The sequence below is a fragment of the Clostridium sp. genome (genome assembly GCF_051656525.1).
In the GTDB taxonomy this organism is placed as follows: Bacteria; Bacillota; Clostridia; order Clostridiales; family Clostridiaceae; genus Clostridium.
On sequence record NZ_JBOGCC010000200.1, the window covers coordinates 1 to 57,671 of the forward strand.

Genomic DNA, 57,671 nt, shown 5'->3' on the forward strand with positions numbered 1-57,671 from the left:
TTTTAATATCCATGCTGTTCCATTTCCATTTTCTATCTCAAACCAATTTCCTTTTTCTCCAATTACAGTTACTTTTGCTCCATTATTTAATTGTGTCACAAAATTTGAATCCCATGTTGGCCCACTCATAACATCTGTAACTGGTCCTCCATCGAAATCTACAATTCCTGTTCCTAAAACTTTTGCATCTGCATTTATATTAACTCTATATTTTAATACCCATGCTGTTCCTGCTCCGTTTTCAACTTCATACCAATCTCCACTTTGCCCTATTATATTTACTTTTGTTCCATTTTGTAAATCTCCTAAATACGTAGAGCTCCATGTTGGTCCACTTTGTATTGCTGTATGTGTATATCCTTCAAAGTTTATTACACCGTTTCCTATAATTTTTTTAGCTTCACCTACTTTCTTTATTTCAGGTTTCTTTTGCACTACAATTTTTTTATTTAAACTAGTTTTTATCCTATCCTTTAATACCCATGCTGGATTATTTCCATTTTCTATTTCATACCAATTTCCTTGTTCTCCAATAATAGAAATTTTTGTTCCATTAGTTAGTTCTCCTGCAAAATTTGTATTCCATGATGGTCCACTCATAATTTCTGTAAGTGGTCCTCCCTTAAAGTCAATTGTACCAGTTCCAATAATTTTACTATTTGAAATTGTATTAACTCTATACTTTAATACCCATGCAACTGTATTACCACTTTCAACTTCATACCAATCTCCACTTTGTCCTATTATATTTACCTTTGTTCCATTTTCTAAATCTCCTAGGTAATTTGTATTCCATGATGGCCCACTTTGTATTGCTGTATGTGTATATCCTTCAAAGTTTATTACGCCTGTTCCTAAAACTTTAGCGTTCATTTCAGTTTGAACTCTATTTTTCAACACCCAAGCTGATCCATTATTATAGTTTATTCTATACCAATTTCCACTTTCTCCTGTTATAGTTACTGAACTTCCATTTTCTAAATCTCCAACAAAGTTTGAATTCCATGTTGGTCCACTTTGAAGTGCTGTATGATTATTTCCTTTAAAATCTATAGTTCCAGTTCCTATTCCTTTATATGTTATGGAATATGGTTTACTTATAGCTGGTGCACTTCCATTAATATAATTTGCCCAAACATATGCTGTTTGTCCATTATAATTTATTTTATACCAACTACCAGCTTGTCCTAATATTTGAACTCTAGTCCCTTCATTTACTGTTCCTATAACATTACTATTTAAACTTGCACCACTTCTTACATTTAATTCTGGAACAGTTACAGTTCCAACTTTATAATCATAATTTATAGGCATATCCACTTTATTTGGATTTCCTTTTACTGAATATGAACTTGGTAATCTATAATAACATGTTGTTGGACTTACATCTTGGTCTGGAACACTCTCTTGTGTTCTTGGATGAAAGTTTGTTCCAAACCATGAGAATTGATTATCACATACCCATGCTATTCCTTCTGCCTTATTCGCCCATCCCATAAATACATATGTGTGCGCTGTTCCTGCAAAACAAATATCACCTGGTTCTAAAGTACTTAAGTTTGTTTCTTTTTCCCAACCTAAACTTTGTAGTTCATTCATAAGATTTGTAGTATATCCAATATTACTTGGTATAGGAACTCCTATATTTCTAAGTGCTGATGAAACAAAGAATACACAATCATTATAAATATCTCCACTATGAAGTCCAATTGCTTGGTTTTCTGCTGCCCATCTATTATTTGGATTCATTAAATATTTATATAACTTTTCTTGTGTCTTTGAATGAAATTTTGTTTGTTCCATATCAGGACTTAAATTTTTTCCATTATAATAGCTCATATGATTTGAGCCATTAAATACAACATTTAATGCCTGTGCCTTCTCTTCATTTGTAGTCTTAATTACTTTTCCTGTTAATATATTTACTTTTTGAAGCTCTACACCTTTTAAAGTTCCTTCACTCTCATTATTTTCTTTCGAATTATTATCAGTTTCTTTTGAATTCTTATTTTTTTGTTTAATTTCTTTATGGTGCACTGTTGCTCCAAAACTTGCTGTTGCTGGTGCCGCAACTAATGCTGTTGCCATTGTCATGCTTGCTGCAATTAACATAGAAATTTTATTGTTTTTCATAATAGTCTCTCCCTATATATTTCAATATTAAGATAAGGATACTATTTTTTTATTAATATTCACGGAAAGTTATTTTAACTTTGTATTAACTTTCCTTTTTTTTAACCATTAACTCTTTAATTTTAATATTTTGTAATTTTTTATTCACTTTTATTTAATTTTTTACTATATTTTATAAACATCTTTAATACTTTATTTTTATTTTTAAATGACCAATTTATTTAAATTTTTAATCTATCTTTTTCTATATGTAGTATGAAATAGTTCATGAACTCTCCCTACACATGGTTCCCCTATATATATTTCATACATTTTTATTATTGCTTCATTCTCATGAGATTTTCTTTTTTTCATCCTCAAATACTATATCAATACTATTTATTTTAACTTTCCCCAAAAGTATTTCCTCCTAATTCTATATTTACCCAACTTTATATATTATGAAAACAAAAGCCCTAAAACTTAATTAAGTTTTAGGGCTTTATATTAAACTTCTCTCACTTCTATCCTTTCTTTTGCTATAGTATATAAAACAACTCCAATTACCCCTATTAAAACTATTCCGACAGAACCAATTGCTAAAATTCCTTTCCTCTTCATCATCTTGAGTCACTCCTATACATATCACTACTATATAATATGTCTTTTTATAAAATTTGCTATAATCTCATCTCTATTTTTATAAAAAAAGCTACAAAATACTTAAATATTTTGTAGCAATACTTTACTTTCTATAACCTATATTTCTTTTATCTTTATCATTTCCTAATAGCCCTATAAAACAAACTATTAAAAATATAAGCATAATGCATCCACTTAATCCAATTAATAAATTCAAACCCCTTTTTCTCCCCTCTTTAATTAAACTCTCATCCTCATTATATCTTATCTTCCTAATTTTTAAAATAATGAATTAATATATGCTTCAGCTACATTAATATATCTAAGTTTAATTAATGCATCTATTACTATTCCTCTTATTTCAAATATACTTACAATATATTCATCATCATTACTTTTCTTCATTGATATTTCTTTTATTTTTTTAAATACTGCATCAGTTATTATTTTTATCTCTTTAGCACTTAACCAAAGCCCTATGTCAATGCCTGTATTTCTTATACTTGTTTCAATTTTATATCTTTCTAACTTCTCTATTGTAAAATCTCTCTTTAATACTTTTACATCCATCTTCATCACCACATTTATTCATATATTATATATTATGATGTTTTATTTCCTTGGTTCACCTTATACAAGTTAAATTTTGTACATTTCCCTATTTATTAAGATTTTTTTATTGTATAATACTTTTATACTTAATTTAAAGGAGTGTTTTTATTGTTTGGATATGTTACTCCATTAAAGCCAGAACTTAAAATAAGAGAATTTAATCAATTCAATGGATATTATTGTGGTCTCTGTCATTCTATAAAAAAACAATTTGGTAATTTACCTAGAATGATACTTAACTATGATATGACATTTTTGGCTCTTTTTTTAGATGGCTTAATAGATGAAAAAGAACAGGCTAAACTTCTAAGATGTTTTGTTCATCCAGTTAAACAAAAGCCTGTTATTATAAGTAATTCTGCTGTTGATTATGCAGCTAATATGAATGTATCTTTATTTTATTATAAAATGTTAGATGATGTAGCTGATGATAAAACCTTAAAAAGCAAAGCAAGTCTTCTCTTTTTAAGTCCTTATCAAAAAAAATTTTCATCTAAAATAAATGTAATCAATGAAAAAATTGAAAAATCTTTAAAAGAATTATCTCAGCTTGAATCTTCTAAAAATTTCAGTTCTATAGATGATATATGTCATCCTTTTGCTGAAATAGTTGGAAATATTTTAATGATGTATCCAAATTCTCTTAGAAATGATTCATTTGATTTACGTGAAGATCTTTATTATTTTGGATACTCTCTTGGAAAATGGATTTATTTAATCGATGCTCTTGATGATTTAAAAGAGGATATGGAAAAAAATAAATTCAACCCAATTAATTTTCTATATAATAAGGAAAATTTAGATTATGATACTCTTTTATCTAATATAAAAGAAAGATTAGAATTTAATATTTTAAGTAGTGCATGTACATGTAGAGATTACTTTTATAAACTTCCATTAAAACGTAATAATGATATAATAAAAAATATCATAGAATTAGGTATGATGGATAGGTACACAAAAATTATAAATAAAGATAAATCTTGTTCAATGAAAGGTAGTGAATTTAATAATGAATCCATATGAGATTTTAGGCGTTAAAGAAGGCGCTTCACAAGAGGAAATTAAAAAAGCTTATAGAGCTTTAGTTAAAAAATATCATCCTGATCAATTTAAGGATACACCACTTAAAGAACTTGCAAATGAAAAATTAAGAGAAATAAATGAAGCTTATGATACTATAATGAAACATGCTTCTACTAATAGTTCTTATTCAAATAATAATACTAATATGAATGAGTTTGCTGAAATTAGAATGCTTATTCAAAATAGAAATTTCAATTTAGCTTTAGATAAGCTTAGTTCAATTCAAAATCATAATGCTGAATGGAATTACCTAATGGGTATTACATATTTTTCACTTGGTCGTGCTGATTCTGCATTTAACTACTTAAACCAAGCTGTTCAAATGGACCCAAATAATTTTGAATATAGGCAAGCACTTAATAATTTAATGCAACGTAATAGAGGTTACTCAAATCCTTACAATACTAATGCGGCAAATGGAATGGATGTATGTAGTTGTTGTATGAATCTTTGGTGTCTTAGTTCTGTTTGTGAATGTTGTGGTGGTTGCTAATAATATAAGGAAGGTGGGTATTTATGAGAAAAAGTAAAGCTTCATATATTACTACTGGTGGAATTCTTATTGCATTAACTTTAGTAGTACTTTACTTCGCACAACTTATACAAATAAATACATTAGTATTACTTACTATATCCTCATTATTTGTCCCTGTAGCTTTAATTAAATGTAATATAAAAACTGCATGGACTGTATATATAGGTTCATCTATTCTATCTCTTTTATTAATTAATATAGGAATATCTCTTATGTATACAATTTTTTTTGGTCTATATGGTATTATTAAATATTTAGCTGAAAAGAAGAGACATCATAAGCCTACAGAAATATTAATAAAATTTATATTTTTTAATATTTCTATGATTGTCTATTATTTTATTTACATTACTATTTTAGGTCCTATAAATACTAAATTTCCCATGTATGTTTTTTTAATTGTAGGAGAATTTGTATTTTTTATTTATGACTATGGTTTAACACTATTAATTGCTTTTTATATGCAAAAAATTCATAAAAGACTAAAATAGAGAGTATATTTACTCCCTATTTTAGTCTTTTTAATTCTTCATATATTTTAACCATTGCTAAAGTATCCATCCTACAATACTCTAATAAATCTCTTCTTATTTTCAGCCTTTCCTCTTCCGTTTTTCTACATAAACTTGGAAAAGCATTCATTGCCATTTCTCCATTTTTTATATTTAACTTATCATATGAAAATTCATCTCCACATAAACTTGGCAGAACTTTTTTTATAGAATGACTAAATTCCATTTCTTTTTTATATAAATGCTTTGCCTTAAAAGGTGTCATTAAATCTACAATTCTCTTATTTATTTCTTCAAGATTATATCTTAAATCACTATACATTTCAGCCATATTTTTTATAATTGTTTTCTCAAAAGAAGCATTATAAACTACAATAGCACCTCCATCATTTTTAATATCTTTAATTAAATTTTCTGAAAATGGTCTTGTAGTATCTTCATTTTCTTGACCTAAATACTCCTTATGTGTAAGAGTCCCATTTCTCTCTAATATATGAAGCGAGTATTGAAATGGTATTTGCATATATGCCCTTCTTCCACTATACTTTGGAATAGCTTCTTGATAGGTTTCAAAGTCTAAAAAATATAATGGAAACTTCTCTACCTTAGATAAAAACTTTTTTATTTCCTTCTTATCAATATAGGATTTCTCCTCAATTGCTGCATCTAACATAATTTTAAACTTATTTTTAGGATTAAGATTATTTCTAATCTCTTTAAATGTTTCAATTCCCTCATTATAGTACGCTATCTTTTTCTCATGACTTATACTTCTGCCATCTATTTTAAAAATCTCTGTATCTTTAAGGTTTGGAAAACATACAAAAAAACTATTACACTTTTGATTCTCTAAACATTTTTTCTTTAAAACTTCATTTGGCTTAACTTCCTCTTTAACTATCTTATTTATTTCTTTTATATAATTTTCAACACTTATTCCACAATTAACTTTTATAACTTCTCCTTTAAATAGTAAATTAAGGTTTAAATCTTCTTCTCTTATATAAGTATTATCGATATGAATTACTATCATCCGTTCTATCTGTATATGAAGTTTTTCACATATATATTGAATAAACTCGCACTTTCTTTTACTTTTTTCACTTACTTTTGTAGATGGATCAATTACATATACATTTATGCCATATGCAGTATTTTCTATTATATCTATTTGTGCTTCTAAATCATTGTATTTTAAAGCTCCACGTCCTATACTATATCCTTTATTTAATAATTTCTTTGTAAGTTCTGTTCTTCTATCTATCTCTAAAACCTCATCTATAACCTCTAAGTTTTTAAAATTTTTTAAAACTAAACCTTTTATATTATTTATCCTTTCATATTCATCTGCATCAAAGCTTTCATAATTCTCTGTTTTTTTGCTGTTATATAAATCTACTAAGCACGCTCTTCCTTTTATATAATCTCTCTCATTCACAATTTTCCCTCCTTTTCTTTTCTCACTATAAATATATTCTCTTCTACCTTAAATCTGTATTAAAAATTATAAAATTCACAAACTTTATAGATATTTCTATTATCTGCTCTTTATCTATATTTTTTAAATCATGCCCACAATTTTGAATATTTAAAAGTTTTGCCTTATTTCCACTCTCTTCAAGTTTTTTATAAAGTTCTTCAGAATCTTTAAATGGTACCATCCTATCCTCTTCGCCATGAATAATAAGAGTATTTGGCATTCCCTTTTTCACATAATTTATAGGACTATATTCTTCCATATATTCATTTATATTATTTCTACCATTAAGGTTTTGTTCTCTCTTATCAATAGCTTTTTTCAAGTCACCTTTAGCTATATTCATATTTAAACCTTTTAAATCCGTTGGTCCAAACAAATCAACTACCCACTTAACTTTAGACGAATAATTTTTTAATGGCTCATAACTATTAAACATATTATTATCTGTATAAGCTGCCATCAATGATAGTTGTGCCCCTGCTGATGCACCTATAATTCCTATTTCATTTTTATTAAATCCATATTTCTCTGCATTTTTATTTACCCATCTTATAGCATCCTTTACATCTGAAACCTGTGTTTCAAAATCTATTTCTTTAGTATCTTTTGTATAATTGACACTAATTATTGTAAAACCCTCGTTTCTGAATATATCTAATATAGGTTCCATAAAGGTTGGTATACTAGCATTTCCATATATCCAACTTCCACCATGAACATATAATATTACAGGTGTACCCTTTTTAAGCTTTTTTCTAGCTTCATATATATCTAAGATTACATCCTTTCCTTTGTCTTTTTTATAAACTACCTCTTTAGCATCTATCATTTTATTCATATCAGTATTACTAGAAACTGCCACTGACTGAATCTTATCTTTTAATATAGGATACTCTTTATATACATTTATATAAAAGCCTATTTGCCCTCTAAAATAGTATAAAGTTCCTCCAATTAAAGCTATTATTATACAAAGCACTATTGTCATTACTTTTAAAAACTTCTTCATACCATAACCCCTCACTTATAAATTAATTCTCTCTTAGAATTTTTCTCATAATTCTCCATTTTAAATCACTATACCATGAATAATCCTATAAAAAAAGAGAGTTGCATACAACTCTCTCTAATTCCTAACTCTTAACTTTTCATTCTTAATTAATTTCTATTCCATCATCTTAGAAATTTTATTGCTAAATATTAATAATACTATTCCAAGTACTATACAAACTCCAGATATCATTCCAAATATCTCTCTAGCTCCTAAGGCTTCTAAGTTAGATGCTATAAATCCACCTAATATGTTTGCAACTCCTGAACTTGCAAGCCATACTCCCATTAATAATGAAGCTAATTTTACTGGTGCTATCTTTGTTACCATTGATAATCCTATTGGTGATAAACATAATTCTCCTACTGTATTTAAGAAATATGTTATTACAAGCCACCACATACTAGCTTTTACTAATGGATTTTCAGCACTTCCAATTGACATAGTTGCAAATACCATTACTAAAAATCCTACTCCAAGCACTATCATTCCAAGTGCCATTTTTGTTGGAACCTTCATATCTCCTTTTTTTCTATTTGCAAGCATAAACCAGATTTTTGCAAATATTGGTGAAAGAAGTAATACAAATATTGGATTTAATGATTGAAGCCATGATACTGGTACTGTCATTCCAAATATATCTCTATTAGTCAAATCTTTTGCAAACATTGTAAGTGAGCTTCCTGCTTGTTCAAATCCTGCCCAGAAGAATACAACAAATGCTGCTAATATAAATATTGCTATTGTTCTTCTTTTTTCTCTTTTTGTTAAAGGTTTTTTCTCAATTACTTTTTGTTCTTTAGCTACTCTTTTTCTTTCTAAATGACCTAAATACTTAGGTGCTAATACAACAAATATAATTTGTCCAATTACCATCCCAATAGCTGCTGCTAAGAATCCATATTTAAATCCATATTGAACTATTTGTCCATTTATTTTATTTGCGAAAATATTTTCTGCAAGTAATCCACATGCTATTGGTGCTATTAATGAACCAATATTTATACCCATGTAGAAAATTGTAAATGCTGAATCTTTTCTGTTATCTCCTTCTGGATATAATTGACCTACTACAGTAGAAATGTTTGGTTTAAAGAACCCATTTCCTACTATTAATAGAGCTAGTCCTATATATAATCCTAAATGACCTGGAACACCAAATAATACTAGGTTACCTGCAATCATTATTCCTCCACCTAAGACAATTGAAAGCTTTTGTCCTAAGAATCTATCTGCTAGGTATCCTCCTATAATTGGAGTAAAATATGTGAATCCTGTGTATAATCCATATATCATAGATGCAGTACCAAGTGTATATCCTAAACCACCTTGTATAAAACTAGTTGTTAAATATAACATTAATAATGATCTCATTCCATAATAACTAAATCTTTCCCACATTTCTGTAAAGAATAGAAGATATAGCCCTGGTGGGTGTTTTAATTTTGTTCCTTTTCTGCTAACAGTTGTTTCTGCCATGTGTACTCCTCCTACATTTTCCCCATTTTCGTTCATTTTATTTAATAAATTTAAAATTTTGTCTTTTTTTGTTTAATACTTTAATAAAATTATAACATAAAGTCACTATTTATTCAAATTTATACCTAGTTTTTTTTGGATATTTTTAATACAACTTAAATTTTATGAACAAATTCATTCATATATTCATTCTTTGTTTTCTTTTTGCTCAAGCCATTCTTTAATGATACTTATCTTTAATTCGACTTTTTTCTACAATTTTCGTTTAAATTTTATTAACAAAATGTTTTTTTTTTGTTATACTCTAATTGAGGTGTTTATTATGAAAAATTTAAAAATTTATTTTACTTCAGATATTCATGGATTTATTTTTCCAACAGATTATAGAGATTTTGAAAAAAAAGAAATAGGTTTATTAAATATTATTAATGAATTTAATAAGAATGATAATACTTTAATAATTGATGGTGGAGATACAATTCAAGGTTCTCCATACACAACTTATATATCTAATCAAAATTTTAATACTCATCCTATAAGCAATATTATGAACCTTGGAAAATATGATTTTATAACTCTTGGTAATCATGATTTTAATTATGGATATGATTATTTAAAAAAATATCTAGAAGATTTTAATGGAACTTGCATTTGTTCTAACATTATAGATAAGAAAAATACCCTTCCTATAGAACCTTATTCAATTAAAACCTTAGAAAATGGGTTGAAAATTGGTATTATTGGTTTAACAACAGAGTTTATTCCAGTATGGGAGAAAAAAGAGAATTTAAAAAATATAAATGTTTTAGATTCATTTAATTCTATAAAAAAATATCATGACCTTATAAAAAATGAGGTAGATATTTTAATTGGTGTCTATCATGGCGGTTTTGAAAAAGATATTCATACATTTAAATGTTTAAGTACTACAAAAGAAAATTTAGCTTTTAAAATTTGTGAAAAATTAGAGTTTGATCTTCTTTTAACAGGACATCAGCATATGGAAATATTTAATACTACTCTTTTTGGTACTCATATAGTCCAAACTCCAAATAATGGTCTTAAATATGCTTTAGTTGATTTAGATATTATAGATAATCATATCTCAATTTCATCAAAGCTTATAAAACCAAAACTTTCTAAAAATAAATTTGATATTAGTTACTTATCTTCCTTTGAACATCATGTTCAAAAATGGCTTGATACTCCTGTTGGCTTTTTAGATAAACCATTAAATCCTGAGTCCCATTTAGAAATGGCTCTTAATGGTTCTCCACTTGCAAACTTTATAAATGAAGTTCAAATTTATAATTCAGATGCACAGCTTGCTTGTACTTCATTTGCTAATTCAGTTAAAGGCTTTAATAAAGAAGTTACTATCCGTGATATTGTTTCTACTTATATTTATCCAAACACACTAGTAGTTTTAGAAGTAAGTAAGGATATTTTAATAAAAGCTTTATATAAATCATCAACTTACTTTACTTTAAATGATAATAAAGTAAATATCTCTGATAGCTTCTTAAAACCTAAAGTTGAACATTATAATTATGATTATTTTTATAATATAGAATATACATTTGATTTAAGTAAAGAAGGTTTAAATAGAGTTTCTTCTGTTAAATATAATGGTAAAGATTTAGAAGATGATATGACATATTCCTTAGTTATGAATAATTACAGAGCTAGTGGAACTGGTGGTTATGAGTTCTTAAAAGAATGTCCTGTTTTAAAAGAAATCCAAATTGAAATGACAGAACTTCTTATTAATTATTTTATAGAAAATAAAAATATTAAAGTAAATGAAAAAAAATGGATAAAAATTAAATATTAATTGTATATTTTCCTAATTACTGTCAATACTCCTTAATGAGAACACATTAAGGAGTTGATTTTTTTGAATCAAGTAATATTAACAGGTAATTTAACAAAGGATTTAGAACTTAGATTTTCTAAAGATAAAGGCACACCATATGTGAGAGGTATGCTTGCAGTAAATGAATTTAAAAAAGACTCAACTAACTTTATACCTTTTGTCCTTTTTAATAAAAAGGCTGAAATATTAGCAACTTATGCTAAAAAAGGTGCCCATATCGCTATTTTTGGAAAGCTTGAAAGAAAAGCTTATTTTAGCGAAGAAAAAGAAACTAACATCTATACAACAAATGTTCTCGCAGATAATTTTGAATTTATTAATTCAAGTAAAAAAAGAACTAATGATGAAAAATCATTAAACACGGTAGACACTGAAACTAATGAATTATTAGAACTAGTTTCTAATGAAAGTCTTCCATTTTAAAAGATATATTTGGCTGACCCCCCATAGTTATATCCCCTTATAACCTATCCATTCAGCCATTTATATAAATAAAGGAATTACGAAAAATTCGTAATTCCTTTTATTTTTAATTTATTCTTTATACCCAAAATCAGGTATTTCATTCCATCTTTTCTTTAGCTCTCGTGTAATCATCTTTGGCTTTCTATCTCTTGTAAATATGCCTTTTTTATTACCACCAACTCTTATAATTCCTTCCCCTGTCTCAAAATCTGCAAAATTCCAAACCTGCTCCCCTATAAAGTTTTTGAATTTATCAATCACTTCATGATTTGCTTTATAGTACTCTATTTGATATTCCTCAGTAAACATGGTAGGCAATGTTCCATGCATTCCTACAATTGTATCTGCCCCATATTCTGTAAACATAATTGGTTTATTAGGACATCTTTTCTCCCATCCTTCTAATTCCTCTTTTAATAACATTTTAGCATTTTCTAAATCTCCTCCAGATATATACCATCCATAATATCTATTTAAGCATAGAATATCTACTAATTCTGCTACCTTACATCTATCTGGAGTTGCCATTAAATAAGTTACAATAGTTACAGGTCTTTTTTGACAATCTAGCTTTTTAGCCAATTTAATTAATGGCTCAAAATACTCTTTTGCACCTTCTGAGTCTGAATCAGGTTCATTTGCTATTGACCACATTACTACTGATGGATGATTCTTATCTCTATCAATCAATTCTTCTATAACTTTTTCATGTACCTCATATGTTTTTATTTCTTTCCATGTATTTCTTTTTGGCTCATTTCCTCCAAAATTAATAGCCATAAAATTCAAATGCAATCCAACTGCCGGAACCTCATCTATTATCACTATTCCTTCTCTATCTGCAAGTCTCATCAATTCTTCTGAATATGGATAATGTGATGTTCTAAAAGAATTTGCACCAATCCATTTCATAAGATTAAAATCTTTTATATTTATGGCTTCATTAATTCCACGACCATTTATATATGAGTCTTCATGCTTTCCAAATCCCTTAAAATAAAAAGGCTTATTATTTATTAAAAATTTCCCATCTAATATTTTTACTGTTCTTACTCCAAATTCCTCTACATACTTATCTATAAGTTCTCCTTCTTCGATTAATTCTACTTTCAATTTATAAAGATATGCATGCATAGGTTCCCATAACTTAACATTCTTAATTTCTAGAATTCCTTCATTGCCACCTCTTTTAACAACTATCTTTTCGTTCTCATCAATAACTTGTACATTAATTTTATTCTTACTATTAGTTTCTATTTTATATTTAACTATTCCCGTCATTTCTTTAAAATCTGTCGAAATTATAATATCTTTTATATATTCTTTTGGAGTTGTATAAATCTTTACTGGTCTATGGATTCCCGAATAGTTGAAGAAATCAAAATTCACTGTATTTTTTATTACCTCTCCATCTTTATTTTTTTTAACTAGCCCAACTGGAAGTGTTGATTCATCAACTATATTATTTACTGCTACTGTAACTCTATTTTCTCCATTTTTTAAAAACTTATTAAGTTCTCCTTCAAATGGTGTAAATCCTCCCCTATGCTCCATTACTAAATTTCCATTTATATATACTCTAGCCTCATGTGTAACTGATCCAAATCTTAATATAATTCTCTCATCTAACAGACTTCTATGAATTTTGAAAACTCTCGTTCATACCACACCCATCCTATATGATTTCTTATCTCTTTTAATTCTATTAAGTCATTGTATGATGACGGTACTGCCATTTCAATTGTATTTTCTAACTTAGTTTTATACCAATCTTCCTTAAATCCCTTCCCCTCATCTAATTTAAATCTCCAAACTCCATTTAACTCCATAATACTTCTTGTTTCACTCATTATTGGATATAACATACAAAACAGATCCTAGCATTTTAATTTTTTTCAAATAAAAAAGAGACATAGCTTAGGCTATATCTCTTTTTTATTAATGATGTGGATGTCCACCTGGATGTCCTTGTCCTTTTGATTCTTGTGGAAATAACTTAGCGTCAACTTCTGTAGAAATTCCTATATTATATACATATGAGTTACTTACTTCATTTATAAATAATTCTATTTCTTCATCGTTTAATCTTAATTCACCAAGTTTTTTATGATATCCTCCAACGTATGGCATTATATCACCAATTCCGTCCATTTTATAGTAATTTAATCCACCATCACCAATTTTATAATGATTTTTCATTAAATCTGCAAATATTCTTCCACCGAAAAGATCTGCTAAAAATCTAGTATATGCGTGTGCAATAATACCTAATGGATTATTTTTACGAATTTCTTCTAATCTTCTTACATATGCTTTAGATGATTCTGATAATTCTATATTTTTAAATGAGTCTCCTAATATAAACTCTATATCCTTTTTCATTAATTCTGATTTATAAAGTTCTTTTGTTACTAAAGGTGCGAATCTTGAATCTCCCTCTAATGCATCTAAACCTTTTTCTATTTGCTCGTATGCTGGTAATAAATTATATAAATATTCAGCATAACTCTCTTTAGTTGCCATACCATCAACTAATCTTTTATTAAATCCTGTTGTTTCTGTAGCAGTATGAATATTTTTAGTTCTTGCTCTTAATTCTTCTGAGAAATTTCTCATATATATCACCATCCTTAAAATAATTCTTTAATTTTCTTTTGTTTCTTTTTACATTTATATTATATCAATTCCGACTATTTTAATCAAGTTTATGAAGTTTATTTAATAAATAATTAACCAAGTTAATCCATTTAGCATACTTTTCTTTACTTAAACTACTTTTTTTGAATTTATTTACTACTTAGATATCTTTTATTAATAAAAAAAGAAAGCCTAATTTCTTAAGCTTCCCACTTTATATTAAGTTTATTTTTAGGCTTTTTATTTTTATCCTCTTGCAAGCTTTGTTCTAAGCTTACTTGAATAAAACTCTACTATTAATACAAATATTACTAACACAATAAGGATTGATCCAGCTTTGCTCCAATCATATGACTGCATTGCAAATATAAGTGGTGCTCCTATTCCCCCTGCTCCTACCATTCCTAAGATAGTTGCATCTTTTACATTTATCTCATATCTATAAATCGCTGTAGATACGAAGTTTGTAAATAATTGTGGTAATATTCCATATCTTATTTTTTGGAAAGTCGAACACCCTGCTGCATCTAATGATTCTAATATTCTTGTATCTAAATCTTCTATTGATTCTATATAAAGCTTTGTTATCATTCCTATAGATGCTACTGAAAGAGTTAATACTCCTGTAAATGGCCCTGGACCTGATACTCTTATAAACATTAACCCATATACAAATGCTGGGAATGTTCTAATAGCTGCTACTATAAATGTTCCAATTACACTTATCCATTTTGGCACAATATTACTTGCACAGATAAATGCAAATGGCACTGAGATTATAGCTCCTATTATCGTTCCTAAGAAGGCTATACACGCTGTTTCAAATATTAAATATAAAACCCCTGTTTTTGTAAAGTTAAATAGGAATTCTGTATCTGGTGTAAATAACCCTTTTATTATCCCTTCAACTATTCCAAATCCATTTTGTTGTATTCCTTTAAACTCAACACTTGTACTCGCCCAAGCTATTATTAAAAGTACTATTGCTATATTAATACTTCTCTTTACCCATACCTTTGGCTCCGCTAAAAGTCGTTCTCTTATTCTTTCTGTCATTTACGATAACCTCTCTCTTATGAATTTACTTAGATACTCAATTGAGATAACTGTTATAAATAGCATTATAAGAATCATTCCTACTCTAGGATACTCTCTCCATCCTATTTTTTCATTTAGGATTATTCCAATCCCACCTGCTCCTACATATCCAAGTATTGCTGCATAACGTATATTTATCTCAAAACTATAAAGACATGTAGATAAATACGTTGGTAATATTTGAGGTAATACTGCCCCTATAAAGGCTTGTAGTTTTGTTGCCCCTACAGCTTCCATAGCTTCAAAAGGTCCCATATCTACCGTCTCTATCTTTTCATAAAGCATTTTTGCAACAATTCCAAATGTGAAAATTGTTATTGCAACTGTTCCTGCAAATGTTCCTACATCAAATATAAATGTTGCTATAATTGCTATAATAAGTGTTGGTATTGTTCTTATTATACTTGAGAAAAATCTTACTACATTCAATGTAAATTTATTAGTATTGATATTTGATGATGATAATATTGCAAATGGTATTGCAATTATACATCCAAAGATTGATCCAAGTATTGACATTTTTATTGTATCTAGAAGTTGCGTCCAGATTGATGCTATATATCCTGTATCAGGTGGAATCATATCCCCTAACATTCCAAAAAATTTATCACCTCTTTTTATTAACGTTTCAAATGAGAAATCTGTTATTTTCATAGATATTAGTACAAGAATTACTAATCCTATAATTACATATGGTGCTTTTGATTTTGGTGGTTTAACTTCTTTACCATTTGAAAGAGAAATTTCTTTTGGCTTAAAAATATTCTTTAAAAATCCTAACATACTATTCCCCCATCATTTCATCTTGTGTTACTTCACGTCCATATATTTCTTTTAAAATATCTCCCGTTACTTTATCTGAAGATCCATCATAAATGATTTCTCCTGCTTTTATTCCAATAACTCTATCTGCATATTTAAGTGCTAAATCTACATGATGAATATTTATTAAAATTGATATTTCCATTTCAGTATTTATTCTTTTAAAGTCATCCATAACTTCTTTTGCTGTTACTGGATCTAGTGCTGCAACAGGCTCATCTGCTAATATAATTTCTGGCTTTTGTGCAAGTGTTCTAGCTAATGCTACCCTTTGCTGTTGCCCACCTGAAAGTTGGTCAGCTCTTACATATGCTTTATCTAATATTCCCACTTTATCTAATGCTTCTAAAGCTGTAACTTTATCGTTTTCAGAGTATAATCCTAGTAATGATCTATAAATTGGTAGATCTGGTACTCTTGAAGTTAATACATTTTTTATAACTGTAGTCCTATTAATTAAGTTAAATGATTGGAACACCATTCCTATATTTCTTCTAAAACTTCTAAGTTCTCTTCCTTTTAAAGAGTTTACATTTTGATTATTTACAGTAAGAGTACCTTCTGTAATATCATGCATTCTATTTATTGTTCTTAAAAGAGTACTTTTACCAGCTCCTGAAAGACCTATTATTGCTACGAATTCACCCTGCTTTATTTCTAAATTTATATTATTTAATGCTTTATATCCATTAGGATATACCTTACTTACATTTTCAAATTTAATCAAAATTATTCCCTCCAATTATAAAAAATATAGGCTCATGCTTTTTAAATTTACATGAGCCTAAAGTTATTTCTTTTACTAATTAATTTTATTTATTTAATTCTTTTAGTAATTTTTGTGCTTCACGCTCACTATTATAATTTTCATCTTTTGCTTCTGTATATCCTGAATGACTGTAAATTGCTATTACTTCTTTACCTTCAGGTGTTTGTGCAATTTCTAAGAAAGATTCTTTAATTGCATTTTTTAACTCCGGACTAACCTCGTCATCTCTTGTAACTGCTATCATATCATTGTATATTGGCTTAGTTACACCAACTACTGCTGTTTCTGTCCATATATCTTTTTTACCATGTGATGTTTTCCAGTTTTCTTCATAATCTCTTCTTACATCAGCATACCCAGTCATAATATCAGCTTGTCCTGCTGCAAGTTTTGCTACTGCATCTGCATATGAAGGAGTTTGAATTAAGCTATCACTTATTTCTCCAAGACCATTTATTCCATAGTTGTCTTTAAGCCATAATGATGGATAAACATATCCTGCTGGAGAAGTTGTGCTACTTGGTACTGCCCATTTAACAGTTTTTATATCTTCAACTGTTAATTTTTCTCCATTATTTATTTTTTTAGCTAGCGCTTGTCCTTTTTCCGAAGGTCCCGCAATAATTAGACTTCTATAACTATCTGCTTTATTATCATTTAATCCAACTGTTGGATCTGTATTCCAATCTTTTGCATTATCTGAATCATGATTTAATGAATCCCTTGTTGCTGTTAATAAAGCCTCTGCTCCTGTGTCATGAAGTACATATGTGCTTCCTGGAATAAATCCTACATGAGCTGTTCCAGCACCTAATGCTTCTGCAACAGTTTCAAAGTTTGTTCCTACATTTACTGAAACTTCTTTAAACTCAAAACCTTTTTCTTTTAATTTTTCTGTTAACATTATTTGAAGTGGTTCAGTTGCCTTTTCAATTTCCTTTGTGTCTCTCGATGGTACAAATTGTACTACTAACTCCTCTGGTCCTTTAGAGTCTGACGCCCCACACCCTACAAATATTGAAGCTCCTAAAACTGCCGCTCCCACTAATGAAACAATTTTTTTAAATTTCATTATTATTCCTCCCTAAAAATAAACTTATAACTTCTTTCCCTTAAGTTATTTTGAGTATATCATAATTCTACATAATTTTGAACATTTTATTAATATTTTTTCTAAATTGATAAAATTAAGTCTTTTTTAAGTTGTTTTTTAATAAAATTTAAATTTTATTCACATTTTGTTTTTAAAGTATATATCTTTAAATGTTTTTTTACAGTTTTATGTTATTACTTTCCACTTAAAATGTATTTTCTTCTTTTTTATTATAAAAATTATTTTTTAAATGAAATTGAAATAAAAAAAAGACTATTTCTAGTCTTTCTTACGCACAAATTCTTTTATTAAATTCTAAAATTCGTTTCTTTAAATTTATCTCATCATTTATTATATCTATCATTATTATTTTTGAATTGTCATATCTATCAAATACACTTTTTGATTTTTCATAATCATTAAATACTTTCCAATATCCACATAGTAAACATTTCTTATTAGTACATTCCATAAAATCTTGTACATCATCTAGTGGTATCCCTAAAAAAATTCCAAGTTCATGTGGACAATGATACTCTTCATACCTTTCTATTAATCTTATTAAATTATTTTCTAATCTTAAATTTAGATTATAACCTAAATTTTCCATAAATTTTTTGCTTCTATTTTCATTTAAACAATTTAAAAGATTCTCCTCATTATATATAAGAATAATTATTGCTTTTTCATTCTCTCTTAATGATACTTCTTTTAAATTTGATGCCTCTAAAAATTCTTCCTTAATATCTAACCAAATAGAATATTCTTCTTTTTCAACCTTTAAAGTTATTGTTGATGAAGGTTTATCTCCTGATATCACTGGAGCTAAAGTAAATAATAAATATTTTTCTAAAGTCTCTCTCGTATTCATATTTTTTAAGTCTACATAAAAGTCTAAAATTTTTTCACTCATTTTCACTCATCTCCAATTGATATTTATTTTCATTAAACTAATGATATTATAATTGATAATGATTGTCAATATTATTTTTGCAAAATTAAAACTAGTATTTAATTTCATACTAGTTTCTATATCTTTGTTCTTAATTTAAATAAGAGTTATATAAAAGCTCAGGCTCCTCTTATATAACTCTTATAAATATGTATTTTAACTATTGCTTTCTAAGTTTATCTCTTTTGTTACTGCTTCTATAGTTTGTTTTGAATTAACCACATTAGTTTGCTTTATCACTTCAACTTTTGTCTCTTTTGAAAAATAATAGCTTATTCCAGCAAGAATTATGAAAACTATTATTACTACTATAATTATTGTTCTTCTCATGTACTAGCTCCTCCACTCTTTACTTATTTTATGACTAAAATTTTCTTTTTTCAAGCTTTATTCTTTTTATTCATATAAATTTAATAAAAACCTCTATATTTTTTACAATATAGAGGTTCCATTTTTACTTATTCTCTTTTAAAATATCTGCAATTGCTGCTATGCTACCTAATGATGAAAGACTTTCTGTTGGTAGTATAAGTTTATTTGCAGGACCTGTTGCCATTTCTTTTAATGCTTCAACTTGTTTAAGTGCTATTACTCTTTCATCAGTTCCTGATTCAATAATAGCTCCATTTACTTTTTTAATTGCTTCCGCTTCTGCTACGGCAATAGCCTCTATTGCTTTAGCTTTACCTTCTGCTTCTAGAAGTTGTGATTCTTTAAGCCCTTCTGCTCTTCTTATCTGAGCCTCTTTTTGTGCTTCTGCTTCTAAAATTCTTGATTGTTTTTCTCCTTCTGCTTTTTCAATTTGAGATTGTCTTTGACCTTCTGCTTGTAAAATCATAGCTCTCTTATCTCTTTCTGCTTTCATTTGTTTTTCCATAGCATTTTGAATTTCAGCTGGAGGCACTATATTTTTAATTTCTACTGAAAGTATTTTTATACCATATGCATCTGTAATTTCATCAATTATCATTAAAAGTTCTTGATTTATTTTATCTCTGCCTGATAAAACTTCATCTAGACTCATATTACCAATTAAATTTCTAATGTTTGTTGTAGCAGAATATATAATACCCGCTTTAAAATTTTCTATGTTATATACTGCATCTCTTGCATTTATTAACTTATAAAAAATAACATTATCAACTGAAATTTTAACATTATCTTTAGTTATAACTGTTTGTGGATCTACATCTAATATTTGTTGCTTTGTTGATACTTTCTTTCTTACAAAGTCTGCAAATGGAATTGTGAAATGCCATCCTGGTTCTAATACTCTATGAAACTGTCCAAATCTTTCTACTACATAAAGATATCCTGTATTAACTATCTTTATTGATGATAAAAGTGCTATTAAAATAATAACTAATATAACTATTGGAATAATGTATACTAACATTTTAATCTCTCCTCTTTTTTTCTATTTTTAATTTACTTCCTTCAATTCCTATAACTTTAAACTCATCACCTTTTAAGATTTTCTCTCCCTTGTTTATACCAGTCCAATACACCCCGCTAATTTTTACAAGTCCTGTTTCTTCAATAGTTTCTTCCGCTTTATAAGTTTTTCCTATATATTCTTCTTCCATAGTTTTTACTCGTTTCGTACTCTCTTTTAATTTTTTCTTTACTACTGGATATAAGAATACTATTAATAGAATACTTATAACGCAAAATATTATTATTTGCCCTAAGGTTCCAATTCCTAAAGCCTTTCCTATTAAAGCTCCTATTGAACCAATAGAAAATGCGCAAAATAAAAATTGACTTGTTAGTAAATCTATTAATACACCACCTATAACAACTGCTATCCAAAAGACCATTTTTTACTCCTCCTTTCTTTTTTCCATTTCTTTACTTTATAATATATCTTTTCTTAACCTTTTACAATTTCCAAATTACTCCATTAAATGTTATTTATTACCTTTTAGATGTTTTTCCTCTCCTTTCCTCTTCTTTTCATTGATTTTCTAATATTTTCATTCTATTATTTATATATAATATGAAAATAATAAATTATATATTTATTTAGGAGTTGATATAATGGATTTTTTAAAAGTTAGTTCTGCTTGCCCTAAAACAAGGGTTTCAGATATAAACTATAATCTTACTAATATTTTAAGCTGTATTAATGAAGCTGTTACAAATAATTCTAAACTAATAGTTTTCCCCGAGCTTTCATTAACATCTTATACTTGTGCTGACTTATTTTTAAATAATGCACTTTTATCTAAAAGTATTGAAGGAATTGAGACTTTATTAAATAAAACTAAGAACCTAGATATTTTAATAGCTTTAGGTGCACCCCTTTTAGATAATAATATCCTTTATAATTGTGCCTTTATTCTTTTTAAAGGAAAGATTCTTGGAATTATTCCAAAATCATATATTCCAAATTATAATGAGTTTTATGAAAAAAGATGGTTTACTGAAGGTTTAAATATAACAAATAGACTTATTGATTTTTCTTTCCAAGAAAATATTCCTTTTGGAACAAACTTAATCTTTGATGCTGGGAATGCTAAATTTGGATTTGAAATTTGTGAAGACCTTTGGGTAACAATTCCACCAAGTTCATATCTTTCTTTAATGGGTGCTAATATAATAGGAAATCTTTCTGCATCTAATGAGTTAGTTTCAAAGAAAGATTATAGACAAAGTCTTATCCAAAACCAAAGTGCTAGATGTATGGCTTCTTATATTTATTCATCTGCTGGAGTTCATGAATCTACAACTGATCTTTTATTTAGTGGACATTTATTAATATCTGAAAACGGCTCTATATTAAAGAAAAATAATAGATTCAATCGTGAAAATGAAGTTATTTATAGTATTATAGATTTATTCAAACTTAATTCTGAAAGACTAAAAAATCTAAGTTTTAGAGATGAAAGTAAAAATTTAAATATTAAACCTACTATTATTAAGTTTAAATTTAATAACACTACTATTAATAATTTTGATAAATTTATAGATAAACATCCTTTTGTTCCTTCAAACCTTTTAGAGCGTTCTGAAAGATGTATGGAAATTTTCAGTATTCAGTCTGCAGCTCTCGCTAAAAGACTTGAACATACTGGACTTAAAAAAGCTGTAATTGGAATTTCAGGTGGGCTTGACTCAACTTTAGCTTTACTTGTTATTTATAAAACATTTAAGCTTTTAGGATATAATAGTAAAGATATTATAGCCATAACAATGCCTGGCTTTGGTACTACTGATAGAACTTATAATAATGCCTTAGATTTATGCAGAGAATTAAACTGTGATTTACGTGAAATAAATATTGTAGATGCAGCTCTTCAACATTTTAAAGATATTGGTCACAATAAAAAAATTCATGATGTAACTTATGAAAATGTTCAAGCAAGAGAAAGAACACAAATCCTTATGGATTTAGCAAATAAAGAAGGTGGTCTTTTAATTGGAACAGGTGATTTATCAGAACTTGCTTTAGGATGGTGTACCTATAATGGAGACCATATGTCAATGTACTCTGTTAATCCATCTATTCCTAAAACTCTTGTAAGATATTTAGTACAATATGTAGCTGAAAATGAATCTACTGAAAAAGTAAAGGCTACTCTTTTAGACATACTTGATACTCCTGTTAGTCCTGAATTACTACCATCAGATAACAATGGAAATATAGTTCAAAAAACAGAAGATATAGTAGGACCTTATGAACTACATGACTTCTTCTTATATCACTTTATGAAAAACGGTTCTTCTAAAGAGAGAATCTTCTTCTTAGCAAAACATGCATTTAAAGATAATTATAATGAAGAAGAAATTTCAAAATGGCTTGATAAATTTATGTGGAGATTCTTTAGTCAACAATTTAAAAGAAGTGCTCTTCCTGATGGACCAAAAGTTGGTTCAATTTCTTTAAGCCCTAGAGGTGATTTAAGAATGCCGTCAGATGCTTCTGTAAATTCATTTAAGTAAAATTATTAATGGAACTATTTTCGATAGTTCCATACTTTTTTGGCATTTTACCATCTTTTTCGTCAATATTCCTTATTTATTTTCATATGGAATAATTTTTAAATCCTCTGTCAATGCACCTATTTTAAAGGGTTTTAAGTCTATTAATATTTTTTATTTAAATTGCTTCCTTTACAATCTATACTTCAATAAGATATACTTAGTAAGTTGAGACAAAAAAGATATTAATATTTTTTATATAAAATACATACAAACGAAGGGAAATGTAAATGGAAAATTTAAAATTTGAAAATTTAAACCTTAAGCAATCATTAATGCAAGCTATTAATGATTTAGGCTATGAAAGCCCATCACAAATACAAGCACAAACTATTCCTTTAGCTTCTGAGGGGTTTGACCTTATAGGGCAAGCACAAACAGGAACTGGAAAAACTGCTGCTTTCGGTCTTTCTATATTAAACAACTTTGAGAAAACTAATGGGATTGCTTCAATCATCCTTACTCCAACTAGAGAGCTTGCTATTCAAGTTTATGAAGAACTAAAAAAACTTACTAAATATGAAAAAGTTAACGTTCTACCTGTCTATGGTGGAGATTCTATTCAAAAACAAATAAAAGCTTTAAGCGGACACGTTGATATAGTTGTTGGAACTCCTGGTAGAGTGTTAGACCTTATAAAAAGAAAAAGACTTCATTTAGATAAAGTTCAATTCTTAGTTTTAGATGAAGCTGATGAAATGTTAAACATGGGATTCATAGATGATATTGAAAGTGTTATAAAGGAGTTACCTGAGGAAAGACAAACACTTTTATTCTCTGCTACTATGCCTCCTCAAATTAAGAAACTTGCAAACAGATATATGAAACCTGATTCTAAGCACGTTGAAATTAAAAAGGTTGCTATGACAGTTTCTAAAATAAAACAAGTTGCATTCTTTGTAGATCACAGAAATAAATTTGAAGCTTTATGTAGAGTTTTAGATTTCGATGCTCCTGAATTTGCAATTATATTCTGTAAAACTAAAAAAGGTGTTGATGAATTAGTTCAAAACATGCAAGCTAAAAACTATGTTGTTGAAGGTATGCATGGAGATATGACTCAAATGCACAGAACTAAAACACTTAAGAGATTTAAAGAAGGTTCTTTAAACTTCTTAGTTGCAACCGATGTTGCTGCTAGAGGAATTGATGTTGAGGGTGTAACTCACGTTATTAACTATGATTTAACTCAAGATGTTGAATCATATGTTCACAGAATCGGAAGAACTGGAAGAGCTAACAGAGAAGGTACTGCTTACTCATTCATTACTCCAAGAGAAAACTCAATGCTTAGAGATATTAAAAGAGTAACTAAAGCTGATATCGTTAAAGGAACACTTCCTACAGTTAACGAAATTCTTGAACAAAAGCTTAATAGTAAGTACTTCCAAATTGAAGAAACTTTAAAAAATAAAGCTTACAAGAAATATCTTCCATTAGCTATGAATATATTAGAAAACTTTGAGCCTATGGATGCTATTGCTGCATTATTAAAAATGGAATTTGACAAAGAAATGTCATTTGAATATAAATCTGATTCTCTAAACTCTGCTGAAGGTGGTCATGAAGTTAGATTATTCTTCTCTATCGGTAAGAGAGATAACTTAAATAAAAAATCTTTAATTAACTTTATTGCAAATAGAGCTAAGATTAAAGGAAGCAAAATAAATAATATCGACATATTAGACAACTTTACATTTGTTTCAGTTGAAAATGATGTAAAAGATAAAGTAATGGAAAAATGCTCTGGTGTTAAGTTAAACGGTAGAAGAGTTAATATCGAAGTTGCAACTAAAAAGAGATAATTATTTTAAGGTTACTAAATAGAAGTTTAGTAACCTTTTTTGTATACAAATAAAGCTAGAAATTTTTTCCAGCTTTATTCTTTACATATTATTTTCAGCTAAATATGTTACTGCACTTAATGCTGCAATATTTCCTTCTCCTGCTGATTTTATATATTGGTAAGGCTTCCCTATACAATCTCCTGCTGCATAGCATCCTTTTATATTAGTTCTCATTAATCTATCAACCTTAATATGACCATCTTCTATCTCTAGTCCTGGAACTAATTGTGTTGGTGGTACTGCATTCTTAAGTAAAAATACTCCATCAGTTTCTATTTCTTCTCCTGATTTTAGAATTACTTTAGAAACTTTTGATTCCCCAACAATTTCTTTTGGTTTTTCATTTACTAAATTAATATTTGAATCTAATTTCATTTCTCCTCTATACATAGGAATATAATTTACATTACTTGCAATTTCCGCCACAAAGTTAGCTTCTTCTTCACCTTCTTTAGAATATGCAATTATTGTAACTTCTTTTCCTCTATAAAGTGGTGCATCACAAGTTGCACAATATCCTACACCCTTACCTAAAAACTCTTCTTCTCCTAATAAAGGTCTTGTATATTCTATTCCTGTTGCTAAAATAACTGTTTTAGCTTCATACATTTTTTGATTAACCATTAATGTAAAATAGTCTCCCATAGAATACACATTATTAACTCTTTCTTCTACTATCTCTATCTCCATCTCTTTTATATGGTTTTGGAAATTTTTAAGTAAGTCTTTTCCTTTTATTGAGCTAAATCCTAAGTAATTATTGATAGCAGGTGCTAAAGCTAATTTAGTACTTATCTCTTTACTTCCAAAAATTATAAAAGATTTATTTCTTATTCTTGCATTTAATGCAGCTGAAAGTCCTGCAGGACCGCTTCCTATAATTGCAATATCATATCTTTCCATATTTTTATCATCCTTGTTTTATCTATTTTGATCTATTGCTGCTACTATCTGCCCTTTTGGTAAAAATCCTACTATTGTTTGCATATCTTTTCCATCTTTGAATACTTTCATAGTTGGAATACTTTGAATTCCATATGCACTAGCTGTTTCTGGACTTTCATCAACATCAATCTTTACTATCTTAACATCACTTAATTCACTATTTAACTCTTCTAATATTGGAGCTAACATTTTACAAGGTCCACACCAAGTTGCAAAAAAGTCTACTAAAACTAATCCTTTCTCTTCTAACACTTCTTGTTTAAAATTTGTATCGTTTATAATTGTCATTTTTTCTTCCTCCTATATACCCCTTAGGGGTATTCTTTTTTTAATTTTAATCCTTTTTATTTTTTTAGTCAACCCTTTCACTTTATTTTGCTTTTCTACTCTATATTTTATTCTACTTATATATAATTTATTGTAATTTAATTCTTTTTGATAACATTTTATTCATATTTATATGTAAAAAAAGCTACTTCATTAAAAAGTAACTTTAATTTTTTATTTATTTTATAAGTTCAGTTCCTTCTGCACTCTGTTTTATTTTTCCTTCTTTCATTAGTCCACCTAATGCCATCTTAAAATAGTTCTTACTTGTTTTAAATATCTCTTTTATATCTTCTGGATTTGATTTATCATTAAACTCCATAAATCCACCGTGTTTTTCTAAATAATTTAAGATATTTTCTCTAATTTCTTCTCTTGCATCTAATCTTTTCTTTCTTGTAGATAATCCAATTACTCCATCTTCATATACTCTTTTTACTCTAGCTTCTACTGTTTCTCCTGGATAAATTACTTCTGTATGTTCATTTCCAAGAATAATTCCTCTATACTTTCCATCTATACAAACCTTTAATGTTTCTCCACCACTTCTCGCATATGTAATACATTCTATAGTATCATTAACTTTAAATGTATCTTCTTCTGCCATATCTAAATAATCATCTATTTCTGTTGTTCCTGCAAGTCTTCCTGTTTTATCTATATATGCATATATAAGATATTTCTTTCCTTTTAAAAGTTTATATCTTTGCTCTCTCATTGGAACAAAAAGATCTTTTTCTATTCCATTATTTAAAAATGTTCCAAAAGGACTCTCTGATACTACTTCTAAATATCCAACTTCTCCTACTGTAATTTTAGGTTTTTTCATAGTTGCAACCATTCTATCTGTTGAATCTATGTATACAAAAACTTCAAGCTCATCTCCAATACTTAGTTTTGAACCTTTTGCTAAAACTTTTGGAAGTAAAACTTCATCTCCTTGCTCATCAATTAAGAAAAAACCAAATTCCCTTTCCTTATTTACTTTTACTTTATTATATTTACCTACTTTAATCATCTTTTTCTCCTATAACTTTTAATATTTTTTACTTATCTCAACATAATGTTTGGCTGATTCTCTTATTCCTTCTGTCTCTTCATCTCTTAATTTTCTTACTGCACGTGCAGGACTTCCTATTATTAGTACGCCTTCTTCAAATTCTTTATGTTCAGTTACTAAAGCACCTGCTCCAACTATAGAATTTTTAGAAATCTTTGCACCATTTAAAATAATAGCCCCCATTCCTATTAAAACATTCTCTTCAATAACACATCCATGAACAATTGCACCATGACCTATAGTTACATTATCTCCTACATTAACATCATACTTAGTATCACCATGCATAACAGCATTTTCCTGTACATTAGACCCTTCTCCAATAACTATCTTACTCATATCACCACGTAATCTAGCTCCAAACCAAATACTTGAATCTTTTCCTATTGAAACATCTCCTATTATATCTGTACTTTCTGATATATATGTACTCTTATCTATTTTAGGTATTTTTCCTTCAAATTTTAAAATCAAAAACCTCACCTCTTTATATTTATATATTTATTTTATCATTTAAAGCTTTTATTGTCATTATTCTAACCTTTTATGAACTATATATAATATATAACAATAATTAAATAAGGATGATTTTATGCCACATATCAATTCTGTAAAAGATATAAATACATTTAAAAATGAACATTCATTTTTTTATGGATTTATTCACTGTCATAGTTCTTATTCTATTGGAACAAACACCCCTACTGAGTGTTTTAATCTAGCATATAGAAATACACTACATTTTTTAATGATTGCTGATCATAGTGATTTTTTAGATTCAAAATCTGAAAAATGGACTAAAGCTTTAGAACAAACTTACCATTTTAACAAAAAAAAAGAAAACTTTACTGCTATATATGGTTTTGAAGGAAAATCATCTTCTCTTGGTGATTTAAATATTTTAAATTCAAATACTTTTTTTAAAGGTACTCTAAACAACTTAAACCTCTTACCATTATGGCTGATAAAAAATAAGGATGCTATATTAATCATTAGTAATCCTTTAAAGCCTATTTTAAGCCAGGAATATCACTCACTTGTAAGTAGCCTCATTAATTGTATTGAAGTAACTAGCGGGCTTAATAACCGCTATCTACGACGTGATAAGTATTATATTAATCTTTTAGATAAAGGTTTTAAGCTTGCTCCTATAAATGGTGTAACTGAATCTAGATTAACTACTTGTGATATAGAAAGTTCAACTTGCATAGTCTCTAAAAGAAATACTAAAGACTCTTTAATCCAAGCTATTCGTTTAAGACGGGTTTATTGTACTGAATCTAGAAGTCTTCAATTAATGTTTTTTATAAATAATTATTTTATGGGTGATTTTATAGACTGGACTGACACTCTTAATTTTACAATTCTTCTTGAGGATAAAAATTATTGTATTGAAAGAATTGATATTATTTCAAATGGAGGCACTATAGTTCATTCTATTAAAAATATTTCACTAAAAAAAATACGCTACATTTATAATCATATAGCGAATACTAGTGAAACTTGGTATATAATCAAAGTTTATCAGGAAACAAATAAAATTTCTTTAAGTTCTCCTATTTTCACACAAAAAAATCCAAAGGTCTAAGCCTTTGGATTTTTCTCATTTTTCATATTTTTTACTCTGTTTGGCTTTGCTTTAGGTTTATTTTTTATAACCTTTGCTTTTGCCTTTGGTCCACCAGTTTGTTGAATATCTAAGAACCATAGGAATGCTATTATTATTAATGGTGTTGAAATTAATCCAAACCATGTTTCTGTTACTATTCCTGTTAATTGTATTAAAAATAATATTATTGCAACTGCTAATGGTATAAATTTATTTATTCTTACCTTTGGAAATACATATTGTTTACATACAAATAAAATCCCTATTGTAATAGCTAGTAATACAACAAATGTAATTATAGTTGTTATTATATTCATCTATCTTATGCCCTCCTAAACCGATTTATACTATATATAGTAATTTAAAATAGAATTTTTTTCAATACTTTAACAATTTATTTTCTTTATATATTTCGCACCAGAAATATTTTAGCTTATTTATTTATCAAAATAATAATATTTAATAAATTTTTTAAACATTTTACTATTTTCGCTTTATGAAATGTCATTTTTTTGTTAAAATAGTATACGATTTATATATTTATCAGATTACTGAGGTGATAATATGGCTAACAACAACAATAATAATTTACAATTAGATGAGTTAGATCTTCAAATTTTAGATTTACTTATTAAAGACTGCAGAACTCCATATCTAGAAATCGCGAGAATCTGCCATGTTAGTGGTGGAACTATTCATGTTCGTATGAAAAAAATGGAAGATATGGGGATTATAAAAGGTACTAGAATCATACTTAACCTTCCTAAATTAGGATACGATGTATGTTGTTTCGTTGGTATTTTTGTTGATAAAACATCTTCATTTGATTTTGTCTTTGACGAAATGCATAAAATTAAAGAAGTTGTTGAACTTCACATAACAACTGGGGCTTACTCTATGTTTGCTAAAGTTATATGTAAAAACATAAGTGATTTACAAGAAATACTTATGAATAAAATCAATACTATCGATGGTATTCAAAGAACTGATACTTTTATTTCATTAAATCAACCAATCGATAGAAACATAACATTATAAACGATTCTTTATATAGCTTAATTAATTTTTGAATCTTTTGAAATAATACTTTTTAATGATGGAAATACTTTTCATCCTTAAAAAGTATTTTTTTAAATTTAAACACTTTGAAACTTTATTTTTTTTATTAAGTTTCATTTAAGGTTATTCCCTTATAATTAATTTAATAGATTAATTTAGGAGGATGCTATGGACATCAATACTTTTGTTTTAGTATTTTTTATATATTCCTTTTTAGGATGGTGTGTTGAAGTTACATATCAATATTTTAAACATAAAACATTCATAAATCGTGGCTTTTTAAATGGACCCTTCTGCCCTATATACGGATTTTGTGCTACAATTCTAGTTTTTTGTTTATCAAGTATTTCATTAGGTGTTCTTCCACTATTTATTTTGACTTCTGTTTTAACATCAGTTGTTGAATATGCAACAAGCTATTTTTTAGAGAAATGCTTTTCTTTAAAATGGTGGGATTACTCAGAAGATCCATTAAATCTTCAAGGAAGAGTGTGTTTTCATTTTTCTTTAGCTTGGGGACTTGGGTCTGTATTTGTTATTAAAATACTTAATCCATTAATTCTTGAATCATTAAATAACCTTAATACTGGAATATTAGAATTTTTAGCAATTTTAATTATTACTTACCTTTCAATTGATTTTTGCTATACTCTATACAATTTAATTATGGAAAAAAGAAAAATTTTAATTAAAAATAATGGTTTCGATTATACAGATAAATTTTAAAAAAAGATAACTGCAAATTTTGCAGTTATCTTTTTTTTATTATAATTTTTTAATTTCTTCAAATAATTCTAAAGCCGCGTCTCTTGGACCTGTTTTTTCTTGACCCTCTACTCCTAAACAAGTTTTTATTTGCCCAACCTTAACTGTTCCTTTAAACATTGCATTAAAAAATTTATCTATTAAGATATCAGTTTCTTCTTGTTTTTGTGCTGGCCCAAATGGATTTGCAAAATAACTTTCTACTAACCCTTTTTCACTAGTTGTTCCTTTAGCCATTCTTGCTCCTGCTCTAAATACTTTTATAGCTTCTTTTGGATTTGTAAAATACTCAATTGATGTATCTCCTTCTTTTACTTCTGTGTAATTATTAGCATAATAGAAGAAATTAACTTCATACCCTTTAACAATCTCTTTATATGGAGATACCGGAAGTACAAGCCTTGCATTTATCTTATCTGGATTCATAAAGATACTTCTATCCATTTCTTTAAATGCATATCCTTGATCCAGGTCATCAAGTCTTATAAATGCTCCTATTTCGGTTCCATATCCTATTATTTTTCCATCTTGTAATTTAAAAGTTCCCATATCATCAAAAAGAATTTTCATATCTGAAATATAATCTTCACTTAAAGCTCTAAATGCTTCTAAACTTTCTGATTTACCTGCTCCACTATCTCCCATTATTACTACATTAGCTGATTTTCCATCTTTCAATGTAATATTAACCATAGCTCCATGTATTGGCAAATGACCTTTTTGTATCATTTTAAGGTTATGAAGTGTTAATGTCATTTTCTTTAAATATCCAAAATAATCAACATTTTCAGAATGATTAATATATCCTAACATAATGTCATTTTTCTCATCATTATAAAATACTGCTTTGTCTTCTCCTTCATCATCTTTTGCACCAAATACATATACAATATCTGGTTTTACACCTCTACACTCCTCTTTTCTTGCCATTTCAAAAAGATTACACAATGTAATTCCATGTGCCATATAATCTCTATGAAAATATATATATGCTAAAAGCTCTCCAACTTTTGCAGGATAACAATACCAATGATCCTTATTTAACCTTGTATACTTTAAAGGATTTTCATCAATTTCATTGAACATTCCCGTTCTTGTATTTCTTTTAGGATAAGTTATAAACGGCGTTTCTAATAAAATACTATCTATAAATGGTATTTGTTCAAGCTTTTCGTACCCTCTTGGAATTGGCCATAAAATTTCATTTAACATAAGACATGAATTTCCACCTGCAGGAATCTGTCTAAATACTTTTGGTTTTTTTCCTAAAATATTTTTTTCTACTTTTCTATATAGCTTTAAAATAAGTTTTGATAATCCATCATTTGCTTCTACAAAACTCATAGCTGCAAGCCCTGTTGCTGTTTCTCCACCATGAATTACTGTATATCTTTCAAGTCTTCTCCAGAATAAATAAAATTCTTCTATAAATACAATTGCATTATCTTTATCTTCTAATAATCTTCCATATCTATTATTTAACTCTTTTATATCATTTATATTCATAACAGTTAAATATCTAAATACCTTTATTAAATCTTTTCTTATATCTACAATATTATTAGTTTCTAATGATTTCACTATATATTTATAGCTTAACGTTTGCTTTCTTTCTATCTTTTTTAAAAAAGCATCCGTTACTCTTCTAAAACCTTCACTCTCAAGTAATGTTTCAAAGTTTGAACAATATTTTGTTGTGAAATTAATTATTACTTTATCATTGCTCATGGAAAAATCTCTTTGCATATTTTATGCCCCCTTTTGAAATTTTTATTCGTTTAAAATTGCATTTTTTCTTCTAAATTTACTATTTAAAATAATTATATCATATCTTTTGAAAGATTGTTAAACTTTTTTTTCATTTTTCTAAATTCAAACGTTTACTTAATATTTGTAGACATTTTCCATCATTTTTCATTTTTAAAATTCTTTTATGTTTCTTCTGATAATTACATCTAAAAAAACAAGTCAAAAATTTTTTTGACTTGTTTTTCTAACTATTTCTTTATTTCAATAACTTCTTTTTCTTTATTTCCATCTAATGAATTATCAATAGCTGTTTTAAATAATTCTTTAGCTGTAGCTGCCGAACTTGTTGCTCCTGTAATTCCATCAATTTCATGATTTTGTGCTGCAACTACTTGCTTTTCAAATTCTACTTCAAATACTTCCGGACTAGTTTTAACTTTATCCATCATCATTTTATTGTATTTTTCATCATTTCTTTTGTCACCATCTTTTGTGAACTCATTATATTTAGCTTCAGCTATTTTCCCATCTTTAACAACTATTGAAGCTTTTGCTCCCTTACCTTCTGCATCTGGCTTAGACTCTACTTCATAAGTTCCGTCTTGCATTGTTTTTGCTGCTGGCTCTTTAGGCTTTTCTTCTGCAGTTCCCCCACATGCTACTAATGACATTGTCATTGCTGCTGTACATAAAGCTAATAATAATTTCTTTTTCATAATTCTTATATCCCCCTCGATTCTTCTTCACCTTGGATTATACAACAAATCTAACTGTACATATTAATATATATTTTCTATACTATATAACTTTTTTTTATTACCATTTCTCTTTTTAATCACTTAAAATTTAAGTATATTTACTTTTAAGGAGAAAGCTTTTGAAATACATTAAAAACTTAAAAAAATTTGATATTTTTATAATTATTTCTTTAATTATTACTTCTTTTACACCTCTATTTTTCTTTAAAATTGCATACTCTAAAGATTTCAAAGAAAAATTTGTAACTATTCGTATTAATGGTGTTACTAAAGAAGAAATTAATCTTAAAGATGATAAAACATTACATATTAATACTACTCATGGTGAAAATAAAATAATTATTTCAAATGGTAAAGTTTCTATGATTGATGCAGATTGTACAGATAAATTATGTGTAAATAGTAAACCAATCTCTAATGTTTATGAGACTATCGTTTGTTTACCTCACAAGGTTATTATAGAAATAAAAGGAGAAACGGAAAAATCTGCTGACGATATGATTTTTTCTCATTAAAATATATGGTTAATCAAAATACTTCAAAGTTAATTTATATGTCCTTATTAATATCTCTTTCTTTAATCCTTTTCACTGTTGAAAGAGCTATTCCAGCTCCACTCCCTGTGCCTGGAGCTAAAATTGGTCTTTCTAATTTAATTATAATGATAAGTATTTATACCTTATCTCCTAAAGATTCATTTATAGTTCTTTCTTTAAAAATAGTTCTTTCATGTATTTTTGGTGGTGGTCTTAGCACTTTTCTTTATAGTTTTACTGGTGGACTATTAAGTTTTTCTTCCACTATGCTATTAAAAATATGCCTTAAAGATAAAGTTTCTCTAGTAGGTGTTAGTGTAGCTAGTGCTTTTTTTCACAACCTTGGTCAAATCTTAGTTGCATCTTTGATTTTAGAATCAAGTTCTATATTTTTATATCTTCCTTTACTCGGTATTCTAGGTATATTAACTGGTTTCTTTATTGGACTATCTTCAAATTATGTTTTGCTTCATTTAAAAAAGCTTAGGTTATATTCCTAAGCTTTTTATATAATCTTTATATTTATATTCTTTTTTTATTTCATCATTTTTAAACATCCATTTCATACATATTTCAAAATCCTCTTTTTTAAAGTCTTTTTCTTCTTCAAATTTAAAATTTATAAAATTTAATTCATATTCCTTTTCGTATTTCATATCTTCTTTTAAAAAAATTTTTTTCTCATCTAATGACATATTATTAAATATCTGACCTGCTTTTCTTATGTCCTTATGAAATTTTTTTATCTTCTCTGTATTTCTTTCATAATAGTCACGTCTAAAGCAATACATCACTAGATTTTCTCCTGTATTTCTAAGACTCCATGATATATTTCCTATATTTTCATGTTCTATCTTATCTACAAATGGATTTATTGCAATCATTCCATCAATTTCTCCATTTTTTAATTTCTCTATTCTTTCAAAAGTATTATTAATCCAAACTATTTCATTTTTAGGGATATGTTCCTTTAATCCATATTCTAAGAATAGTCTAAACATTCCCGTTCTATTTACTCCAATTTTCAAACCACTTTCTTTAATATTTTTTCCTTTTCCTAATACTAAGTGTATTGTTCTTGTTAAATTGGAAGTAATAACAGAATCTATTCCTTTCTCTAATGCATAAAAGAAGAAAGTTATGTCCCCTATCATAAGATCTGATTCCCCATTTATATATGGATTTTCTCCTATAAATTTAAAATCATCTATAATATTTAAATTCACATCTTTTAATAATCCTATTTTCTTTCCTAATATAAATGAAATACTTAAGGGATTACTTTTTATTATTGTAATATTCATATAACTTTCCCCTCCATTAAAATATTACTTAAGAACAATATACTCATTGATATATTAAAGCTATAAATTAATAGTAATGGCTTTGGTCCCCATAATCTTCCCATTTCTTTAAATGGTTTCTTTATTTTTGAATACCCTTTATACCATTTTTCATAACCAAAATAATATATAACCAAAAGACCTATTATAAGAATGTGTAATTCTATACTCTTAATTAAATACAAACTTATAAATGCCATAATCATTAATATTCCTTCTGGAAGTATTATCTTTATTGATTTTTCAAATCCTATCATATGCGGTAATGTTACCCTATGCCCTTTATCTTTATTATAATCTGAGGTATTGTTTGTTGACATTAAAAATATAGTCATAAATACACCTATAATAGAATATAAAACTACCTCTATATTTACTTCTCCAAACTGTATGTATGCTGAAACTAAGCTACTTATTCCACCAACAAATATCCCTGATACAAGTTCACCAACTGGATAAACAATATAGGGCTTTGGTCCTAATGAATAACAAATAGCTGCAAGTGCACTAATTGCTCCAATAAACAAAATAGCTACTTCCTTGGTTATAAATACAATCCCTAATCCTGAGATACTTCCAATAATAAAAAATATTAGAAGTCCAACTATTGCATCAATTAAACTTGCATCTCCTCTTGCTAGACCTTCACTCCCTTTATGTCCTGTTAAAACTTCTTTTATATCCTCTTTCTTTAAATATCCTCTTATTTCATTTGCTACATTTGCAACTATATTAAAGCTAAATCCTGATATAAACATTAAGATTAGTAATCCTATATTTAACTCTCCTTTTAAATATGCCCCAAAAAGTCCTGCACTTAATACTGGTAATCCTGTTGCGAAACCTGTTCTCATTTCTATTACTGTATAAACTCTCTTTAAAAATCTCATAATTTACCCTTTTACACTTCCTTCAATTAACCCATTATATATCTTTTTTTGCAGTATTAAAAAAAAGATAATCATTGGTATTATGCTAATAACTACTGCTGCACAAATAACATTCCATTCTACTTTACTTTCACTCATAAACTTAAATATGCTTTGAGAAATTGTATTTAGTCCTTCTTTTGGCATATATAAATATGGAATATAAAAATCATTATATATACTAATTATTTTTAACATACAAATTGTAAGAGTTGCATTTTTTGATATAGGAAATATTACATCTTTATATAATCCCCTTATACTTCCACCTTCTAAAATATAAGCTTTATCAAGTTCTTTCGGAATCTTTTCCATCATTTGAATATAAATAAATAATGTAACCATATCAACTCCGATATATAATAAAATTGGTGCAATTCTACTATTATATATTCCTAAAGTATTTATAATTTTAAAAGTTATAACTTGAGATACCTCTAAAGGTACTAATGCAACTACTCCATATAATAAAATAACTCCCTTTCTATATTTAAACTGAAATCTAGTTAAAGTGAATGCAAGCATACTCCCTAAAAATACGGTTCCTAAGACCCCAAAGAAAATTAATATAAATGTATTTATAAACCCACTAATCATTTTTCCATCTACTATAGCTCTCTTATAATTTTCTAAAGTAGGATTTATAGCTAATTCTATTCCATTAGTACTATTAAACTCTCCATAACTTTTAAAAGACCCTATAATAATTGTTATTATAGGCAATAAAATTACTATCGCCCATCCAATAAGAAAAAAGTACTTTAACCATTTAATAAATATTTTTTTCATTTTTCTTCCTCTTTTTTATAAAATATCTACCACTACCTAAAATAATAATTATTAGACTGACTATTACTGCCATAGCTGATGCTAATCCAAATTCTTTATCCTTAAATGCTACGTCCATTGTTTTCAAAATAAATGTGCTTGTACCATTAGATCCGTCTGTCATTATCATTGGTATATCAAAAACAGATACAACACCTATTAATAACATTAATAAATTTACTATTATTGTTGTTTTTATATTAGGAATTATTACATACCATATCTTTTTTAATATTCCCCCACCTTCTATTTCAACAACTTTAAAATACTCTTCCTTTATTGATGAAATTGCACTTATATATAAAATAAAACTTAATGCTGTGTATCTCCATAATGAAATAAATGAAAGACTCCAATTCACAAGACTTGGATCTCCAAGCCAATATTTTCTTTGCTCTTCGAGTCCAATTAAAGTAAGAATACTATTTAATGTTCCATCTGGTGAAAAAAACACTCTAAACATCATTGCTATAGTTACACCACTTAAGAGTATTGGAAGTAAAAATATAACTTTATATATATTTTTCCCTTTAACTTTAAATGATAATATTAACGCTAAACTAAATCCTATTATTATTTGAAGTATTCCTGAAATTAAATAATATATGCAATTCTTAAAAACCTCTAAATACTCTTCACTAGTTAATATCTCTATATAATTTTCAAGAAAGACAAACTTTTCTATATTTCCAATTCCATTCCATTCTGTAAAACTGTAATATATAAGCCCCATCATTGGAATTATTCCAAAAAGAATTAATAATATTATAGGCAAAGAAAGAAAAGCTCTTATCACTTTTCTTTCTTTTGATATTTTATTTCTCATTATTTTTAACTGCTTTATCCCATTTTTCTTCACATGCTTTTATAAATTCTTCATAACTCTCATTTTTATTTGGGTAAAGACCTATATTAATAGACTTTTGTAATACTCCATTTAATCTAGCAACTTCAGCTTCTTTTGCTATATCTGTATATTTTTTATCTACTTCTGGATCAACACTTGGTGCTGTTAATACTACATTATTGTCTTCTAATGCCTTTTTTTCATCATTTGTTAATGATTCTATTTTAGGTGCAAGTCCTGCTAAACTTTCAGCATATCCACTTTCTCTTGACGCTATAAAATCTACAAAAGCTTTTGCTGTAACTTTGTTTTTACTTTGCTTACTTACTCCGATTACTTCTGGTGCGCCTAATGCAATTGTTGTTTCGTTCTCATATTTAACTGGAAATGATCCTATTTTTATACTTTCTTTATTTTTTGCCATTTCTCTTATTTCTACAAGTTCTTGAGAACCCATCATAAACATAGCTACTTTTCCATCTGCTAACATCTGTTGTGACTTTCCATAATCTCCTGTTATAGGATCCTCCTCTATTAGCCCATTACTTGATAATATATAGAAAAGATCCATTACTTGTCTTATAGGTTGTCCCTCTTTAAATACTGTTCCTTTTTCTAAAGTTTCTTCTTTAAAGTCTTCTCCTCCATATGAGCTTAAAGCACCTCCCCATACACCTAATGTTCTATTATAATTTGTATAAAAAGGAATTGCATCAGTATTTTTCTTTATCTTTTCACAAGCTTCTACCATTTCCTCTAATGATGTAGGCATTTTTTCTATTCCAGCTCTCTTAAATACCTCTTCGTTGTAGATAATTCCTAAAGAATTTAATGCAGTAGGAATTCCATAAACTTCTCCATTATAATCTGCTTCTGTTACATCTATGTATTTATCATCTAAATCATCCACTGTCCCTAAACTTTCTAAATATGTTTCATAGTCTTTAGGTGTTCCACTCATACTAAAAGGCACAAATAAAACATCTCCGTAATCATTTGTATTCATTCTAGTTCTTATATGATTGTCATAATCATTAGATGCTTCAAATACTACATCTTCAACCTTTGGATATTTCTCCTTAAATCTTTTCTCTACTTCATTAAGAACTTCTTCTGATTCTGTTTTACTTGTAATCACAGTTATTGTTCCACTAACCTCTTCCTTATTATCCTCTTCTGCAACTTGACCACATCCTGTTAAAACCATACTTCCTAATAATAATCCTACTATTAATTTCTTCTTCATTTTTCTCTCCTTTTTATCCCTTAGTTTTCAATAAATATATTTATATTATCTAAATTAAAGTCTATGTCTAAACTTTCATCTAGTTTATTAGCTAATTTAGAAGTTTTAATTTTAAAAATTTCCCCTTCTACTTCTATATCAATTATGTATTCACTGCCTAAATATTTTATATCTCTTATTATTCCCTTTAAACTACCATTTTCTTTTATATATATTTTTTCTGGTCTTATACAAAATTTATAATTTCCATTTTTTAAATCTATCTTTTTAATTACCTTTTCTTTAAAATAAGCCTTATTATCTTTTACTTCTATATCTAAGATATTTATCTTAGGTCTCCCTAAAAATTCTGCTACAAAAATATTTTTAGGATTTTCATAAATTTCCTTAGGTGTTCCTATTTGCTGAATTTCACCATCTTTTAAAATAATTATCCTATCTGATATAAGCATAGCCTCTTCTCTATCATGAGTTATATAAATAGTTGTTCCATCTATCCTTTTATTTAAACTAACAATCTCATTTGCAGTATCCATTCTAAGTTTATAATCTAAATTTGATAAAGGTTCATCCATTAAAAATACTTTTGGCTTTCTGACTATCCCTCTTCCTATAGCAACTCTTTGCCTTTGGCCTCCCGACAACTCCTTTGGCTTTCTATCTAAATATTTTTCTAATTCTAATATACTAGCTGCCCATAGCACTTTTTCTTTTATAATTTTCTTACTTTCCCCTCTAATTTTCATTCCAAGTCCTATATTATCGAAAACAGTTAAATGTGGCATTAAAGCATAATTTTGAAATATCATTGATATATTTCTATCCTTTGGCTCTTTATCTAATATATCTTTATTCTCAATTTTTATTATTCCTGTATCTGCCTCTTTAAATCCGCAAAAAATTTCTAAGATTGTTGATTTTCCACTTCCACTTGGCCCTAAAATAGACACAATCTCACCTCTTGATACCGTAAAATTGATATTTTTTAAGACCTTCTCACTTCCGTAACTTTTGCTTAAATTTTTTACTTCTATGTAACTCATTAATACTCTCTCTTAATCATTCTTCTAGTAACATCTAAAAGAATATGCTTATACTTATTCTCAGGTAGTTTGTCTATATTTCTAAATGCCTTTTTAGAATAATTTTCTGCAATATTTAAAGATTTTTCTATAAATTTATTTTTTTCTAAATAATTTACTATCTCTTCTATATCTTTGTCTGAATACTCTTCCTTTAAAAGCTTTGAAATTTCATTATTATCTTCTTTTAATGCAAGTAAAATAGGCAACGTATATACGCCTTCTCTTAAATCATTGCCTATAATTTTTCCAGTATTATTTTTGTTTCCTTTTAAATCTAATACATCATCAATTATTTGAAATGCCATTCCTATATTATGTCCTATCTCCCAAAACACTCTTGCTATTTTTCTATCCACATCACTTTCCACTGCGCCTATATATAAACTTAATGAAAATAACTCTGCTGTTTTCCCTGATACTCTTTTTAAATAATCTTTTATTTTAATATCTTTCTTAAATCTTGAATTTAATTGCTCTACTTCCCCTAAACAAATTCTCGACATAACTTTTGTATCAACTTCAGCTTCTCTATTAATATTTTTTGTAGTTCCAAGTGTCTTAAAACAAAGACAAAAAAGATAATCTCCAATATATACAGCATAATTTTTCCCATACTTTGACTGTATCGTTTCTTTTCCACGTCTCATTTTAGCCTCATCTATAACATCATCATGAACTAATGTTGCCATATGAAACATTTCTACTACTGAAGCAAGCCCTACCGTTCTCTCTCTGTTATATGTACCAAATTTAGAGGCTAATACTGTAAATCCTGGTCTCAGTAATTTTCCTCCACCATCTAAAAGCTCTAAAATACTTTTTTCAATAACCTTGTCTCTACATTTTGCATTTTCTCTTATGTTACTTTTTATCTCTCTTATCTCATTTTCTATTTCAGGATACTCACACCAAAAGCTTTTCATCTTTTCCTCCCTTATCTTATCTATAGTTTTGATTTAGATAGAGAGAATACTCTATCTAAATCATTTCTTATTTCTTATTTTTTTATTTACTATGGATTTCATATATAGGTTTTCTTTTTCCCATCCACAAATTAGATGCAATCTCACTTATCCACGGCATTATATAATAATCTAAACCAAATGTTCTTCCTGCACCACTCATTAGTGCTATACTTCCAAATGTAAACCAAAGGATTTCTACACCAGCCATTGCTGATAAAATAAAGTTTACTGTCATAAATGCTGAAGCTGCACTTGCTAAGAATGTAAATAATCCAACTATTAGACAAAGGCCTATTCCTATTTCCATAATTACAACTACTCTTTGCGCCCATACTGCAATCTCTGCATTTGGCATAAATACTTGCATTATAGCTTCATAAAACTTTGGCATTATCTCAAATATTGGTTCTGGCATATTAGCTGCTCCTTCTACTACTTCTGATGCACCCGATGTTGCATCTTGAAGCCATGAAAATGGCATTTTAACATTCCCCATCTTCATCCAACTATCCCAACCTATAACTAAATTATCTCCTAGACTAGTTACATATGCTCCTATTCCATCAATAAAACCATCTGCCTTTGAAAATGCACCTTCTGCTCCATCAAATGCTCCTTTCCAAGTTTCTTCTCCAATAAACTTTTTAAGCCCTTCAAAAAGCCATAAAAATCCTATATATATTCTAAGAGGCACTAACCATAATCTATTTCCTTTTGAAGATAAATGACCTCTTAAAATACATCTTCTTTCCTTCATTGCAAAAAATTCATGTTGAAGGTAATTATATACAGCATGTACATCATTTACACTAAATAAATACACCATATTAATTAAATGCTTCATAACCATTGCAAAAAATCCTGAAAGTTTAACTCCCATTAAATTTGCAACTCCATATCTTCCACCAATAGATACCATAAATCCATGATAATTAGGTTTAAACTTTACCTTCTCTTCTTTTCCTTCAATCTTATTTATTATATTCTTAGCTGCTGCAACCGCTGTTTGCTCTGCCGCTTCAACTATCTGCGGATTTCCATTACCTTTTTCATCTTCAAGATATGCCAGATCTCCAACTATGTATACATCGTTTATTCCCACAGCTTCCATGTATTCATTAGTCTTGTATCTTCCTGCTCTTGCCTTTTCTACTTCTAGTTCTTCTAAATCATTGTTTGCTTGTATTCCACATGTCCAGATTAAAGTTTCTGTTGGTATGACTTGTCCATTTTTTAATTTTATTGTATTTTTTGTTACCTCAGTTATTGGAGAATTTTTTAGAACTTCAACCTTATGTTTTGCCATATACTTTTCAGCTTTATCAGCTTGCTTTCTATCTAGCATATTTAGTATTGTTCCCATTGCTTCTACAACTAAAATTCTAATCTCTTCAGAATTTACTCTATATTTTTTAGCTAAAACTTCTTTCCATTCTAAAAGCTCTCCTGCCATTTCAATTCCTGTAAATCCTGAACCTGCCACAACAAATGTAAGCATTCTTTTTCTTTTCTCTTTATTTCTTTCAAAAGATGCTTCTTTTACTCTATCTTTTATATGTTCTTTTATTCTTAATGCATCTTCTAAAGACCATAATGTAAATCCATTTTCTTTAACTCCTGGAACTCCAAAAAATGCTGGTTCACTACCCATTCCAATCATTAAATAATCATATTCAAATACATCATTGCTTGTCTTAATCTTTTTATTATCAGTATCTACATTTTCTATTAAGTCAACAATAACTTTAACCTTACTTTTATGAAATATTCTTGATAACTCGATTTTCACCGATTCTTCTGGCACTCTTCCGCCTGCCACTTCATGTAATTCCGTCATTAACGTATGATATGGATTTTTATCAATCAATGTAATCTCCACATCATCTCTTTTTTTATATTTCCTTCCTAATTTTTTAGCTGCATGTACTCCTGCATAACCTGCACCTAAAATAACAATTTTAGTTGTCATAAATTTATCAATCCCTTCTTTGATATAGCCTTATCTTATTTTCTTTATTCATTCTATATACATATTTTTATCTTGTCCACTATCCAATTTGTATATTTCTAAACATCCCTACTCTTTATAAATGGCTATTTTATAGGCTTTTATAAATTTATATCCTCCTAACTTTCTATTTAGTCATAACTATTTTATATTATATATAACTTTTTTAAATACCCTATTTAATTATGTTTATAATTTTCTCTTTCAATCCTCTAATTCTATTTTTCATCTCTAAATTTATATCTTTTCTATATGATATGTATATATCATAATAACAGTCATTTATTTCATAAATATATAGATCTCGTTTCTCCTTAGCCTCTGAACTGGATATTATTGCACATGTTTGTTTTCCTTCTAAAAAGCCATTTATAATTCCTGTTGAATTGCTTTTTAATACTAAATTTAATCCCTTTTCTCTTACCCTATCCTCAACTTTAGTTGAATGTACATCATCTAATATCCCTACTCTTATATTCTCAAAATTTTCAATCTCTTTTTTACTAACTAGAACAAGTTTATCTTTACCTATATACTCGCATTTTATATCTTCATATTCAATTTTATAATTTCCAATTATAATATCTGATTTTTTATTTATAAGAAGTGCTTCTCCTCTACTTTTTATATCTTTATTCATTTGAACATTAAAAGTATCAAATATACTTCCTATACCACCTGCAATAGACGAAAAAATATAATTCGCATATATATTTGTATTAGTTACTTTTAACTCCTTTTTTGTCATTTCATTTTTATTTAATTCATATTCTAATTCCTTATATATTTCTAATATCTTTTTAGAATACTCATACACAATTTGGCCTTTTTCTGTTATTTCTACACCTTTATTACTTCTCTCTAATAATTTATTATTAAATTCATTTTCTAGTTTAAATAACTGATGGCTCAATGCTGGTTGTGATATATGTGAATTTTTAGCTACTTTTGATATACTCTTTAACTCAACAATATCATGAAAATATTTTAAACTCTCTATATTCATTCTCTTCTCCTTATTTAATTTTGAAATCATTATTTATAAGTTCAAAATTATCTTTTATCCCACTTGATAAGTATACATTCTTATTTTTATCTACAAAAATACACTCTATGCCTTCTAATTTCTCTATAAACTCAATACCTTTATCTATTCCTAAAGTAAATACTAAAGTTGAAAGTGCATCTCCATCTATAGATTTATCTGATATTATACTTACCCCACCTATCTCACCTTCATATGGATATCCTGTTTTAGGATTTAAAATATGATGATATTTCTTTCCACCCTCTTCTAGAAATCTTTCATATATACCTGTAGTCACAACAGACTTGTCCTTAACCTTAACAGCACCTACTACATCCCCTCTATCTGAAAATGGATTTTGTATCCCTATTTTCCATGGGTCATTTTCTCCTTTTTCTCCAAACGCATATATATTTCCACCTAAATCTATTATTCCCTTTTTTACGCCCTCTTCTTCTAATATTTCCTTTATTCTATCAGCTGTATATCCTTTTGCTATACTTCCTAAATCTAATATCATTCCTTTTTTCTTTAGAAATACTTCTTTACTTTCTTCATTTATTTCTAAATCCTTATAATTTATCTTTTTTAATACTTCTAAAATCTCTTTTTCTTCTGGTTTCTTAGCTTCTGGTAACCCTATACTCCATAGCTTTACTAACGGTCCTATTGTTATATCATATTTTCCTTCTGACATTTTTGAGTACTTCTTTCCCTCTTTGATTATCTCAAATATATTATCACTAACCCCTACACCTCTTATTCCTGCATTTTCATTTATATTAGTAACCTCTGTTCCTTCCTTATTTATACTTGCTTTATCCTCTATTTCTTTTATTTCATCAAAGACTCTATCTAATACCTTTTCTTTCCCATCATATATTTTTACATTTATTGCAGTACCCATAAATAATTCAGTCCTACTTTTAATACTCTCTTCTTTTTCTCCACAAGACATAAGTCCAAAGCTTAATATGATAAGTACTAGACCATATATTTTTTCTCTCATATATCCTCCTATCCTTAGTTAATTTTTTATTCACTTAATTAACTATTTATTAATATTTTACATCTTCTTATACTTCTTTTCAATATTTATATAATCTTTTTAAATTTAATTATTAAAAAAGAAAAAACCTTTTAAGCAATTTACTTAAAAGGTTTTTTTTATACTCGTATCATATTTTTTTTCACTCTTTCTTCTAAAACTGAAGCTAAACTTTTTTCCTCTTCTTTACTAATATCCTTTGTATATATAGGCTCTCCAAAAACTATCGTTACTTTTCCATCTTTAAATTTTCTATCTACTTCAAAGCACTTTGAAGTACCATCTATTGAAAAGGGTACTATTGGTGCTTTAGCTTTTGTTGCAAGTTTTGTACTACCTTTTTTAAATTCATGTACTTGCCCATCTTTTGATCTTGTTCCTTCCGGAAATATAACCATATTATAACCCTCTTTTATATACTCAGAACCTCTTACTATAGATCTTATAGCTTCTCTTGGATTTTCTCTATCTAATGGAACACAATTAGTATTTTTTATCCAAAATCCTAATATAGGATATTCTAATGATTCTTTTTTAGCTACAAATCCAATCATTCTACCACGCAATGCACATTTCAATGTAGGAATATCTAAAATACTTTGATGATTTCCAATAAATGCACAAGTTTCTTTTGGTATATTTTCTATTCCTTTTATTTCTAAATCAATTCCTATAATTCTCAATGTATCTTCACTCCACTTTAAAAATACATCTTGTGCATACTTAAATGCATCATCCTCTCCATCATTTTTTTTAATTCTATTAAATTTAAAACTTTTACATTTTAAACTAACAAGACATACTCCATATTGTATATATTTGAAAATTCTCATATATTCACCTCTTAATTTTTTCTTATATTATAATCCCTAAAAAAAATTAACGCAAATTTTATTTTTTGCCTTTATTGGCAATACTTTAATATATATCTTTAACTTCGGAGGTTATTTATGAAACTTAAAAAGCAATTCTTCTTAATATTACTTCTTCTATTTACCACACAATTATCATGTTGTAGTAATAATTCTTATTCTACATTTCCTCTTCAAGTTTATTTTTTTGATGTTGGTCAAGGAGATTCTACTCTTATTAAATATAAAGATTTTACTATGCTTATTGATTCTGGTCCTAGAGACTATGAAGATGAGCTTCTAGATTATCTTTCAAAACTCAATATAACTACAATTGACTATCTAATTATGACTCATCCTCATGAAGATCATATTGGAAATACTGATGAAATTATTGATACTTTAACTGTTAAGAATATCTATGCACCAAATGTAGATAGCCCCTCTGCTCCTGTATCTGATATTCTCTCAGCTTTAAATCGTAAAAAACTTAAAATAAATATTTTAGATGAAAATACCAGTCTTTTTATAGATGATGATATTAATATATCTGTCTTCTATCCTCCACCTAACTTAATTACTGATAATCTTAATAATTATTCTGCCATTATTAAAATTGATTTCAAAGATACTAGTTTTCTGTTTACAGGAGATGCTGAAATTGATGCACATAACTATCTTTATAGTAATTATAATAATTTAGATATAGATGTTCTTAAATTAGGACATCATGGTTCTAAAACATCTACTACAGAAGAATTTCTTAAGTTTACAACACCAAGCATTTCCATTGCTTCTTGTGGTGAAAACAATAACTATAATCATCCTAATAAGGAAACTATAGCACTTCTAGAGAATTTTGATATTCCTCTTTTAAGAACTGATTTAATGGGAACAATTCTTTTATTAAGTAATGGCACTGATATTTATACAAAAAAATAAGCCACAAATCTATTGTGTCTTATTTTCTTTTTTTTCTTCTTCAATTTTCTTTTCTATATACTTTTCCCAATTTAAAAATATATAAAATAAATTAACAACATCTTGCTCATTATAAAGCAAAATTTTTTCAATTTTATCATAAGGCATTCTTTTTATGTATTCTGAATCTTTTAATACTTTATAAAAAGTTTTTGCAAGATTTGAACCACTTATAACTTCGCCTTCCCTTTCAATTTGAAAAATTTTTTCTAAATTTTTAAGTCCTATTGATGTTCCCATTTCTTTTTCATAATACTTCTGTAAATCTATAGAATAAAATTCTTCTTCAAAATCATATTCAATATTAAACTTATTAAATAAATATTTTATAACTGTGAAATCATTATTTCCTGAAAAAGTTGATATAGCTTTCTTACCTTTACTCTTCATATCTTTAAAATAGTTTAAAGATAAATGAAGAATATCACGAACTTCCCTTTTATTCTCAATCATGTACTGAGTTACTAAAAGTTCGCCTTCCTCTTTTTTATATATAGCCGCTCCAAATACGCCAATACATTTAGGTTTCTTATAGACGTAATGTTCTAAATCAAAAAATATTATTTCATCTAATGCTACATTCTCTTCTATATTTAATTTAAACTCTTCATTTATATTTTCTACTTTTATCCTATTCTCTTTAATTATCACAGTATCAACTCTCTTCTAATTGAATTCTATATCTTTTACATTTAATTTATATGTTACATCTTTTCTTTCTACTATTATATTTATTTTCTCTTTTAATTCTTCATCCTTTAAAACTTGTTTTAATAGTTCTTTAGTTGGATTCATACAATATGGATTTTGTACGTTTTTAAACATTGTATAATCTCCTGCTGTATCACCATATGCATAACTTTTAGAAAGATCTATATCATATTTCTGTACTAACTCTTTAATAGCTTTTTCTTTACTTTCACTATCCCACATTGGAATAACTTCACCTGTGTAATTATCTTCACTATCTACTAAATACGTTGCTCCTCTAAAATCATCAAAACCATACTTTTCTGCCATTTGTTTAACTAACTCACTTGGTGAACCTGATATAGTTAATATTATATGCCCTTGCTCTTTATGCCATTTTATTCTATCTCTAGTAAAAGTATACACTCTATCACCTTTCTGTTCAATAACTCTTTGTGCTATAAACTCTATTTGGTGTTTAGACAATCCTTTTATTGCATCCATATATATATCTATCATCTTTAATAGATAATCATCATAATCTCCTTGTCTTCTATCCCATCTTGTATATTCTGGTTTTACTTCATTAAACCATTTTTCTTGCTCTATTAATTCATACTTTATCATTTTTTTAAAAACTTCTGTTATAAGACCTTCTCTATATAGTGTTCCATCTATATCAAAAAATGCTGCTACTCTTTTTTCCATTATTTTTTCCTCCTATGTATGTAACTTTTTAAGTATATTATCTCATTAAATAAAATTAAAATCATCAATATACTTTTAACTATTTAGTTTTTTCTTATTTTATTATTTTTATTTACCTTTTTTTCATTTTTAGTTGACATTAGTTATCATTTAACGTATATTATAACTAAAGAATATGATAATGAATTTCATTGCGAGGTGCGAAATATGAGTTTAAGCGATTTAAAAATAGGACAATCTGGAATAATTTCTTCAATAAATGGAGATGAAAAATTAGCTAAAAGGTTATTAGCTTTAGGCTGTTTAGAAGGAACAGAAGTAAAACTAAAAGCTCTTTCACCTTTTAAAGATCCATTAATAATTTCATTTAGGGGATTTGATTTAGCAATAAGAAAAAATGATGCGAAAAATATTACATTAGCTTAATAAATTTCACAATTACTTAGGAGGAATATAATAATGACTACAGTTGCTTTACTGGGTAATCCAAACGTTGGAAAAACTACCCTATTCAATGCACTAACAGGTTCTAACCAATATGTTGGTAACTGGCCTGGTGTTACAGTAGATAAAAAAGAAGGTTATTTTAATGATATAAAGATAGTAGATTTACCTGGTATTTATGCTATGGATACTTTTTCTAACGAAGAAATTGTTTCTAAAGAATTTCTTTTACAAGATGATGTAGATGTTATCTTAAATATAGTAGATGGTTCTAAACTTGATAGAAACCTTTATTTAACTACTCAACTAAAAAAATTTAATAAGCCTATAATACTTGCTGTTAACATGGTAGATATATTAGAGAATAATGGATTTTTAATAGATTATGAAAAACTTTCATCTGAAATGGATGTAACTGTAATTCCTATATCAGCTGCAAAAAAATTTGGTATTAATGAAATTATAGAAACCATTGAAACTAAAAGTTATAAAACTTCTACTTCAAATGAAAAGTTTAACTTTAATAGTGAAAAAGATGCCTATTCTTTTATTGAAGATGTATTAAAAAAATCTATTAAGTCTTCTAAATCTATAGAAAGACCTTTTACTGAGAAATTAGATAAGTTTTTTTTACATCCAATACTTGCATTTCCTTTATTTATAATTGCAATTGCACTTATGTTTCAATTAACATTTGCTTGGGTAGGACAACCAATTTCTGATTTATTAGATGGTTTACTAAATGAAAATTTAATTCCATGGCTTTCACATTTACTTTCAGGAACTTCACCTTGGTTTAGTTCACTTCTTGTAGATGGTATTGTAGGAGGAGTTGGAAGTGTTATTGTTTTACTTCCTGTTATTTTAACTCTTTTTATTTGTATAACATTTTTAGAAGAAAGTGGCTATATGGCAAGAGTTGCTTTCTTAATGGATAAAATAATGAGAAAGATGGGTCTTTCAGGAAAAGCATTTATTCCACTTATAATAAGCTTTGGTTGTAATGTTCCTGCACTTATGTCTGCTAGAACTTTAGAAAGTGAAAAAGATAGAAAACTTACAGCACTTCTTGTTCCATTAATGTCATGTAATGCAAGACTTGCTATTTTCTCAGCCTTTGTATCAATTTTCTTTAAAGAACATCAAGGACTTATAGTTGCTTCTTTATATCTTATAAGCGTACTTATAGCCTTTGGATTTGGAATTATATTTAAGAAAACTTTATTTAGAAAAGAGGAAGAACCTTTTATTATAGAATTACCTGCATATAGTATGCCACAATTTAATTCAATTGGTTTTCAAACATGGGATAAATGTAAATCATTCTTAAAAAAAGCAGGAACTCTTATTTTTGCAATGAGTGTTTTAATATGGTTCTTATCAAATTTTAATATCCATGGCATGGCTACAGATATAAATAATAGTTTCTTAGCACAAATAGGACATGTTATAGCTCCAATTTTTACACCGCTTGGCTTTGGAAATTGGCAAGCATCAGTTTCCCTTCTATCTGGACTTTTAGCAAAAGAAACTGTTATATCTACAATGCAGATAGTTTATGCTGGCGATTTATCAATTATATTACCTCATTTCTTCTCGTCACTTGCAGCTTATTCATTCCTTATATTCGTACTTTTATATGTTCCTTGTGTATCAACAATTGGAGCTATGAAGAAAGAATTTGGAACTAAGCTTACAGTATTTTCATTCGTATTCCAATGTGTTCTAGCTTGGGGATGTTCATTTATAGTATTCTCTATTGGAAGCTTGTTTATATAGGAGGAAATATTTATGGGAATAGAAATAATTATTACAGGATTAATTGTTATAATAGCAGCTTTTATTATATATAAAAACGTAAAGAAAACATCTAAGGGTGCATGTAATTGTGGTGACTGCCACAAATCTTGTCCGTCAAGAAAAGCAGAAAACAAAAATAATATCACATTTAAATAACTCAAAAGCCAGTTACTCTAAAAAATAACTGGCTTTTATTTATCATCATTTACAAAATTATATTCTTAAAATATAAATGGGGCTTGGAAATCCGGCGAAAGACAAACCAAGCCCCTGTAGTAAGCACTTATACGTACCAACTGCTCACTTAGAATAACATCATTCTATAAATAAGTCAAATTATTTTTACTTAAAACACTTCTAAAACATTTTAATCCTGGATATATTGTAGACACTAATATATTTTCTCTTTCTACAAAATCATATCCATACGTAAACTTCAATCCACTTTCCTCTAAACTTCTTTTAAAACTTTCTAATTCTACTGATGGATAATCCATAGTTATAACTATAATTCCATCATCTTTTAAGCATCTATTAAACTCTATTAAAGTATGCTTTCTATCCTCTTCTGTCATATGCTCAAGTACTGAAATACAGTATATTTTATCAAACATCCTATCTTCATATGATAAATTAATTAAGTTTTCTACTTTAAATTCTATTTTATGAGCATTTTTCATAATTCTATTATATGCCTTTATACCAAAACTATTTTTTACTGACTCAAGCATTCCCTTCCTATTATTTAAGAGTGGATCTAAATCACAAGCATATACCTTTGTACAATTTTCAGCTAAATAATATTTTAAATGATGTCCTATTCCACATGCTGCATCTAAACAAATATCTTTACCTTCTGCAAAGGTTCCTGCCCAAGGATATTCATAAAGTCTGCTCCACCATTCATTGCTTATTGGATATACAAAATCATTAGTTTTTTCATCGTCCACATTTATAAATCTTGACAGACCTTTTTCTTCAATATCTTTCATAATTCTCTCCTTTATGTTGTTCTTGCTACATACTATGTTATTTTCATATAAAATTCTTCTACATACAAATAAAAGCTAAGAAGAAATTTCCTCTTAAGCTTTTATGTATTATAATCTTTCTATAACTTCCTTATTATTTTTTTCGTACTTTTCAACTCTCTTATCATAATATATTTTTATTGTAGCAATGGTTGGTGATGCAAGAAGCATTCCTATTGGTCCAAAAAAACCTCCTCCTATTGTTACTCCAAGTATTATGAAAAATGGTTTTACTCCAACTTTATCCCCTATAAGTTTTGGATCTAAATACCATGCATCAAATTGCTGTACTCCTAATAAAAACAGAAATACAATAATTGCTTTCCACGGTGATACAAATACGCATACTATAGCTGCCACGATTTCTCCTATAAATGGTCCAAAGTATGGAATCATATTAGTAAAACCTACTACTATAGCTAAAAGTATTGCATAAGGCGCATCTAATATTATAAGACCTATTAAGGCAATAATTCCAATAATTGTTGAGTCTAATGCTTTTGTTCCAACATATACTCCTATCATTTTATTATATAATCTTAGTACATTTAAAACTCTTAATCCTATTCTTTCACCTGATACCATAGTAAATAATAATTTTACATTATATATAAGCCTTTCCTTATCTAAAAGAATATATATAGAAACTAAAAATCCAAATCCAGCCATTACCACATTTGCAGTAATAGATAGTAATGATGTAACTGAACTTTCAAGCATTCCTACTGCCATAGTTCCAAACTTGGTTGAAATATTTGTGATAGTTTGAAGAATTCCAGCATCTTTCATTAAATCATAAAACCTATCATCTCTTAGTAAATCATTTAGCCATTCTTGTCCTTTAGCTACATAGCTTGGGATTTCCTTTGTCATAGAAATAATACTGTCTATTACACTTGGTATCACGTAAAGCCCTATTATAACCACAATTCCTGTAACTAAAATATACGTTATAGCAACTGCTATTCCTCTTTTAAGCTTACATCGCTTCTCAAAAAGCTTCATAATTGGATTTAATATATATGCTATTATAATTGCATATATAAATGGACTTAGAATAACTAAAAACTTTTTAATCAATGAAAAATATACGTTATAATTATCAACTATTTTATACCCTATTACTATTACAATAACTAATACAAGTATATCTAAATATCTTATATTTTTTTTAAGCATTCTCCTCCCCCCTTTTTTTCAGTATAACATATATTCCCTTCACTTTTTAGTTACACTTTATTAAATGTTCATTAAATTTATTCACTTATTATTGTAGACAAAAAAAGTCTATCCATACAGATAGACTTTTTCTTTTTTTATTATACTATTACATTTTTTCTACTACATCTATTCCTATTAATCCTAATGCATTCTTTATTACTTGACAGCTAGCTTTAACAAGTGCTAATCTTGTTATTTTTAAACTTTCATCTTCTAAATTTAATACTGAATGTGCATTATAGAATTTATTAAATGATTTTGCTACATCAATTGCATATCTAGTTATAACACATGGTTCTAATTTTTCTATCGCATTATGGATATTTTTCTTAAAGTTTTCTAATGATTTTACAAGTTCAAATTCTTCTTTTGTGCTTAATAATGAATAATCTGCCTTACTAAAATCTACTTCTCCAGCTCTTTCTAATATAGAGTTAGCTCTTGCATATGAATATTGAACATATGGTCCTGTTTCTCCTTCAAATGAAAGAATTTCTTTCCAATCAAATACAATATCTTTCTCTCTTGAGTTTTTAAGATAAGTAAATACTACAGCACCTATTCCTATTTTCTTAGCCACTTCTTCTTTATTTTCAAGATTTGGATTTTTTTCATTTATAACTTCTAAAGTTTTTTCAACTGCTTCTCTTAAAAGGTCATCTAATAATATTACATTTCCTTTTCTTGTTGACATTCCTCCATCTGGGAACTTAACTAGCCCAAATCCAACGTGTACACAGTCTTTAGCCCAATCTTTTCCTTCAAGCTCTAATACTTTAAATACTTGTTTAAAGTGTAATGCTTGTGGAGTTCCTACTACATATATACTTTTACAGAAATCATATTTGTTCTTTCTATAATTTGCTGCTGCTAAATCTCTTGTTGCATAAATTGTTGCTCCATCACCTTTTAATACTATACAAGGTGGCATATTATATTCATCAAGCATTACAACTTGTGCACCATTACTTTCTACTAAAAGCTTCTTATCTTTTAAACCATCTATAATAACATCCATCTTATCATTATAGAAAGCTTCACCTTTTAAAGAATCAAATTTAACTCCTAAAAGATCATATACTCTATCAAATTCTTTTAAGCTAAGAGCTCTAAATCTTGACCAAAGCTCTGTTGCCTCAGGGTCTCCATCTTCTAATTTTTTAAAGTACATTCTTCCTTCATCAACTAATGTAGGATCTTTTTCTGCTTCTTCATGGAATTTAACATAAATTCTTAAAAGTTCCTCTATTGGTGCTTTTTCAAGTGCATCTAAATCTGCCCATCTTTTATATGCAGATATAAGTTTACCAAACTGTGTTCCCCAGTCTCCTAAATGATTTATTCCTACAACATTATATCCTTCTTCTTTAAATAATTTATATAAAGAGTTTCCAATTGATGTTGAAAAAAGATGACCTACATGGAAAGGTTTTGCTATATTAGGTGATGAGTATTCAACACATACAGTTTTTCCTTCTCCTATATTACTTTTACCATAGTTATCTTTTTCAGTTAAAATAGTTTCTATTGTAGTTTTTGTAAAATCTCCTTTATCTACAAAGAAATTTACATATGGTCCTAAAGCTTTTATTTCTTCAAATCCATCTTTGCACAACTCTTTACTTAATTCCTCTGAAATCATATTTGGTGCTTTTCTCATCACTTTAGCTAATTGAAAACAAGGAAATGCATAATCACCCATATCTGATTTTGGTGGTATTTCTATAAGTTTTTTAATATCCTCTATATCTAAATCTACTTTTGTTTTTATAAGCTCAGCTATTTTTTGTTTATAATCCATCTTTCTTCTCCTCCTAATTATGTATCTAATTTTTAAGTATAAAAAAAACGCCTCTTAATTAATATTAAGAGACGAATAAATTCCGCGGTACCACTCTAATTGCATAAAAATGCCACTCTTTTTGTTAACGCAAAGTATTTCTTTGCGGTCTTTTCATAAAGACTCCTTAGAGGCTCTCTTCACTTTAGTTTTCTTATGGGCTTACACCAAAACTTCCCACTCGCTTTAAGAAAATTTTAAAGTTACTCTTCTCTTCACAGGATTTTTTTTCATTTTCTTTTGTTAATTATACACAATTTATTAGCATAGTGTCAATAAATCCTTAAATATTCTTTAATAAAATCTATTCCATTTATAAAAGGTGTATAATATAAAAAAGTAATATTTTTTAGATAATGCATTAAAGGAGTAAACATTTTATGAATAGAATAGGAATCATAGAAATTGGCGTAGACATTTTCAACTTAACGTTATCAGAAGTAGACGAACTTGGATATTTTAAAATTATAGATCAAATCCACTCTTCTGTTGCACTTTCAACAAGCCTTTTAGATAGTACAAAGCTTTCTGAAGAAGAACTAAACGTAACTATCTCAACATTAAAATCCTTTAAATCAATGTGTCAAGTATCAGGTGTAACTAAAATAATAGCTGTTGCAACTGAAGCTTTTAGAGAAGCTACTAATAGCTGTCTTTTAGCTGATCTTATTAAAGATCTTTTATCTATCGACATAAGAATTTTATCTGTTGCAGAGGAAATTAAATTTAATTTTTTAGCTGTATCTAACAGCATTTATTTTGATAACTCTCTTCTAGTCGATATAGAGGGTTGCTCTACTCATATTTCCTGGGTAAAAGATGGTACTATAAAAGAGAGTGTATCGTTACCTACTGGATATTTAAATTTGACATCCACTTATAATTTAGAAGATGTTATTTCTTTAGATAATCTAGAACAAGCCACTCACGAAAATCTATTACCTCTTGAAGATTTTTCATGGCTTAAGGAAAATGAATTTGACTCACTAATCTCAAGTGATATAGTTGTTCGTTCTCTAGGTCGTATTGATCGAATAAAGAAAAGATATCCTTTAGATGTAGCACACAATTATAGACTTCATTCTGATGATGTTACACATTATTTTAATCTTTTTAAAACTAAAGATTTAAAATCAAGAAAACTAATTGATGGTATTAAACCTCGTGAAGCTAAAATTATTGTAGCTGGAAGTTTAATTCTTAAAAACATTTTAGATATTTCTAACATTGACACCATTATTTCTTCATCTAACGGTTTAAGTGGTGGATTAATATATAATTATATTTTAGAAAACTTTAATATTAAAGAAAATATGTTAGATTATTCTATTAGTAGTTTAATGGATAAGCTTAACATTAATAAACCTCATGCAAATCAAGTTTATTTCATTGCAAAAAAATTGTTCAATGAATTAAAGCCTCTTCACAAATTATCTTCTGAATTTGATAAAGTCTTAAAAACTGCTGCTCTTCTACATGATTGTGGAACAAGCATTGATTATTATAACCATCATAGACATAGCTTTTATATTATATTAAATTCAGAACTTAAAGGTTTAAGTCATAAAGAAATGCTTATGAGTGCTGCTGTTGCTGCATCTCATAGAAATAATAGCTTTAAACTTTCTCTTGCTCCATATAGTTCTATTTTAAATAAAACAGATATAAAACATATTGAATACTTAGGTACAATTTTAAAAATTGCTGAAGGTCTTGATAGAAGCCTTGAAGGTGCTGTACGTGATTTATCAGTTATTATAAATTCTGATAAAGTTTCTATTTATTTAAATTCACGTCTTGATTTAGAGTTTGAAATAAATCAAGCTATGAGATCTTCTAAGCACTTCTTTGAAATTTATAAAAAACAGCTTTTTATCCAAAAATTTTAAAAAGGATGAAGCATTTTGCTTCATCCTTTTTTTTATACTCTAAACAAAATTAACTTACTATACAAATAAACTAATTATTACATGTATCAAATTATATAATCCATCTACAATTAAGTTTGATGGAATTGATATTATTGGTCCTGCTAAAAGTATTATCCCTATTAAAATAATAAATTGATGCTGAATTAATGGTTCACCATATTTATAAAAGTTTTTAGGACTTAAATCTCTAAATATATTAAATCCATCCATTCCAGGTAACGGTAATAAATAAAATATAAATAAATTTACATTAATCTTTATTACAAATACAATCATTACAGCTATAGTACTTATTATACTTCCACCAAGCCCAAATTTTAATATACATACACCTAAAATTGCATAAACCACAGCAGCTACTACCGCTACCATAAGATTAGCAAGTGGTCCTGCTAAGCTTACCTTCAAATCATCTTTATAAAAATTTTTAAAATATCTAGTATCAATATCTACAGGTTTTGCCCATCCTATTCCACATATTAAAATTAGAAGTGTTCCTATAGGGTCTATATGTGTTAATGGATTTAAATTTAATTGACCTCTCATTTTTGGTGTTGGATCTCCTAATCTAGTTGCCATCCTCGCTTTTGCATATGAGTGAAATGTAAATGCTAGAAGAATCGCTGGTACTGAATATATTATCATTAACAGTTTATCTGCCATATTTTTTTGCTCCTTTAATACATTTTATAATTTACAATTATATCATATTTTCTCATTTTTTCATATAGTATTTATTACTTTTTAAAAATATACAAATCACCTCTTATTATCTTTTCTCTTCATTTTATTATTGACAAATTAAGATGAAGCTAATGCTTCATCTTAATCAAAATATTATTTATCTGAATTACTAGTTCCATCTGATGGATTAGTTGGCTCTTCTGGTTTAACCGGTGGTTCTGGCTTTACTACTGGTGGATCTGGTTTTATCTCTGGCTCTTCTGGTTTAACTGGTGGTTTCGACTCTTCTGGTTTTTCTGGTTTC

Annotated in this window: 59 protein-coding genes and 1 other annotated feature (1 of these 60 running past the window's edge); of the genes, 17 read left to right on the plus strand and 42 right to left on the minus strand. The window is 27.6% G+C overall.

What is annotated here, in order from left to right:
* The 3 genes from ACRDDY_RS09805 to ACRDDY_RS09815 all read right to left on the minus strand — a co-directional run.
* The coding region (locus ACRDDY_RS09805; RefSeq protein WP_438564769.1) for an SH3 domain-containing protein at positions 1-2,133 on the minus strand (2,133 nt) is incomplete at its 3' end.
* A 234-nt stretch (positions 2,134-2,367) separates the two neighbouring features.
* Positions 2,368-2,487: an iron hydrogenase small subunit gene (locus tag ACRDDY_RS09810; protein WP_438564770.1), complete on the minus strand. Its 120-nt coding sequence runs from the start codon at positions 2,485-2,487 to the stop codon at positions 2,368-2,370.
* 546 nt (positions 2,488-3,033) lie between these two features.
* Entirely contained in the window at positions 3,034-3,324 is a 291-nt protein-coding gene (locus ACRDDY_RS09815) for an ATP cone domain-containing protein (protein ID WP_438564771.1), read from the minus strand.
* 150 nt (positions 3,325-3,474) lie between these two features.
* On the opposite strand from ACRDDY_RS09815, the gene ACRDDY_RS09820 reads away from it, so the two are divergent.
* From ACRDDY_RS09820 to ACRDDY_RS09830, 3 genes are read left to right on the plus strand one after another with little or no spacing between them, the layout of a single operon-like run.
* Entirely contained in the window at positions 3,475-4,392 is a 918-nt protein-coding gene (locus tag ACRDDY_RS09820; RefSeq protein WP_438564772.1) for a DUF5685 family protein, read from the plus strand.
* A complete protein-coding gene (locus ACRDDY_RS09825) occupies positions 4,379-4,945 on the plus strand; it encodes a J domain-containing protein (protein WP_438564773.1) in 567 nt (188 codons plus the stop codon). The genes ACRDDY_RS09820 and ACRDDY_RS09825 overlap by 14 nt, the downstream gene beginning before the upstream one ends.
* A gap of 23 nt (positions 4,946-4,968) precedes the next feature.
* Positions 4,969-5,478: a hypothetical protein gene (locus tag ACRDDY_RS09830; RefSeq protein WP_438564774.1), complete on the plus strand. Its 510-nt coding sequence runs from the start codon at positions 4,969-4,971 to the stop codon at positions 5,476-5,478.
* Between the two features lie 16 nt (positions 5,479-5,494).
* Here the strand turns inward: ACRDDY_RS09830 and ACRDDY_RS09835 are convergent, their stop codons facing one another.
* From ACRDDY_RS09835 to ACRDDY_RS09845, 3 genes are all read right to left on the minus strand, one after another.
* Positions 5,495-6,937, minus strand: a complete 1,443-nt coding sequence (locus tag ACRDDY_RS09835) for a DUF2779 domain-containing protein (protein WP_438564775.1) — start codon at positions 6,935-6,937, stop codon at positions 5,495-5,497.
* Between the two features lie 43 nt (positions 6,938-6,980).
* Complete coding sequence (locus tag ACRDDY_RS09840; protein ID WP_438564776.1) at positions 6,981-7,988, minus strand: alpha/beta hydrolase fold domain-containing protein; 1,008 nt, start codon at positions 7,986-7,988, stop codon at positions 6,981-6,983.
* A gap of 156 nt (positions 7,989-8,144) precedes the next feature.
* On the minus strand, positions 8,145-9,509 hold the full coding sequence (locus ACRDDY_RS09845) for a peptide MFS transporter (RefSeq protein WP_438564777.1): 1,365 nt from the start codon (positions 9,507-9,509) through the stop codon (positions 8,145-8,147).
* A 322-nt stretch (positions 9,510-9,831) separates the two neighbouring features.
* On the opposite strand from ACRDDY_RS09845, the gene ACRDDY_RS09850 reads away from it, so the two are divergent.
* The gene (locus tag ACRDDY_RS09850; protein WP_438564778.1) at positions 9,832-11,343 is read left to right on the plus strand and encodes a bifunctional metallophosphatase/5'-nucleotidase; all 1,512 of its coding nucleotides are present in this window, start codon (positions 9,832-9,834) and stop codon (positions 11,341-11,343) included.
* A gap of 63 nt (positions 11,344-11,406) precedes the next feature.
* Positions 11,407-11,808 carry a single-stranded DNA-binding protein gene (locus ACRDDY_RS09855; protein ID WP_438564779.1) on the plus strand — a complete coding sequence of 134 codons (402 nt, stop codon included), beginning with the start codon at positions 11,407-11,409 and terminating at the stop codon, positions 11,806-11,808.
* 111 nt (positions 11,809-11,919) lie between these two features.
* Here the strand turns inward: ACRDDY_RS09855 and uidA are convergent, their stop codons facing one another.
* From uidA to ACRDDY_RS09910, 11 genes are all read right to left on the minus strand, one after another.
* Positions 11,920-13,494: a beta-glucuronidase gene (gene uidA, locus ACRDDY_RS09860; RefSeq protein ID WP_438564834.1), complete on the minus strand. Its 1,575-nt coding sequence runs from the start codon at positions 13,492-13,494 to the stop codon at positions 11,920-11,922.
* On the minus strand, positions 13,476-13,715 hold the full coding sequence (locus ACRDDY_RS09865) for a sugar-binding domain-containing protein (RefSeq protein WP_438564780.1): 240 nt from the start codon (positions 13,713-13,715) through the stop codon (positions 13,476-13,478). The genes uidA and ACRDDY_RS09865 overlap by 19 nt, the downstream gene beginning before the upstream one ends.
* A 73-nt stretch (positions 13,716-13,788) precedes the next feature.
* Positions 13,789-14,466, minus strand: a complete 678-nt coding sequence (locus ACRDDY_RS09870) for a heme oxygenase (biliverdin-producing) (protein WP_438564781.1) — start codon at positions 14,464-14,466, stop codon at positions 13,789-13,791.
* Between the two features lie 267 nt (positions 14,467-14,733).
* Positions 14,734-15,543, minus strand: a complete 810-nt coding sequence (phnE, locus tag ACRDDY_RS09875; RefSeq protein WP_438564782.1) for a phosphonate ABC transporter, permease protein PhnE — start codon at positions 15,541-15,543, stop codon at positions 14,734-14,736.
* The gene (gene phnE, locus ACRDDY_RS09880; protein WP_438564783.1) at positions 15,544-16,368 is read right to left on the minus strand and encodes a phosphonate ABC transporter, permease protein PhnE; all 825 of its coding nucleotides are present in this window, start codon (positions 16,366-16,368) and stop codon (positions 15,544-15,546) included.
* A gap of 1 nt (position 16,369) precedes the next feature.
* Positions 16,370-17,134 carry a phosphonate ABC transporter ATP-binding protein gene (gene phnC / locus ACRDDY_RS09885; RefSeq protein ID WP_438564784.1) on the minus strand — a complete coding sequence of 255 codons (765 nt, stop codon included), beginning with the start codon at positions 17,132-17,134 and terminating at the stop codon, positions 16,370-16,372.
* Positions 17,135-17,219: 85 nt separating this feature from the next.
* Positions 17,220-18,248: a phosphate/phosphite/phosphonate ABC transporter substrate-binding protein gene (locus tag ACRDDY_RS09890; protein ID WP_438564785.1), complete on the minus strand. Its 1,029-nt coding sequence runs from the start codon at positions 18,246-18,248 to the stop codon at positions 17,220-17,222.
* Positions 18,249-18,558: 310 nt separating this feature from the next.
* Positions 18,559-19,182 (minus strand): DUF3793 family protein, encoded by a 624-nt coding sequence (locus tag ACRDDY_RS09895; protein WP_438564786.1) that lies wholly within the window; start codon positions 19,180-19,182, stop codon positions 18,559-18,561.
* Positions 19,183-19,377: 195 nt separating this feature from the next.
* Positions 19,378-19,551 (minus strand): hypothetical protein, encoded by a 174-nt coding sequence (locus ACRDDY_RS09900; protein ID WP_438564787.1) that lies wholly within the window; start codon positions 19,549-19,551, stop codon positions 19,378-19,380.
* A 124-nt stretch (positions 19,552-19,675) separates the two neighbouring features.
* On the minus strand, positions 19,676-20,617 hold the full coding sequence (locus ACRDDY_RS09905) for an SPFH domain-containing protein (RefSeq protein ID WP_438564788.1): 942 nt from the start codon (positions 20,615-20,617) through the stop codon (positions 19,676-19,678).
* 1 nt (position 20,618) lies between these two features.
* Entirely contained in the window at positions 20,619-21,041 is a 423-nt protein-coding gene (locus ACRDDY_RS09910) for an NfeD family protein (protein ID WP_438564789.1), read from the minus strand.
* 220 nt (positions 21,042-21,261) lie between these two features.
* Between ACRDDY_RS09910 and ACRDDY_RS09915 the strand changes: the two genes are divergently transcribed.
* A complete protein-coding gene (locus ACRDDY_RS09915; protein ID WP_438564790.1) occupies positions 21,262-23,166 on the plus strand; it encodes an NAD(+) synthase in 1,905 nt (634 codons plus the stop codon).
* A gap of 269 nt (positions 23,167-23,435) precedes the next feature.
* The gene (locus ACRDDY_RS09920; RefSeq protein WP_438564791.1) at positions 23,436-25,010 is read left to right on the plus strand and encodes a DEAD/DEAH box helicase; all 1,575 of its coding nucleotides are present in this window, start codon (positions 23,436-23,438) and stop codon (positions 25,008-25,010) included.
* Positions 25,011-25,091: 81 nt separating this feature from the next.
* Here ACRDDY_RS09920 and ACRDDY_RS09925 read toward each other — a convergent pair whose 3' ends face one another.
* From ACRDDY_RS09925 to ACRDDY_RS09940, 4 genes are all read right to left on the minus strand, one after another.
* Positions 25,092-25,955, minus strand: a complete 864-nt coding sequence (locus tag ACRDDY_RS09925) for an NAD(P)/FAD-dependent oxidoreductase (RefSeq protein ID WP_438564792.1) — start codon at positions 25,953-25,955, stop codon at positions 25,092-25,094.
* An 18-nt stretch (positions 25,956-25,973) separates the two neighbouring features.
* Complete coding sequence (gene trxA / locus ACRDDY_RS09930) at positions 25,974-26,285, minus strand: thioredoxin (RefSeq protein WP_438564793.1); 312 nt, start codon at positions 26,283-26,285, stop codon at positions 25,974-25,976.
* A 217-nt stretch (positions 26,286-26,502) separates the two neighbouring features.
* On the minus strand, positions 26,503-27,342 hold the full coding sequence (locus tag ACRDDY_RS09935) for a CvfB family protein (protein ID WP_438564794.1): 840 nt from the start codon (positions 27,340-27,342) through the stop codon (positions 26,503-26,505).
* Positions 27,343-27,360: 18 nt separating this feature from the next.
* On the minus strand, positions 27,361-27,858 hold the full coding sequence (locus tag ACRDDY_RS09940) for a gamma carbonic anhydrase family protein (RefSeq protein ID WP_438564795.1): 498 nt from the start codon (positions 27,856-27,858) through the stop codon (positions 27,361-27,363).
* Between the two features lie 118 nt (positions 27,859-27,976).
* On the opposite strand from ACRDDY_RS09940, the gene ACRDDY_RS09945 reads away from it, so the two are divergent.
* Positions 27,977-28,972 (plus strand): histidinol phosphatase, encoded by a 996-nt coding sequence (locus ACRDDY_RS09945; RefSeq protein ID WP_438564796.1) that lies wholly within the window; start codon positions 27,977-27,979, stop codon positions 28,970-28,972.
* Here the strand turns inward: ACRDDY_RS09945 and ACRDDY_RS09950 are convergent.
* On the minus strand, positions 28,969-29,310 hold the full coding sequence (locus tag ACRDDY_RS09950; RefSeq protein ID WP_438564797.1) for a hypothetical protein: 342 nt from the start codon (positions 29,308-29,310) through the stop codon (positions 28,969-28,971). The genes ACRDDY_RS09945 and ACRDDY_RS09950 overlap by 4 nt on opposite strands.
* A gap of 247 nt (positions 29,311-29,557) precedes the next feature.
* Between ACRDDY_RS09950 and ACRDDY_RS09955 the strand changes: the two genes are divergently transcribed.
* Both ACRDDY_RS09955 and ACRDDY_RS09960 read left to right on the plus strand, forming a co-directional pair.
* Positions 29,558-30,031, plus strand: coding sequence for an Lrp/AsnC ligand binding domain-containing protein (locus ACRDDY_RS09955; protein WP_438564798.1), 474 nt, complete (start codon positions 29,558-29,560; stop codon positions 30,029-30,031).
* Between the two features lie 189 nt (positions 30,032-30,220).
* A complete protein-coding gene (locus ACRDDY_RS09960) occupies positions 30,221-30,778 on the plus strand; it encodes a putative ABC transporter permease (RefSeq protein WP_438564799.1) in 558 nt (185 codons plus the stop codon).
* Positions 30,779-30,817: 39 nt separating this feature from the next.
* On the opposite strand, the gene ACRDDY_RS09965 is transcribed toward ACRDDY_RS09960, so the two are convergent.
* Positions 30,818-32,563 (minus strand): phosphoenolpyruvate carboxykinase, encoded by a 1,746-nt coding sequence (locus tag ACRDDY_RS09965; protein WP_438564800.1) that lies wholly within the window; start codon positions 32,561-32,563, stop codon positions 30,818-30,820.
* A gap of 251 nt (positions 32,564-32,814) precedes the next feature.
* Positions 32,815-33,282 carry an FMN-binding protein gene (locus ACRDDY_RS09970; protein ID WP_438564801.1) on the minus strand — a complete coding sequence of 156 codons (468 nt, stop codon included), beginning with the start codon at positions 33,280-33,282 and terminating at the stop codon, positions 32,815-32,817.
* 161 nt (positions 33,283-33,443) lie between these two features.
* Here ACRDDY_RS09970 and ACRDDY_RS09975 point away from each other — a divergent pair, with 161 nt between their 5' ends.
* Together ACRDDY_RS09975 and ACRDDY_RS09980 are read left to right on the plus strand one after the other, a co-directional pair.
* Positions 33,444-33,839, plus strand: a complete 396-nt coding sequence (locus ACRDDY_RS09975; RefSeq protein ID WP_438564802.1) for a NusG domain II-containing protein — start codon at positions 33,444-33,446, stop codon at positions 33,837-33,839.
* A 5-nt stretch (positions 33,840-33,844) separates the two neighbouring features.
* A complete protein-coding gene (locus ACRDDY_RS09980) occupies positions 33,845-34,360 on the plus strand; it encodes a Gx transporter family protein (protein ID WP_438564803.1) in 516 nt (171 codons plus the stop codon).
* On the opposite strand, the gene ACRDDY_RS09985 is transcribed toward ACRDDY_RS09980, so the two are convergent.
* The 11 genes from ACRDDY_RS09985 to ACRDDY_RS10035 form a co-directional block, all read right to left on the minus strand.
* The gene (locus ACRDDY_RS09985) at positions 34,349-35,164 is read right to left on the minus strand and encodes an ABC transporter substrate-binding protein (RefSeq protein ID WP_438564804.1); all 816 of its coding nucleotides are present in this window, start codon (positions 35,162-35,164) and stop codon (positions 34,349-34,351) included. The genes ACRDDY_RS09980 and ACRDDY_RS09985 overlap by 12 nt on opposite strands.
* Positions 35,161-36,093: a prenyltransferase gene (locus ACRDDY_RS09990; protein ID WP_438564805.1), complete on the minus strand. Its 933-nt coding sequence runs from the start codon at positions 36,091-36,093 to the stop codon at positions 35,161-35,163. The genes ACRDDY_RS09985 and ACRDDY_RS09990 overlap by 4 nt, the downstream gene beginning before the upstream one ends.
* Positions 36,094-36,096: 3 nt before the next feature.
* Complete coding sequence (locus tag ACRDDY_RS09995) at positions 36,097-36,921, minus strand: carbohydrate ABC transporter permease (protein WP_438564806.1); 825 nt, start codon at positions 36,919-36,921, stop codon at positions 36,097-36,099.
* A complete protein-coding gene (locus ACRDDY_RS10000) occupies positions 36,902-37,786 on the minus strand; it encodes a carbohydrate ABC transporter permease (RefSeq protein WP_438564807.1) in 885 nt (294 codons plus the stop codon). Before ACRDDY_RS10000 ends, ACRDDY_RS09995 begins: the two co-directional genes overlap by 20 nt.
* Positions 37,776-39,053, minus strand: a complete 1,278-nt coding sequence (locus ACRDDY_RS10005) for an ABC transporter substrate-binding protein (protein ID WP_438564808.1) — start codon at positions 39,051-39,053, stop codon at positions 37,776-37,778. The genes ACRDDY_RS10000 and ACRDDY_RS10005 overlap by 11 nt, the downstream gene beginning before the upstream one ends.
* A 20-nt stretch (positions 39,054-39,073) precedes the next feature.
* The gene (locus tag ACRDDY_RS10010) at positions 39,074-40,096 is read right to left on the minus strand and encodes an ABC transporter ATP-binding protein (protein ID WP_438564809.1); all 1,023 of its coding nucleotides are present in this window, start codon (positions 40,094-40,096) and stop codon (positions 39,074-39,076) included.
* Positions 40,096-41,061 (minus strand): polyprenyl synthetase family protein, encoded by a 966-nt coding sequence (locus ACRDDY_RS10015; protein ID WP_438564810.1) that lies wholly within the window; start codon positions 41,059-41,061, stop codon positions 40,096-40,098. Before ACRDDY_RS10015 ends, ACRDDY_RS10010 begins: the two co-directional genes overlap by 1 nt.
* Positions 41,062-41,143: 82 nt before the next feature.
* A complete protein-coding gene (locus ACRDDY_RS10020; RefSeq protein ID WP_438564811.1) occupies positions 41,144-43,072 on the minus strand; it encodes an FAD-dependent oxidoreductase in 1,929 nt (642 codons plus the stop codon).
* Between the two features lie 214 nt (positions 43,073-43,286).
* Positions 43,287-44,117: a LysR family transcriptional regulator gene (locus tag ACRDDY_RS10025; protein WP_438564812.1), complete on the minus strand. Its 831-nt coding sequence runs from the start codon at positions 44,115-44,117 to the stop codon at positions 43,287-43,289.
* A 10-nt stretch (positions 44,118-44,127) separates the two neighbouring features.
* Positions 44,128-45,147, minus strand: coding sequence for an FAD:protein FMN transferase (locus ACRDDY_RS10030; RefSeq protein WP_438564813.1), 1,020 nt, complete (start codon positions 45,145-45,147; stop codon positions 44,128-44,130).
* Between the two features lie 158 nt (positions 45,148-45,305).
* Positions 45,306-46,019: a lysophospholipid acyltransferase family protein gene (locus ACRDDY_RS10035; RefSeq protein WP_438564814.1), complete on the minus strand. Its 714-nt coding sequence runs from the start codon at positions 46,017-46,019 to the stop codon at positions 45,306-45,308.
* A 117-nt stretch (positions 46,020-46,136) separates the two neighbouring features.
* On the opposite strand from ACRDDY_RS10035, the gene ACRDDY_RS10040 reads away from it, so the two are divergent.
* Complete coding sequence (locus ACRDDY_RS10040; RefSeq protein ID WP_438564815.1) at positions 46,137-46,979, plus strand: ComEC/Rec2 family competence protein; 843 nt, start codon at positions 46,137-46,139, stop codon at positions 46,977-46,979.
* 9 nt (positions 46,980-46,988) lie between these two features.
* On the opposite strand, the gene ACRDDY_RS10045 is transcribed toward ACRDDY_RS10040, so the two are convergent.
* Complete coding sequence (locus ACRDDY_RS10045) at positions 46,989-47,669, minus strand: ribonuclease H-like domain-containing protein (protein WP_438564816.1); 681 nt, start codon at positions 47,667-47,669, stop codon at positions 46,989-46,991.
* A 15-nt stretch (positions 47,670-47,684) separates the two neighbouring features.
* Positions 47,685-48,416 carry an HAD-IB family hydrolase gene (locus ACRDDY_RS10050; RefSeq protein ID WP_438564817.1) on the minus strand — a complete coding sequence of 244 codons (732 nt, stop codon included), beginning with the start codon at positions 48,414-48,416 and terminating at the stop codon, positions 47,685-47,687.
* Positions 48,417-48,623: 207 nt separating this feature from the next.
* Here ACRDDY_RS10050 and ACRDDY_RS10055 point away from each other — a divergent pair, with 207 nt between their 5' ends.
* Genes ACRDDY_RS10055 through ACRDDY_RS10065 form a run of 3 tightly spaced genes read left to right on the plus strand, consistent with a single transcriptional unit; the run spans position 48,624 to position 50,816 of the window.
* The gene (locus ACRDDY_RS10055; RefSeq protein ID WP_438564818.1) at positions 48,624-48,842 is read left to right on the plus strand and encodes a FeoA family protein; all 219 of its coding nucleotides are present in this window, start codon (positions 48,624-48,626) and stop codon (positions 48,840-48,842) included.
* Between the two features lie 33 nt (positions 48,843-48,875).
* Positions 48,876-50,639, plus strand: coding sequence for a ferrous iron transport protein B (feoB, locus tag ACRDDY_RS10060; protein WP_438564819.1), 1,764 nt, complete (start codon positions 48,876-48,878; stop codon positions 50,637-50,639).
* 12 nt (positions 50,640-50,651) lie between these two features.
* Complete coding sequence (locus tag ACRDDY_RS10065; protein ID WP_438564820.1) at positions 50,652-50,816, plus strand: FeoB-associated Cys-rich membrane protein; 165 nt, start codon at positions 50,652-50,654, stop codon at positions 50,814-50,816.
* A 164-nt stretch (positions 50,817-50,980) separates the two neighbouring features.
* Here the strand turns inward: ACRDDY_RS10065 and ACRDDY_RS10070 are convergent, their stop codons facing one another.
* The 3 genes from ACRDDY_RS10070 to argS form a co-directional block, all read right to left on the minus strand.
* On the minus strand, positions 50,981-51,652 hold the full coding sequence (locus ACRDDY_RS10070; protein ID WP_438564821.1) for a class I SAM-dependent methyltransferase: 672 nt from the start codon (positions 51,650-51,652) through the stop codon (positions 50,981-50,983).
* 108 nt (positions 51,653-51,760) lie between these two features.
* Positions 51,761-52,870, minus strand: coding sequence for an AI-2E family transporter (locus tag ACRDDY_RS10075; RefSeq protein ID WP_438564822.1), 1,110 nt, complete (start codon positions 52,868-52,870; stop codon positions 51,761-51,763).
* A gap of 148 nt (positions 52,871-53,018) precedes the next feature.
* On the minus strand, positions 53,019-54,713 hold the full coding sequence (argS, locus tag ACRDDY_RS10080; RefSeq protein WP_438564823.1) for an arginine--tRNA ligase: 1,695 nt from the start codon (positions 54,711-54,713) through the stop codon (positions 53,019-53,021).
* Between the two features lie 64 nt (positions 54,714-54,777).
* Positions 54,778-54,980 (minus strand) — a binding site (T-box leader).
* Positions 54,981-55,132: 152 nt separating this feature from the next.
* On the opposite strand from argS, the gene ACRDDY_RS10085 reads away from it, so the two are divergent.
* Positions 55,133-56,641, plus strand: a complete 1,509-nt coding sequence (locus ACRDDY_RS10085; RefSeq protein ID WP_438564824.1) for a Ppx/GppA phosphatase family protein — start codon at positions 55,133-55,135, stop codon at positions 56,639-56,641.
* A gap of 57 nt (positions 56,642-56,698) precedes the next feature.
* Here the strand turns inward: ACRDDY_RS10085 and ACRDDY_RS10090 are convergent, their stop codons facing one another.
* Entirely contained in the window at positions 56,699-57,346 is a 648-nt protein-coding gene (locus ACRDDY_RS10090; protein WP_438564825.1) for a site-2 protease family protein, read from the minus strand.
* Positions 57,347-57,520: 174 nt separating this feature from the next.
* A protein-coding gene (locus ACRDDY_RS10095; protein WP_438564826.1) for an LCP family protein crosses the window boundary here: on the minus strand, positions 57,521-57,671 show its 3' portion. It continues 1,193 nt past the right edge of the window; 151 of the gene's 1,344 nt are visible here — the last part of the coding sequence; its start codon lies off the right edge, out of view — the gene reads right to left on this strand; its stop codon occupies positions 57,521-57,523.

Bases quoted from the DNA above. Each gene is read 5' to 3' on its own strand.
- ACRDDY_RS09810 (WP_438564770.1), bottom strand. From the start codon at position 2,487: ATGAAAAAAAGAAAATCTCATGAGAATGAAGCAATAATAAAAATGTAT.
- ACRDDY_RS09815 (WP_438564771.1), bottom strand. From the start codon at position 3,324: ATGGATGTAAAAGTATTAAAGAGAGATTTTACAATAGAGAAGTTAGAA.
- ACRDDY_RS09825 (WP_438564773.1), top strand. From the start codon at position 4,379: ATGAATCCATATGAGATTTTAGGCGTTAAAGAAGGCGCTTCACAAGAG.
- ACRDDY_RS09830 (WP_438564774.1), top strand. From the start codon at position 4,969: ATGAGAAAAAGTAAAGCTTCATATATTACTACTGGTGGAATTCTTATT.
- ACRDDY_RS09840 (WP_438564776.1), bottom strand. From the start codon at position 7,988: ATGAAGAAGTTTTTAAAAGTAATGACAATAGTGCTTTGTATAATAATA.
- ACRDDY_RS09845 (WP_438564777.1), bottom strand. From the start codon at position 9,509: ATGGCAGAAACAACTGTTAGCAGAAAAGGAACAAAATTAAAACACCCA.
- ACRDDY_RS09850 (WP_438564778.1), top strand. From the start codon at position 9,832: ATGAAAAATTTAAAAATTTATTTTACTTCAGATATTCATGGATTTATT.
- ACRDDY_RS09865 (WP_438564780.1), bottom strand. From the start codon at position 13,715: ATGTTATATCCAATAATGAGTGAAACAAGAAGTATTATGGAGTTAAAT.
- ACRDDY_RS09870 (WP_438564781.1), bottom strand. From the start codon at position 14,466: ATGAGAAATTTCTCAGAAGAATTAAGAGCAAGAACTAAAAATATTCAT.
- phnE (WP_438564782.1), bottom strand. From the start codon at position 15,543: ATGACAGAAAGAATAAGAGAACGACTTTTAGCGGAGCCAAAGGTATGG.
- phnE (WP_438564783.1), bottom strand. From the start codon at position 16,368: ATGTTAGGATTTTTAAAGAATATTTTTAAGCCAAAAGAAATTTCTCTT.
- ACRDDY_RS09890 (WP_438564785.1), bottom strand. From the start codon at position 18,248: ATGAAATTTAAAAAAATTGTTTCATTAGTGGGAGCGGCAGTTTTAGGA.
- ACRDDY_RS09895 (WP_438564786.1), bottom strand. From the start codon at position 19,182: ATGAGTGAAAAAATTTTAGACTTTTATGTAGACTTAAAAAATATGAAT.
- ACRDDY_RS09900 (WP_438564787.1), bottom strand. From the start codon at position 19,551: ATGAGAAGAACAATAATTATAGTAGTAATAATAGTTTTCATAATTCTT.
- ACRDDY_RS09905 (WP_438564788.1), bottom strand. From the start codon at position 20,617: ATGTTAGTATACATTATTCCAATAGTTATATTAGTTATTATTTTAATA.
- ACRDDY_RS09910 (WP_438564789.1), bottom strand. From the start codon at position 21,041: ATGGTCTTTTGGATAGCAGTTGTTATAGGTGGTGTATTAATAGATTTA.
- ACRDDY_RS09915 (WP_438564790.1), top strand. From the start codon at position 21,262: ATGGATTTTTTAAAAGTTAGTTCTGCTTGCCCTAAAACAAGGGTTTCA.
- ACRDDY_RS09920 (WP_438564791.1), top strand. From the start codon at position 23,436: ATGGAAAATTTAAAATTTGAAAATTTAAACCTTAAGCAATCATTAATG.
- ACRDDY_RS09925 (WP_438564792.1), bottom strand. From the start codon at position 25,955: ATGGAAAGATATGATATTGCAATTATAGGAAGCGGTCCTGCAGGACTT.
- trxA (WP_438564793.1), bottom strand. From the start codon at position 26,285: ATGACAATTATAAACGATACAAATTTTAAACAAGAAGTGTTAGAAGAG.
- ACRDDY_RS09935 (WP_438564794.1), bottom strand. From the start codon at position 27,342: ATGATTAAAGTAGGTAAATATAATAAAGTAAAAGTAAATAAGGAAAGG.
- ACRDDY_RS09945 (WP_438564796.1), top strand. From the start codon at position 27,977: ATGCCACATATCAATTCTGTAAAAGATATAAATACATTTAAAAATGAA.
- ACRDDY_RS09950 (WP_438564797.1), bottom strand. From the start codon at position 29,310: ATGAATATAATAACAACTATAATTACATTTGTTGTATTACTAGCTATT.
- ACRDDY_RS09955 (WP_438564798.1), top strand. From the start codon at position 29,558: ATGGCTAACAACAACAATAATAATTTACAATTAGATGAGTTAGATCTT.
- ACRDDY_RS09960 (WP_438564799.1), top strand. From the start codon at position 30,221: ATGGACATCAATACTTTTGTTTTAGTATTTTTTATATATTCCTTTTTA.
- ACRDDY_RS09965 (WP_438564800.1), bottom strand. From the start codon at position 32,563: ATGCAAAGAGATTTTTCCATGAGCAATGATAAAGTAATAATTAATTTC.
- ACRDDY_RS09970 (WP_438564801.1), bottom strand. From the start codon at position 33,282: ATGAAAAAGAAATTATTATTAGCTTTATGTACAGCAGCAATGACAATG.
- ACRDDY_RS09980 (WP_438564803.1), top strand. From the start codon at position 33,845: ATGGTTAATCAAAATACTTCAAAGTTAATTTATATGTCCTTATTAATA.
- ACRDDY_RS09985 (WP_438564804.1), bottom strand. From the start codon at position 35,164: ATGAATATTACAATAATAAAAAGTAATCCCTTAAGTATTTCATTTATA.
- ACRDDY_RS09990 (WP_438564805.1), bottom strand. From the start codon at position 36,093: ATGAGATTTTTAAAGAGAGTTTATACAGTAATAGAAATGAGAACAGGT.
- ACRDDY_RS09995 (WP_438564806.1), bottom strand. From the start codon at position 36,921: ATGAAAAAAATATTTATTAAATGGTTAAAGTACTTTTTTCTTATTGGA.
- ACRDDY_RS10000 (WP_438564807.1), bottom strand. From the start codon at position 37,786: ATGAGAAATAAAATATCAAAAGAAAGAAAAGTGATAAGAGCTTTTCTT.
- ACRDDY_RS10005 (WP_438564808.1), bottom strand. From the start codon at position 39,053: ATGAAGAAGAAATTAATAGTAGGATTATTATTAGGAAGTATGGTTTTA.
- ACRDDY_RS10010 (WP_438564809.1), bottom strand. From the start codon at position 40,096: ATGAGTTACATAGAAGTAAAAAATTTAAGCAAAAGTTACGGAAGTGAG.
- ACRDDY_RS10015 (WP_438564810.1), bottom strand. From the start codon at position 41,061: ATGAAAAGCTTTTGGTGTGAGTATCCTGAAATAGAAAATGAGATAAGA.
- ACRDDY_RS10020 (WP_438564811.1), bottom strand. From the start codon at position 43,072: ATGACAACTAAAATTGTTATTTTAGGTGCAGGTTATGCAGGAGTACAT.
- ACRDDY_RS10025 (WP_438564812.1), bottom strand. From the start codon at position 44,117: ATGAATATAGAGAGTTTAAAATATTTTCATGATATTGTTGAGTTAAAG.
- ACRDDY_RS10030 (WP_438564813.1), bottom strand. From the start codon at position 45,147: ATGAGAGAAAAAATATATGGTCTAGTACTTATCATATTAAGCTTTGGA.
- ACRDDY_RS10035 (WP_438564814.1), bottom strand. From the start codon at position 46,019: ATGAGAATTTTCAAATATATACAATATGGAGTATGTCTTGTTAGTTTA.
- ACRDDY_RS10040 (WP_438564815.1), top strand. From the start codon at position 46,137: ATGAAACTTAAAAAGCAATTCTTCTTAATATTACTTCTTCTATTTACC.
- ACRDDY_RS10050 (WP_438564817.1), bottom strand. From the start codon at position 48,416: ATGGAAAAAAGAGTAGCAGCATTTTTTGATATAGATGGAACACTATAT.
- ACRDDY_RS10055 (WP_438564818.1), top strand. From the start codon at position 48,624: ATGAGTTTAAGCGATTTAAAAATAGGACAATCTGGAATAATTTCTTCA.
- feoB (WP_438564819.1), top strand. From the start codon at position 48,876: ATGACTACAGTTGCTTTACTGGGTAATCCAAACGTTGGAAAAACTACC.
- ACRDDY_RS10065 (WP_438564820.1), top strand. From the start codon at position 50,652: ATGGGAATAGAAATAATTATTACAGGATTAATTGTTATAATAGCAGCT.
- ACRDDY_RS10070 (WP_438564821.1), bottom strand. From the start codon at position 51,652: ATGAAAGATATTGAAGAAAAAGGTCTGTCAAGATTTATAAATGTGGAC.
- ACRDDY_RS10075 (WP_438564822.1), bottom strand. From the start codon at position 52,870: ATGCTTAAAAAAAATATAAGATATTTAGATATACTTGTATTAGTTATT.
- argS (WP_438564823.1), bottom strand. From the start codon at position 54,713: ATGGATTATAAACAAAAAATAGCTGAGCTTATAAAAACAAAAGTAGAT.
- ACRDDY_RS10085 (WP_438564824.1), top strand. From the start codon at position 55,133: ATGAATAGAATAGGAATCATAGAAATTGGCGTAGACATTTTCAACTTA.
- ACRDDY_RS10090 (WP_438564825.1), bottom strand. From the start codon at position 57,346: ATGGCAGATAAACTGTTAATGATAATATATTCAGTACCAGCGATTCTT.